The 57,671-nt window shown below is 51.1% G+C and carries 47 protein-coding genes and 1 tRNA gene (1 of these 48 running past the window's edge); 9 read left to right on the top strand and 39 right to left on the bottom strand.

Annotated elements, in window-relative coordinates:
* The 5 genes from H5P27_RS19545 to H5P27_RS19525 all read right to left on the bottom strand — a co-directional run.
* On the bottom strand, window positions 1-861 hold the 5' portion of the coding sequence (locus H5P27_RS19545) for an NAD-dependent epimerase/dehydratase family protein (protein WP_185662108.1). It extends 126 nt beyond the left edge of the window; the window shows 861 of its 987 coding nt (coding positions 1-861); it begins with the start codon at window positions 859-861; its stop codon lies off the left edge, out of view.
* Between the two features lie 24 nt (window positions 862-885).
* Window positions 886-1,254 (bottom strand): DMT family transporter, encoded by a 369-nt coding sequence (locus H5P27_RS19540; protein WP_185662107.1) that lies wholly within the window; start codon window positions 1,252-1,254, stop codon window positions 886-888.
* 20 nt (window positions 1,255-1,274) lie between these two features.
* The gene (locus H5P27_RS19535) at window positions 1,275-2,015 is read right to left on the bottom strand and encodes an SDR family oxidoreductase (protein ID WP_185662106.1); all 741 of its coding nucleotides are present in this window, start codon (window positions 2,013-2,015) and stop codon (window positions 1,275-1,277) included.
* Window positions 2,016-2,171: 156 nt separating this feature from the next.
* The gene (locus H5P27_RS19530; protein WP_185662105.1) at window positions 2,172-3,632 is read right to left on the bottom strand and encodes a UbiA family prenyltransferase; all 1,461 of its coding nucleotides are present in this window, start codon (window positions 3,630-3,632) and stop codon (window positions 2,172-2,174) included.
* Entirely contained in the window at window positions 3,632-3,808 is a 177-nt protein-coding gene (locus tag H5P27_RS19525; RefSeq protein WP_185662104.1) for a hypothetical protein, read from the bottom strand. The genes H5P27_RS19530 and H5P27_RS19525 overlap by 1 nt, the downstream gene beginning before the upstream one ends.
* A gap of 520 nt (window positions 3,809-4,328) precedes the next feature.
* Here H5P27_RS19525 and H5P27_RS19520 point away from each other — a divergent pair.
* On the top strand, window positions 4,329-5,852 hold the full coding sequence (locus H5P27_RS19520) for a lipopolysaccharide biosynthesis protein (RefSeq protein ID WP_185662103.1): 1,524 nt from the start codon (window positions 4,329-4,331) through the stop codon (window positions 5,850-5,852).
* 421 nt (window positions 5,853-6,273) lie between these two features.
* The gene (locus tag H5P27_RS19515; RefSeq protein ID WP_185662102.1) at window positions 6,274-7,803 is read left to right on the top strand and encodes a lipopolysaccharide biosynthesis protein; all 1,530 of its coding nucleotides are present in this window, start codon (window positions 6,274-6,276) and stop codon (window positions 7,801-7,803) included.
* A 119-nt stretch (window positions 7,804-7,922) separates the two neighbouring features.
* Here the strand turns inward: H5P27_RS19515 and H5P27_RS19510 are convergent, their stop codons facing one another.
* From H5P27_RS19510 to H5P27_RS19415, 20 genes are all read right to left on the bottom strand, one after another.
* Window positions 7,923-9,128 (bottom strand): glycosyltransferase, encoded by a 1,206-nt coding sequence (locus H5P27_RS19510; RefSeq protein ID WP_185662101.1) that lies wholly within the window; start codon window positions 9,126-9,128, stop codon window positions 7,923-7,925.
* 93 nt (window positions 9,129-9,221) lie between these two features.
* Window positions 9,222-10,259 (bottom strand): glycosyltransferase family 2 protein, encoded by a 1,038-nt coding sequence (locus H5P27_RS19505; RefSeq protein WP_185662100.1) that lies wholly within the window; start codon window positions 10,257-10,259, stop codon window positions 9,222-9,224.
* Between the two features lie 73 nt (window positions 10,260-10,332).
* The gene (locus H5P27_RS19500) at window positions 10,333-11,340 is read right to left on the bottom strand and encodes a glycosyltransferase family 2 protein (protein WP_185662099.1); all 1,008 of its coding nucleotides are present in this window, start codon (window positions 11,338-11,340) and stop codon (window positions 10,333-10,335) included.
* 2 nt (window positions 11,341-11,342) lie between these two features.
* A complete protein-coding gene (locus H5P27_RS19495; protein WP_185662098.1) occupies window positions 11,343-12,626 on the bottom strand; it encodes a glycosyltransferase in 1,284 nt (427 codons plus the stop codon).
* Between the two features lie 28 nt (window positions 12,627-12,654).
* Window positions 12,655-13,536 (bottom strand): acyltransferase family protein, encoded by an 882-nt coding sequence (locus tag H5P27_RS19490; protein WP_185662097.1) that lies wholly within the window; start codon window positions 13,534-13,536, stop codon window positions 12,655-12,657.
* A 58-nt stretch (window positions 13,537-13,594) separates the two neighbouring features.
* Window positions 13,595-14,647 carry an acyltransferase family protein gene (locus tag H5P27_RS19485; RefSeq protein ID WP_185662096.1) on the bottom strand — a complete coding sequence of 351 codons (1,053 nt, stop codon included), beginning with the start codon at window positions 14,645-14,647 and terminating at the stop codon, window positions 13,595-13,597.
* Window positions 14,648-14,683: 36 nt separating this feature from the next.
* Complete coding sequence (locus tag H5P27_RS19480) at window positions 14,684-15,289, bottom strand: acyltransferase (protein WP_185662095.1); 606 nt, start codon at window positions 15,287-15,289, stop codon at window positions 14,684-14,686.
* A gap of 6 nt (window positions 15,290-15,295) precedes the next feature.
* A complete protein-coding gene (locus H5P27_RS19475; RefSeq protein ID WP_185662094.1) occupies window positions 15,296-16,573 on the bottom strand; it encodes a hypothetical protein in 1,278 nt (425 codons plus the stop codon).
* Window positions 16,574-16,751: 178 nt separating this feature from the next.
* On the bottom strand, window positions 16,752-19,163 hold the full coding sequence (locus tag H5P27_RS20170) for a chitobiase/beta-hexosaminidase C-terminal domain-containing protein (RefSeq protein WP_185662093.1): 2,412 nt from the start codon (window positions 19,161-19,163) through the stop codon (window positions 16,752-16,754).
* Between the two features lie 166 nt (window positions 19,164-19,329).
* Window positions 19,330-20,304: a glycosyltransferase family 2 protein gene (locus tag H5P27_RS19465; RefSeq protein ID WP_185662092.1), complete on the bottom strand. Its 975-nt coding sequence runs from the start codon at window positions 20,302-20,304 to the stop codon at window positions 19,330-19,332.
* Window positions 20,305-20,316: 12 nt separating this feature from the next.
* On the bottom strand, window positions 20,317-20,769 hold the full coding sequence (locus H5P27_RS19460; protein WP_246462774.1) for an acyltransferase: 453 nt from the start codon (window positions 20,767-20,769) through the stop codon (window positions 20,317-20,319).
* A 104-nt stretch (window positions 20,770-20,873) separates the two neighbouring features.
* Entirely contained in the window at window positions 20,874-21,773 is a 900-nt protein-coding gene (locus H5P27_RS19455) for a glycosyltransferase family 2 protein (RefSeq protein WP_185662091.1), read from the bottom strand.
* 24 nt (window positions 21,774-21,797) lie between these two features.
* Window positions 21,798-23,009, bottom strand: a complete 1,212-nt coding sequence (locus H5P27_RS19450) for a glycosyltransferase family 4 protein (protein WP_185662090.1) — start codon at window positions 23,007-23,009, stop codon at window positions 21,798-21,800.
* Complete coding sequence (locus tag H5P27_RS19445; protein WP_185662089.1) at window positions 22,993-24,306, bottom strand: nucleotide sugar dehydrogenase; 1,314 nt, start codon at window positions 24,304-24,306, stop codon at window positions 22,993-22,995. Before H5P27_RS19445 ends, H5P27_RS19450 begins: the two co-directional genes overlap by 17 nt.
* A 56-nt stretch (window positions 24,307-24,362) precedes the next feature.
* Window positions 24,363-24,851, bottom strand: a complete 489-nt coding sequence (locus H5P27_RS19440) for a glycosyltransferase (protein ID WP_185662088.1) — start codon at window positions 24,849-24,851, stop codon at window positions 24,363-24,365.
* Complete coding sequence (locus H5P27_RS20260; protein ID WP_185662087.1) at window positions 24,842-25,303, bottom strand: UDP-N-acetylglucosamine--LPS N-acetylglucosamine transferase; 462 nt, start codon at window positions 25,301-25,303, stop codon at window positions 24,842-24,844. Before H5P27_RS20260 ends, H5P27_RS19440 begins: the two co-directional genes overlap by 10 nt.
* A 50-nt stretch (window positions 25,304-25,353) precedes the next feature.
* Window positions 25,354-27,699, bottom strand: a complete 2,346-nt coding sequence (locus tag H5P27_RS19430) for an exopolysaccharide transport family protein (protein ID WP_185662086.1) — start codon at window positions 27,697-27,699, stop codon at window positions 25,354-25,356.
* A gap of 62 nt (window positions 27,700-27,761) precedes the next feature.
* Complete coding sequence (locus H5P27_RS19425) at window positions 27,762-28,838, bottom strand: GNAT family N-acetyltransferase (RefSeq protein ID WP_185662085.1); 1,077 nt, start codon at window positions 28,836-28,838, stop codon at window positions 27,762-27,764.
* Between the two features lie 274 nt (window positions 28,839-29,112).
* Complete coding sequence (locus H5P27_RS19420) at window positions 29,113-32,433, bottom strand: UTP--glucose-1-phosphate uridylyltransferase (RefSeq protein ID WP_185662084.1); 3,321 nt, start codon at window positions 32,431-32,433, stop codon at window positions 29,113-29,115.
* Between the two features lie 12 nt (window positions 32,434-32,445).
* Window positions 32,446-33,291: a sugar phosphate nucleotidyltransferase gene (locus H5P27_RS19415; protein ID WP_185662083.1), complete on the bottom strand. Its 846-nt coding sequence runs from the start codon at window positions 33,289-33,291 to the stop codon at window positions 32,446-32,448.
* A gap of 253 nt (window positions 33,292-33,544) precedes the next feature.
* Here H5P27_RS19415 and H5P27_RS19410 point away from each other — a divergent pair.
* Window positions 33,545-33,632 (top strand) — tRNA-Ser (locus H5P27_RS19410).
* Window positions 33,633-33,939: 307 nt separating this feature from the next.
* Here H5P27_RS19410 and H5P27_RS19405 read toward each other — a convergent pair.
* The 7 genes from H5P27_RS19405 to H5P27_RS19375 all read right to left on the bottom strand — a co-directional run bounded on the left by H5P27_RS19405 (window position 33,940) and on the right by H5P27_RS19375 (window position 40,736).
* The gene (locus H5P27_RS19405) at window positions 33,940-36,144 is read right to left on the bottom strand and encodes a xanthine dehydrogenase family protein molybdopterin-binding subunit (RefSeq protein ID WP_185662082.1); all 2,205 of its coding nucleotides are present in this window, start codon (window positions 36,142-36,144) and stop codon (window positions 33,940-33,942) included.
* Between the two features lies 1 nt (window position 36,145).
* Window positions 36,146-36,616: a (2Fe-2S)-binding protein gene (locus H5P27_RS19400; RefSeq protein WP_185662081.1), complete on the bottom strand. Its 471-nt coding sequence runs from the start codon at window positions 36,614-36,616 to the stop codon at window positions 36,146-36,148.
* Window positions 36,617-36,740: 124 nt separating this feature from the next.
* A complete protein-coding gene (locus H5P27_RS19395; protein WP_185662080.1) occupies window positions 36,741-37,394 on the bottom strand; it encodes an energy transducer TonB in 654 nt (217 codons plus the stop codon).
* A gap of 161 nt (window positions 37,395-37,555) precedes the next feature.
* A complete protein-coding gene (locus tag H5P27_RS19390) occupies window positions 37,556-38,209 on the bottom strand; it encodes an energy transducer TonB (protein ID WP_185662079.1) in 654 nt (217 codons plus the stop codon).
* Window positions 38,210-38,244: 35 nt separating this feature from the next.
* Complete coding sequence (locus H5P27_RS19385) at window positions 38,245-38,856, bottom strand: MotA/TolQ/ExbB proton channel family protein (protein WP_185662078.1); 612 nt, start codon at window positions 38,854-38,856, stop codon at window positions 38,245-38,247.
* Between the two features lie 283 nt (window positions 38,857-39,139).
* A complete protein-coding gene (locus tag H5P27_RS19380) occupies window positions 39,140-39,889 on the bottom strand; it encodes a lipid-binding SYLF domain-containing protein (protein ID WP_185662077.1) in 750 nt (249 codons plus the stop codon).
* A gap of 148 nt (window positions 39,890-40,037) precedes the next feature.
* On the bottom strand, window positions 40,038-40,736 hold the full coding sequence (locus H5P27_RS19375) for a LuxR C-terminal-related transcriptional regulator (protein WP_185662076.1): 699 nt from the start codon (window positions 40,734-40,736) through the stop codon (window positions 40,038-40,040).
* A gap of 296 nt (window positions 40,737-41,032) precedes the next feature.
* On the opposite strand from H5P27_RS19375, the gene H5P27_RS19370 reads away from it, so the two are divergent.
* Together H5P27_RS19370 and H5P27_RS19365 are read left to right on the top strand one after the other, a co-directional pair.
* Window positions 41,033-42,193 carry a response regulator gene (locus H5P27_RS19370; RefSeq protein ID WP_185662075.1) on the top strand — a complete coding sequence of 387 codons (1,161 nt, stop codon included), beginning with the start codon at window positions 41,033-41,035 and terminating at the stop codon, window positions 42,191-42,193.
* 139 nt (window positions 42,194-42,332) lie between these two features.
* A complete protein-coding gene (locus tag H5P27_RS19365; protein ID WP_185662074.1) occupies window positions 42,333-42,566 on the top strand; it encodes an SWIB/MDM2 domain-containing protein in 234 nt (77 codons plus the stop codon).
* Between the two features lie 114 nt (window positions 42,567-42,680).
* On the opposite strand, the gene H5P27_RS19360 is transcribed toward H5P27_RS19365, so the two are convergent.
* A complete protein-coding gene (locus H5P27_RS19360; protein WP_185662073.1) occupies window positions 42,681-43,508 on the bottom strand; it encodes an endonuclease/exonuclease/phosphatase family protein in 828 nt (275 codons plus the stop codon).
* A gap of 113 nt (window positions 43,509-43,621) precedes the next feature.
* Here H5P27_RS19360 and H5P27_RS19355 point away from each other — a divergent pair, with 113 nt between their 5' ends.
* Complete coding sequence (locus H5P27_RS19355; RefSeq protein ID WP_185662072.1) at window positions 43,622-46,069, top strand: DEAD/DEAH box helicase; 2,448 nt, start codon at window positions 43,622-43,624, stop codon at window positions 46,067-46,069.
* 10 nt (window positions 46,070-46,079) lie between these two features.
* Here H5P27_RS19355 and H5P27_RS19350 read toward each other — a convergent pair whose 3' ends face one another.
* From H5P27_RS19350 to argS, 6 genes are all read right to left on the bottom strand, one after another.
* The gene (locus H5P27_RS19350) at window positions 46,080-46,523 is read right to left on the bottom strand and encodes a metallophosphoesterase family protein (RefSeq protein ID WP_185662071.1); all 444 of its coding nucleotides are present in this window, start codon (window positions 46,521-46,523) and stop codon (window positions 46,080-46,082) included.
* The gene (locus H5P27_RS19345; protein WP_185662070.1) at window positions 46,524-47,477 is read right to left on the bottom strand and encodes a CPBP family intramembrane glutamic endopeptidase; all 954 of its coding nucleotides are present in this window, start codon (window positions 47,475-47,477) and stop codon (window positions 46,524-46,526) included. It abuts the gene before it with no gap.
* Between the two features lie 256 nt (window positions 47,478-47,733).
* Complete coding sequence (locus tag H5P27_RS19340; protein WP_185662069.1) at window positions 47,734-49,365, bottom strand: peptidyl-prolyl cis-trans isomerase; 1,632 nt, start codon at window positions 49,363-49,365, stop codon at window positions 47,734-47,736.
* A gap of 103 nt (window positions 49,366-49,468) precedes the next feature.
* Window positions 49,469-50,911: a YihY/virulence factor BrkB family protein gene (locus tag H5P27_RS19335; protein WP_185662068.1), complete on the bottom strand. Its 1,443-nt coding sequence runs from the start codon at window positions 50,909-50,911 to the stop codon at window positions 49,469-49,471.
* Window positions 50,912-50,954: 43 nt separating this feature from the next.
* Window positions 50,955-51,842, bottom strand: a complete 888-nt coding sequence (locus tag H5P27_RS19330; RefSeq protein WP_185662067.1) for a hypothetical protein — start codon at window positions 51,840-51,842, stop codon at window positions 50,955-50,957.
* 75 nt (window positions 51,843-51,917) lie between these two features.
* Complete coding sequence (gene argS / locus H5P27_RS19325; RefSeq protein WP_185662066.1) at window positions 51,918-53,672, bottom strand: arginine--tRNA ligase; 1,755 nt, start codon at window positions 53,670-53,672, stop codon at window positions 51,918-51,920.
* A gap of 332 nt (window positions 53,673-54,004) precedes the next feature.
* Here argS and H5P27_RS19320 point away from each other — a divergent pair, with 332 nt between their 5' ends.
* The 3 genes from H5P27_RS19320 (at window position 54,005) to lpxA (ending at window position 57,670) form a co-directional block, all read left to right on the top strand.
* Window positions 54,005-55,345, top strand: a complete 1,341-nt coding sequence (locus H5P27_RS19320; RefSeq protein ID WP_185662065.1) for a thymidine phosphorylase — start codon at window positions 54,005-54,007, stop codon at window positions 55,343-55,345.
* A 176-nt stretch (window positions 55,346-55,521) separates the two neighbouring features.
* Complete coding sequence (locus H5P27_RS19315; protein ID WP_185662064.1) at window positions 55,522-56,859, top strand: bifunctional UDP-3-O-[3-hydroxymyristoyl] N-acetylglucosamine deacetylase/3-hydroxyacyl-ACP dehydratase; 1,338 nt, start codon at window positions 55,522-55,524, stop codon at window positions 56,857-56,859.
* Between the two features lie 19 nt (window positions 56,860-56,878).
* On the top strand, window positions 56,879-57,670 hold the full coding sequence (gene lpxA, locus H5P27_RS19310; RefSeq protein ID WP_185662063.1) for an acyl-ACP--UDP-N-acetylglucosamine O-acyltransferase: 792 nt from the start codon (window positions 56,879-56,881) through the stop codon (window positions 57,668-57,670).
* The last annotated feature ends 1 nt before the right edge of the window (window position 57,671 follow it).

Raw genomic sequence — 57,671 nt, 5'->3', positions numbered from 1 at the left:
GGCGATGAGATATTGTTCTGGGTCCATGATCGGTTTGCCGACGCGGTCAAACATATCCAAAGTAAACTTAACGAGTCCAGCTGGGGTGGGGATGAGGAATGATTTGCTGTTCGCGTGCTTGATTAGCTTTTTGAGCAGATCGTTTACGGTTGGAGGATTTAGGGAGCCAAGGTTGAAGGCTTCGTTGGGAATACCCTTTTCCACCGCACAGATAACTGCGTTCGCACAGTCGCTTACGGATATAAACTGGTAGTAGTTTTTTCCGTTTCCGATTGTTGGAACGGGCAGGTTTGCATCGATGAGTTTGAAAAGCTTTTCAAGGATGCCCAGTCGGCCCGGTCCGATGATGAGTCGGGGACGGAAAATTGAGATATTGAATCCTTTCTCACGGAAATTTTCGCAGAGGAATTCGGTCTCGAGCTTGGCATCTCCGTAAGGGCCCAGCGGCGCGCGTGGGTGATCCTCGAATCTCGGATGATGCACGGTATGGCCGTAGACCATGTCGGTCGTGTAGTAGATCATCCGCTTACAATTGTTGCGCTCGAGGAACTCCAATACATTTTTGGTACCGTCGTACAGGGCGGTCCAGAAATATTCTTTTCGCTCACCTCGTGGCATGATGGGAACCAATAGTCTGGCTGCGAAGTGGTAGGGTACGTCTTCGGGCTGGATGTCTACTTTTTCAAAGTCTTCGACTTTAGTGACGTCCATCTGAACGTAGGTCACGAGGTCGCTTTTATAATTTTCGCATTCCTCGGTTTTTTTCAGGTCGTAAACAACAACCCTCTCGCCTTTTGCTATCAGTTTTTTGGTCAACTCTTTACCGAGAAAACCATCTCCGCCAAATATTAGGTGTTTCATTTATTATTTTATAATCCTGAAAAATTAGCTTTTAGCGACGAGGGCAACGCCTGAGGAGATCAATAGAACGCCTGCTGTCCGCCACATGTTTACGTCCTCATTGAGGATGAAGTAACCCCATCCGGCGGTCAGTATGAAAGAGAGCCCTAGAAACGGGTAAGCGTAGCTAATGTCTACTCTCGATAGAACAACCAAATGAGAACCCATGCTGATAACCATAACGGCTAAGCCGGCGATAACATAGGGTGAAAAAATAATGGAGGTAGCGGATTTGGTTAAGCCATTTGCGCTAATCTCAAATTTCTCGATGCTCGTCATGCCCTTCTTGAGCAAGATTTGCGATGCAAAGTTGGTCAGCACTGTGAATAGAATGAGTGGAATATATTTGGACATCTCGTTAGTGATTAAATCTTCTATAGGTTCATTTTCTTGAACTGAAACTCAGGGATTGATCGGATTATCCGCATGATTATCGACCAAAACCACGGTGTATAGAGCGTGTTTTTCTTCTTTGCGGCCGCCTTTACTACGTCTTTTGCTACTTTCTGGGGTGTAGCCCAAAGCGGACCTTTGCCTTCGATGTGTGCAGTCATGGGCGTGTCGATAAATCCGGGTCGGACATCCAACACATGTATCCCGTGCTCGAATAAAGCGTTTCTCAGGCCTTGCAAATAGATGCTCAGCATTCCCTTGGCCGAGCCGTACACGTAGTTGCTTTTGCGACCGCGATCTCCGGCAACGCTGGTTATGACAGCGATCGTCCCGCTTTTCTGCTCTTTGAATTTCTTTGCGAGTTCCGTCAAAAGAGAGATTTGACTCAAGCAATTTGCCTCCAACGCACGTTTGGTTTCCAGGTAATCACTCTCGCAGTCCGATTGGTCAGGGAGTGTTCCGTGCGCGATGTAGACCGTATCAACCCCTCCGATGGCTTCGAAGAGCTCGTTTATAAGCTTGGGGTGTTCGGCGAAATCGACGAGGTCGCAGGTTAAAGCCTTACAGATCCCGGCCCCTCGAATGGATAAATCCGCTGCCGTATCTTCCACCGCTGATTTATTTCGTCCCACAAGAACGAGGGAGTCTCCAGCCTTGGAATGGATGAGTGAGATTTGCTGAGCTACCGAACTGGTTGCTCCGATCACGGCCACCTTTTTCATTTATTGTTTTAGTATAGAAGAGTTTAGGAAGTAATTATGGCAAACGCGTCAACAGCAGATTCCTACGCGCGCCGCTGAGTCCCAGCAAACCTTGTTCCAAAAGAACGCTCCTCAATCGATCGGAGTGATTCTTCTTCTGGGGGACGGTGATCATCTCTATGCCGCTATGCCGACCACGATTACCGCCAAGATTGCTGTGATGTGGCTAATTCGGTCTTTGATCGCGAAGACGATTGGATCTTCGTTCATTTGCCCACGGACCGTTTTCAGCCAAATTCGGCCAATCCAGTACATTAAAAGAGGGCAAATGAGCCAGAGCACTTCGGGTTGGGTGTACATTTTGACCACATCGACGCTATTCACGTAGAGGGCGATAACGAGCACTGAAATGAATCCACTCGATACGCCCATAGAGACGATCAGAGGGTAATCGTCGGTCCGGTATGCTCGGCCGGCAGTGTGTTTCACATCCCGCTGGATTTGCTGATACAATTCAGCTGCCCGTTTTGTAAACGCCAGGCTGACAAATAGAAACATCGAGAAGGCTAGTAGCCAGAAAGACCACTCGTTTGCGATTAAGACGGTCCCCCCAATTACTCTTATGGTGAAAAGTCCGGCCAGAAGGCAGGCGTCGAGAATGACCATGGACTTCACGTGGAATGAGTAGAGCAAGGTAGATACGAGGTATACTCCTGCCACTATCGAAAATTCCCAGGGGACGAAAAAGAGAAGGGCTATCGATAGGGCGAAGAGGGCGATGGTGATTTTCACGCCGCTGAAGGCTGAGATGGTACCTGATGCGAAGGGCCGCTTCGATTTTTTCGGGTGAGCCCGATCTGCCTCCAAATCCAGCAGGTCATTGATCAGATAAGTCGCAGAGGCCATGAGGGAAAAGGAAAGGAACCCTAGGACCGCTGCGATCACCATGGAAACGTTGGCGATTTTGTGGTCGATCAATAGGGGTACAAAAAGAAGGGAGTTCTTAACCCATTGGTGAAGTCGAACGGCTTTGATGAGCGAGCGAGGAGACGCCCCGGGAAGCTTGAATGAGGTTACGTTATCGTAACGCTTTTCTACAGCGCTAATGAAGCCCGACGATGAGCTCGTAACAGCGATTTCCCCCGCGTCGTCCCAGACGTTGTAATCGATGCTCGCGTTGCCGATATATGCATAGGCTCCTTTGCCGAACTTCTTGTTCAGCAAATCGCTCTTATTTTTGCCGGTGACGTTAACGTCACCGTTTGAGGCGATAACTCCGTCGAAGCCACCGACGTAATCGGCTATTGGTTTGGCGATGGCCTCGTTCGCTCCCGTGCATAGATAGACCTCCCTGTCGTCTGACTGCTCCTTCATGTAGTCGAGCACCTTTTCGTTGTAGGGGAGCAGGGCGGGCTGCAATTCCACCTCTTTGGTCAGGCGAGCCTTGAAAGCAGCCTTGCCGGAAAGGATCCAGAACGGAACCAGCAAGCTTTTCAGCGGATTGTTTTTTATGAATTTCAGTAGAAGTTCATGCAGGCTGTCTGTCTTGATTAACGTGCCATCGAGATCAACGCACAGGGGCAGCTTCTTCTCCTTGGTCTGTTCGAATGCAGCCGAACTCGTGTTATCGGAATTCATTAGCGTTGATCGTTGGGTTCGTGGATTCTGTAAAGGCCGGTTTCGAGGGATCGTGATACGATTAGAGTTGTAGGAATCGGATCTAAGTCGCCTCGATTGAGGGCTGTCAGAGCCAGCGGCTTAGGACCGCGACGCAAACGAGCAACTGCAATGTAGGCGATGTAGTTGATCGTCAATGTCCGATATGAGTTTAAAAGATTTTCCCTAGTTGATCGGTTGAAATGCTTCGCTCTCTAGGGAATTTACCGACTGAGAGGTACGTGGTTTGAGAAAATCGATATCCTACGAGTTCGTTATCAATGCGTGGGAGTTCCAATGATTCAACTATGCTGGCGCTTATAGCCTTTGTTCTTGGCAAGTTCCCAGGTTGGGGCACGAGGCTGTGATTTTTTCAGGACGATTGCCGTTTCCGCGTGGCCAGCAAGTTAAAGATACCGCTCAGTTTGAAAATCGAATGCTCTAGCTCGTGGCAGGGCTCGAAACCTGCTGATCGAAAACTTGTCATGACCAACTGGATCGAACCGATATAATGCTTGCGAGCGGGAGCCCTTAAAGCGTTTCTGTCGCCTTTCCACTTGTCTGATCTCGCTGACCCATGTCTGAAAGCCCGTATTTTAATCACCAAATCTCTGCTAATGCCGAACAGTGTTCTGAAACTGTTTCATTACTCCTGATTGGAGCGATAGTTGTTCAACCATGAAAGGTAACCGTAAGCTCGGACGGGTCTCAGCGGGAGCTAGGGATATATTTGATACGGAGCACCTTCAGGCCAATCTAGGCAGTCGTTCCGCCAAAAGTGGAGCTTTGACTGTCGCGGTGCAGGGATCGAACTTCGTTCTCACGACCTTAACCACCGTTGTCCTGGCGAGAATACTCGAGCCTGAGGACTTTGGCCTGATCGCGATCGTTAGCTCGGTTTTGGTGTTTGTCGCCATGTTCCAAGATGCTGGTTTATCGATGGCCACCATTCAGAGGAAGGATATCAATCACCGGCAGGTCTCCAATTTGTTCTGGGTCAACACCGCTGCGGGTTCTGCAGTAGCGCTATTCACAGTGTTGATCGCACCGCTCATGGTCTTGTTTTTTGACGATGAACGGCTTGGACCGATAACGGTCGCTCTTGCTCTCCCGTCATTGCTTGCAGGAATGAGTTCGCAACACGGAGCCCTCTTGCAACGTCAAATGAGGTTTGGGGTGGAGCAAGGAATCGTCATCGCGAGCCAAATAGTGGGGGCTGGTGTTGCGATCGTGTCGGCGATCTACGGGGCGAGCTATTGGTCGCTTGTTTTCAAATCTATCTCTGCGGCTCTGGTAGTGGTGGTTTGTCGTTGGTACGCTTCAGGTTGGATGCCAGGTTTGCCATCCAAGGGAACGGGGGTTCGGGAAATGGTACGGTTTGGAGCACACCTGACCATCGGACAGCTGTTCATGACAGTTACTCGTAACGTAGATAATCTGTTACTCGGGTACTTTTTTGGTCCGACGGCTTTAGGGTTGTATTCAAAAGCCTATGGCTTGTTGATGCTTCCCATTCGTCAAATCAACAAGCCTATGGGTACGGTAGCACTGCCAGCATTGAGCAGGCTACAGACTGAGCCCCAGCGTTTTAAGCAGTACTATTTGCGAGGTTTGGTCATCGTTGCGACGGTTGGCATGCCGATAGTTGCCTTTGCGGCTGTAGCAGCCGACGAGATTGTATTGCTAATGCTTGGACCGTCTTGGGTAGACACCATCGATATATTTCGGGCCTTGGCTCCTGCTGCGTTTGTCGGTTCCACGAATGTAGCGACGGGTTGGCTCTTTGTTCCGATGGGTAGAGTTAAGGAGCAACTTAAAATCGTACTAATAAATTCGATCATTACGATTGTAGGTTTTGGCGTTGGCTTAAATTGGGGGGCAATTGGTGTGGCCACGTCGTTCAGTGTAACCTCTGTCCTTTTGAAAGCTCCATCTCTGATGTACGCTTGTAAGGGGAGTCCAGTCAGGCTTTCCGATATAGCAAAAAGCACTTCAAGACCTATGATTGCCTCTTTGGTCGCTTCGGTAGCTTTGTACTTTTTTGAACCCTATCAAAATGTAGGTAACGCTATTTTTGAATGTGCCGTCTTGTTTGGCGTTTTCGCTTCAGCGTACCTTATCTGTATCGTAGCGTTGCCTGGGGGGCTTGGCTTTGTACGAGAATTGATTTCTACGTTTGGCAAGCTGAGGAAACGGAACTGAGCCGTCGTTCGCTGGTCTTGAAATCAGGTTTTTGATGAGCGCTTAGGCTTATCGTGGATCCTCGATATGAATATAGCCTGGCTGAATCGAGCTATCTGAACAGGCGACCTCTCAATTCATTCTCTTTTCATTTTATCAGTGTATAGACTACTTTCTGCTATGTTGAGTTCGATGGAATTACTGTTCAATAGTCAGTACTTGTACTCCCTTTGTGCATTGTATTCAGCGACTAGGTTTTAAGGCTTGCACGAAACTTTGATTAAGGTGTTGGTACGGCGTTTTCTTAAGAAGGGTTCTATTCGTTGTCAGAAGAACCGGCTCTTACGTTATCTTCATTGTCCAGAAATGCCTCGCCGAAAAAACCGTTCAGATTCCAGCCTAGGGCTAATTTCAATAGATCGACGTTTGTGGTCTTTCCGGAATGAGCGATTTGGAAGGTAGAGAGGATCGCTTGAAAGCCTCCAAGCTGGACGTTTTTGACACGAGCCACCTTGAGGGTAACCTCGGCAAGCGCTCGGTGCGCAGTGGCGCTGCGACTATGGTGGCCCAAGCTACCAAGTTTATTGCAACGATGGGCACTACCGCGGTCCTAGCCCGTATCCTCGTGCCGGAGGATTTCGGATTGTTCGCCATTGTTGGGTCAGTGCTGATTTTCGTGACTATGTTCCAAGACGCGGGGCTTTCCATGGCCACGGTACAGCGGGAAAATATCGACCACGATCAAGTTTCGACTCTCTTTTGGATAAACTCGCTTGCCGGTCTGCTCTTGGCTGGACTCGCTGTTGCTATTTCTCCGGTGGTCGGGGAGGTTTTTGGCGATGATCGCTTGGTTGGAATAATGTCTGCAATGGCTATCCCCATATTCCTCAGCGGAATATGTGCTCAGCATGGGGCTCTTTTGCAGCGAAAAATGAGATTCGTTGTTGAGCAGGGCATCGTAATTGGCAGCCAGCTTACAGGAGCGGCTGCGGCGATTATTTCAGCTTATTTGGGTGCCGGTTATTGGGCTCTCGTTATCAAGTCCATCGCGGCGGCTTTGGTGGTTGTCATTGTCCGTTGGACGGCTGTTCGTTGGACTCCTGGCTTACCGAGGCGAAAGTGTGGAGTGCGGCCGATGCTGTCTTTTGGCGCGAGCCTAACAGTAGGGCGGCTTTTTAGCGAACTATCGCAGAATCTTGACAACGTCCTCTTGGGGGCAGTGTGGGGACCATCTGCGTTGGGCTTTTATTCGAAAGCCTACGGTTTACTTACCTTGCCCATCCGTCAGATTAACGCTCCGGTTGGAATGGTCGCATTGCCGGCTTTGAGTCGACTGCAAGGAGACCCGATTAAATTCAGATCTTTCTATCGTCAGGGCTTAGAGCTGGTGGCGATGATCGGCATGCCCATCATTGCTTTTTGTACTGTAGAGGCAGAAGATATCGTTCTGATTATGCTAGGGGAAGGATGGGGCGAGTCCGTAATTATATTCAGGGCATTAGCTCCGGCTGCTTTCGTCGGTACCTTCAACGTTGCCACGGGGTGGCTATTAGTCCCGTTGGGAAGATCTAGAGTCTTGCTTTGGACAAGTGTAGGGGTATCGGTTGTAACTATCTTAGGTTTTGTGGTGGGGCTTCGTTGGGGTGGTTTGGGAGTCGCTATTTCCTACAGTGTTACTTCGATGCTAACCATAGTGCCATCTTTGTTTATCGCGTCGCGGAAGAGCCCTTTGCGTCTCTCTGATATAGGGAAGTCTTTATACAGACCTGCTTTTTCTGCCATAGGATCCGGTGCACTAGCGTTTTATATCGAAATGCACCTGTCTTTAGGTAACGTGATTTTGGACACTGGGGTGTTACTTGCAGTATATCTTCTCCTTTTTGCCCTGAGCTTTATATGCTTACCGGGTGGCTTTGCATTTGCGAAATCAGCTGTTGCCATGGGACAGCGTACCTTCCTCAGGACGACGTGATCTGATGAGGCGTTTTGCCCAGACTACATACACGTCAAACCGGAATCCGTTTCGACGTAAGCACGAAGCTGGCTGTTTATTCTTTTGGAAGACGCCTGTAGAGCTACTCTCAATGCAAACTAAAAAAGACCTAGCAACTTGTTCATGGCGGCTTTGGCGACAGGCCATGAGTGATTCTGTACTATAAAATCCCTAGCTGCTGCTGACTCTCTAGAGATATCTGTCTCGAAGAGCTCCCTCATCGATTTCGCTAAGAATTCGTAGTCAGGTAAATTGACCGGTATAATGTTATTGGCAATGCGAGCGTACCGACTTTGTACGGGAAGCCTACTTATGTTAGGCATTTCGTTCATAGGCGGAGCGTCTGTGGAAATTAACGGCATTCCAGTGCTTAACGTTTCGAGCAGTTGTAACCCGGTGCCTTCGAATAAGGAGGGTTGGATTGCTACATCCCCTATATTGTATATCTTACTATTGTCGGCTTCGTCGGGTAATATCTCTATATTGACAGGAAGGTCGACTGGTAGTTTTTTTAGCTGAGAGCGGATGTATATAGGTATGTCTGGAACAAGCTTCGCTGCTTCTATTATAGTGGCTAGTCCTTTTCTCATGGGGCCTCGCTTATCTCTTAGAAACCCTTTGAAGTAGGGTGTGCATCCCCCGTTTCCGTTAACGAATAGAAAGCTCTCGCATTTAGTTCTCTCTTTGTAGCCAAAGCGGTCTGTGTCTATGGGAGCAGGGACGTAGGCGATATCCCAGATCGCACCACAGTTGGCTTTCCAGTTTTTCAGCAAGTTTAGCGTGTGCTCGTTAGGACAAATGAAAAGGTCTACGTCGTGTAGCCAAGTCACGCTAGGTGAGAGCCACTCCCAATTGGGGATACAAATTACGGCAATCTCTTTCGCAACTGCTCTGCACACCAAGGCGTCTATTTGGGGCTGTTCATAGAAAAGTACACAGTCTAGGCCCTCTAACCAGCTATCCAATTCCTCATCGCTCGCCTCCAGAGTGACGTGCGATGTCTCAATTCCAGGCATGTCCGGAAGATTTGGCAAATAGGCGTGTTTAACGCATAGCCATTTTGAGAAGCCGACATGGGTAACCAGATCTCGATTCTGGTATCCTAGTCCAGTTGGTGAATTGAATCCAGCTATGCCTACTCTAAGAGGTTCTGGGCCTTTATTCTGGAGTTTCTCTGCTAAGGTATTCGATCTTGCGACTGCTGGTTTGCCTGGCATTTTGCCCAGCTGTCGCCAGGCCAGTCTATTTTCTATGACTCGCCGGATCTGGCTGATACCGGATTTTCCAGAGTTGTCGTTGGTCATAAGTTGGAGAGGGGAGAACTCCCTAGGTAGTTAGCCAACTACGTTTGTAAGTCTCAGGCAAGCAGGTTTAGAGCCTACCTTTCTATAGAGAGGCTACTTTTTCCCTCTGAGCTTTTTCTTAAGAGACCTCACTGTCTGTCTAAGGGCCCAGATCCACTTCTTGCAGCTCGACTCGTGGAGAATGTGAGATTTTGGACAGGAAAGACCGAGGTTCGCTATTTCCCACAGGCTAGAGGGACGAACTCGGCTTATTATTTCCACCGCGGTCAGTAGCTGGTCTTCGAACTCTTTTAGCTCTGCGGGATCGGAAACGTGATAGACGGGCATCTCCAATTGCCCGCGGTAAAGTGTGTCGATCAACGCTATTTTCTCCTCAGGCAAATCTTTGTAATGATTGAGAGCAGTGGCGTAGGCATGAAGGTGTCGGGCGTATGCCTTGCCCGGACCCGCGCTTTGGGTGATCATATTTGGATGGATCAAGTAGTTGTATCCCACGTAGGAGGTACAGGCGACTTTCTTTGCATCCGAGAAGCAACCGATATTTACCAAGGTGTCTTCGACACCGCCTGCTCTCCATCCCCAGTCTGACATGGAGTGTGGCTCGATTATTTCCCTTTTGAAGAGTTTATTCCATAGCGTCCCACTGCCGAGTTGGAGTTTACAGAAGGCCTCGAAAGCGTCCGGACCATCTAGGACCTGATCTTTCATTTTCATCTTAATCCCGAGGAAAGCTCCCTTGGGATCGACCATTCGAGCCCCGCAAATACTTATATCAGCATCGTTGGAGACCAGGGTGTCTCTGAGTTTTTCCAGTAGGTCTGGGTCGAATCCATCGTCCGAGTCTGCGAAAGCTATGAGCGATCCTCTCGCTACCTTAAAGCCGTCTGCTCTCGCAGCGTGAATTCCGCCGTTTTCCTTTTTGTCGACGATCACTATGCGGCTATCCTTTTCCGCCATGTCCTTCAGAATAGAGAGGGAGTCGTCCGGCGATGCGTCATTCACTACGACAACCTCCAGAGAGGAATAGGTTTGAGCTAGGATAGATTCGATACATCCACGAAGGAACGCTCCTGTGTTGAAGACTGGAACGATAACGGAAATCTCTGGGTCGGTGGATTTGGACTGGCTCATGGCAGGTTGTTTTTAGGCTAGATTAAATGGATCGTCGAGTTGGGAAGCTTTTTTATCGGGGGCTACTTCGGTACTAAGAAATCTCGGTCGAGCTATTCTGCTTCTCGTATCTTTCAGCATATATCGATTCCGCGTTTTGCAGCAGTTCTTTGTGATAGGCGATCCATCGAATGTTGAAAACTTGGGTCTGAATTTTTTTCTCCATCGATGGCTGTAGATTCGATATGTAATAGACGGCGTAGAGGCTTAATACTGAAGCTTTCTCGGCTATCCACCAGAAGAGCTTGTTTTGCCGATACAACTCGACCTTGCTGAAGGGATGGCCGATCCGGGCCAGGAAGCGCCCGTGCGTTCTCGCTCTGTTAAGGACGTAAGTTCGCGTTATTTGGTCCGGAGTCACATAGTGACCGACGCTGTCTCCGGGGATATATTGAATATGGAATCCGGCTTTTTTGAGCATCAGAAGAAATGATGTCTCACTTCCCATGATACGTTTCTTTATCTTCGGAGTTGGCCCGATCTTACCATCGTAGCGAAAGCCATGCTCGGTGAAAATCTCCTTTCTTACCCAAAAATTGACTCCTATGGGAGTCGTCTTTTCAGGGTAGAGGTGAGGTTGATCTCCTCGGTCGTGCTGCGGGTAAACATTGTCTTCGACCGATTTGATCCATTCGGGTGTGCTTTGGGGCCAGATCATTTGAACAGGCCCTCCAAATACGCTGGTCTTGGGGTAGTCGCGTATCGATTTCGCGACTGTTTTCAGCCAATTTGTATTTGGGCTAATATCATCGTCGGTGAAAAGAACGACATCGTTCAACTCGCACTCGTTGAGCGCTTTGTTTATGGCGTTGTTTTTGCCCGGATTTGCCTCGTGGAGATGTACCAGTGGCAGCTTATCCAAGTGGGAAGCGATAACCTCGCTCGTCGAATCGGAGCTGTTGTTGTCAACCACTACGATAGATAGGTCTATTCCGTCAGTGTCTAGGGTCGCGAGATTCGTAAGAGACTTATCGAGGATAGGAGCTCTATTGTAGCTGGCGATTATGATCGTAATCGCTGTTGTTGTCTCTGAGGAACACATTTTCAGGAGGCTGATACAGTCGCTTCGATTATCTTAGACAGGTTTTCAGTCAACGTCCTACGTTCAAATTGAGTAAGATACTGGGAGTCGGCTACTCTGGTATCTGCTTTCGATAACCATTTCTCATACTCTGCTAGGATACAGTTGTACATCGCCTGCACGTCCTTGGGGTCGCACACAGTTCCTTTACTGTAGTTTGCGACGAACTCGCGAGCATCACCTTGGGGCAGGGCTCCCAGAATTGGTTTGCCGCTGGCCAAGTATTCGTAGGTCTTGCCGGGGACAATGGATGCATTGTTCCCGCTGGGGATATGGTGCAAAGGAAGAAAAAGCAGATCCGCGTAGTGTAGATAACCGACGCTTTGGTCGTGGGAAACGTATCCAATTTGCGTGACTGAATCTTCCAAGCCAAATGCTTGGGTGAGGTCTTTCTCAGCTTGTCCGGATACTCCGGCGAACACAATGTTGAGCTTTTCGTAAACCTCTGGTCGATCGGCTTTGATTTTGCTCAAAGCCTGAAAAAGGTAGAAGGGGGATCTTGGCAGGAATTCAACCCCCTTGGCATGTCGGCTGAGCAAGGTGTTCAGTACCTTTCGCTTTTGCTGTCTCTGTCCTAATTCGGTATGAAATGTACCAGTGTGGACTATATTGAACTTTTTCTTTTCTATTTCGCTCGGAGCATCGGGATCTCGGTTGATATCTTCGGAGTCGAAACCGTTTGTTACGCAATAGATCTTTTTGTCTGAAAAGCTCGGATACGCGTTTTGTAGGGCTTTGGCGGCTACAGGCGTATTCATAATTATTGAGGAAGCTCCCGCCAGGGCGGACTCCATTTTTTTACGCTCTTTGGACCGGTGGAAACCACTTCGGTAACTCTGAAACTCGTCCAGTGCCCAAGGATCCCGCAGGTCGGCGATCCAAGGAATGTTCGTTGCTTTGGAGATAGCTTCGGCTAGGGCAGCGTCCTCGAAAGGGGACATGGTCACGAGAATCGCTGATAGCTCTTGTTCTTGGACCAGTTTTATCGCCTCATCTCGAAGTTTTTTCCATTTTGATGATCCAATTTCGTGAGACCAAGGTGCTCGAGTTACGGCGATGCCTTCCGGGAGCTCTTTCATCATGGAGTCGTCCTTGGGGGTCCATCGACTTTCGACCAATTTGTCAGAGGTGAGGATATAGGGTTGCACGCCGAAACTAGGAAGGTATTTCGCGAATTTAAGTGACCTTTGCACGCCGGCGCCACCTTGCGGCGGAAAGTGATAAGAGATGAAGAGAATCTTTCGCATCGTTTAGTTTTTCTCAGAACCTAGGGCATCATGTGATAGCTTTCGCGATGCTGGGCGCTATTTTTTGCAGGGCGAGTATTGAAATTATGGATAGCAGAAAACTGACAACAGCAATTAGCGCTCTGTTGTCTGGACCGTATCGGAGCAGCGAGGCGGTAAAGAGTATGTGTATCAGGTAGATTCCAAAAGTCGTCGCGGCGAGTTTTGCCGCGTTCCATTTCAGAATGTCCGAAAAATCTTTGTAGGCCACCAAGATCATGGTTCCGAATCCAATCGCATAGGGGAGACCGACTCCTTCCACTCTGAAACTTGCAGCCACGGAAATGCCTAGAATTGATAGGAGAGCGACTTTCACCTTCGGATTGAAGTTTGGGAGCTCGCCAAAGAAACGGCCTGCCAAAACAGCGGAAAGTGCCTGTGTGTATTGAGCTATTGGATAGCCCATTTCGATGGATGGGTCTCTCCAGAGATCGGAAGTTGCCAACATCGCCGATGATATTGCGAAACAAACGAGACCTAGAGTTTTTGGGCTCGCGAAACGGTGTGAAACATCGAATAGCACCATGATTGCGAAGATGAAGGGCAAAAACCACAGGTGTATGCTGGTTCCTGCTAAAACATTTAACGCGATATTCGAGGTATATTCTGGATTAAAGGAATTCCCGACCGCGAGATTGAGAATTCCATAGAAAAGATACCATGCCCCCCAAGGAATAATGAGTCGCTTTGCTCTACTTATCAGAGAATCTCTCAGCTCGAGGTTTGGTTTGTAGCGGTAAAGGTAGCTCGAAAGAGAGAGGAAGATCACCAAGCCGGAATAGCCGATATTGTCGAAAGGAGCTCTCGTGTGGTACCAGACGATTCCAAACGAGGCGAGAATGCGTATGATCTCTATATCATTTCGTTTCATCGGGTATCAGCTAGATGGAAAAGGTGATTTGGGTTTCGAGTCGGCTAGAAAATCAAAATTACCTGAACTTGCCACGAAGTTTTGCCAAGGGCTTCTCGAAGTAGTGGAAACTCGCTGCGGAAAGGGCTGTGGTAAGTACCAGCGCTAGCACTCCATTGGCTATTGGCTGATCGGTTATATTCTTTGCAATTGCGTAGATCAGGACGTAGTGGAGCAGGTAGAAAGTATACGAGAGCTGTCCGAAGTAGTCTACCGGCTTCCAGTTTAGCCACCTAAAGAAAACGGAATCGCTGTAAACAACTGCTGTGTAGAACAGGGGCATCAAAGCGAGCCCTTGAATCGTGTAGCGGTAGGTTTCCCTAAATTCGTTAGTTCGGTACGCGAAGCAAAAGAGTAGGGCTAGTATCGCCAGAATCACTATTGTTCCTCCTAGCCACTTATTGATGATGAGTTTGGGATCGAGTGCAGGGTTCTTAGCGATTGCGAGTATGCTTCCGAACAGTATGGAGTCTACGCGAGTGTCAGTGCCCATATAAGTTCGATTCTCAGGCACTCCTTGGTTAACGAGTATTATCCTCCACGCGAGAACGAGTGCGGAGATTATTAGAAATGTTAGGACTGTTACCCGTTTATCCCCTTTTTTGAAAAGGATCAGTGCAAACAAGGGAAATAGGATGTAGAAGTGCTCCTCCACAGCGAGAGACCAGTAGACCCCTGTTCCTTGAGGTGGCGATAAATGCGACCAGAAGATTTGAGCGTAGTTTCCAATGTGGCCGGCTATCAAGAGGCAGCCGCCCAGCGTCGTTTCACCGGGGAGCAATCCGGTCAGGCTTAAAAGAATGGCAAAAAGGAGCGCTCCGTAGAACGGAGGTAAAATTCGAAAGATTCTTCGAATGAAAAAGTTCCGAATGCTGATTCCGCCTGTTTTATCGAACTCTCTCCTCAAGAGAGTCGTGATCAGGAAACCACTGAGGAAAAAGAAAACCGTCACCCCGAACCCGCCAGGGATTACTCCGGATGCTCCGGCGTGAGCTAGAAATACAATGGAAATGGATATGGCACGTATCCCGTTCAGGGAAGGGATTAGGAAAGGCTTTTTTTTGGTTTCCATCAGGTCAGGTTGGATTCTCGGCAAGTACTAGCTGGGCTATGAGTTGTTGGGCGTATTGCTGACATCTTTACGACTTTTTACAGGAAAGTTTTCCCTAACGATCCGAGCGGGGCTGCCGGCCGCTACCGAAAAGGGAGGCACATCGCACTTTACGACGGAATTTGCGGCTATGATACTGTTTCTTCCGATACGAACACCTGGGCAAATGACTACTCCTTGCCCGAGCCAAGCACCCGATTCAATTACTACTGGCTGAGGCTTAGTGGTACCTTGGTCTTTGATGGGATCGTCGCTTAAATCGTAAGCGTGCGAATGGTCAGAAATGTAGGCGTATCGAGCGATGAGCACGCCTGACTGGATTTCCACCTTCTCGACTGCCGTTATTGTGCAGTGTCCGGAAAGCGAGCAGGAATCACCGATGGTGATGGCGGGTTTGTGAGATCCTTTTTTGGGTATGGCGCTGAACCAGGAGTCGGAGCCCACATAGACGTTTTTTCCGATAGAGATGGCAAATTCGTTTTCCGAGCGAAAGGGCAACTCGATCTTGGAGCGTTTTCCAAAACTGTGGAAGCTAGAGGAACACAGTGCGGTAAACGCAGAATTTCGGATGCGTTTGCAGAGTTTGAGAATTTTGAGCAGCATTCAAGGTCAGGCAGCGACGGCTTGATTTGGTAGTAATTCCTCCTCAGGAGGCACGTCTTTCAGGTTGGCGATAAACGCGATTAGGAAGTAGAAAATAATATACGATTGGTCGAAGTAGGAAATGGTTAGGCAGGTCAAGGTGTGAGTAAAAAGCAAAGAGCCAACGGTCCAGGTCAGAAACTCTTGTCTCGTGTCCACCGGCCTGAATTCTCGGATTTTCATTCGGATAATCTTAAAGGATTTCACGATCACCAGAATCAGCGCCAACATGAGGGGTACACCCCCAAATACTCCTAAATTGATGTAATAGTTGGTCAGATCACAATGCTCGGGAACGCTTGGCAATCCGTATGGCATCCAGTGTCGAGTGTAATCGGAGCCCCAAAGCCACCACTCGTCGAAATAGCGGACAGCCATGTCGATCAGGTATGCTCTATGCCAGCCCGTACTGCCTCCAACGAAGTCGGTTATTGCGATCAGATACCAAACAGGCCGATCCTTAACCAATTGGATGAAAATGAGCATGGAAACGCACAGGGCAGTTATTTTGCCGGTGTACTGTCGCCACCTCCAAAGCATCAAAGCCCAAGAACAAATGATCAGGGCCCCGATCGGGGTGGAAGAGCCTGCGGAGAGGACAATTCCCATACATGAAATGATACCCAATATGGCGGTTTTCTTGTTTTCGTTCCAAATCGTGATGATGGTTGGAATCAATAGGGCGCCGATGGTGCCGGCTAGAATTGGCGTTCCAAAGGGGCCGATCGCTCTCGCTGTGCCATTTCGAACCAACAGGAAGTTTGAGCCACCGAATAGGGAGTATATATTGAACCCACCTGTTAGCTTGGTGTAGGTCATTCCGAGTGCGAGCGGAATCGATGCGAAACAGGCGGCTTTTGCTAGGCGTTTGTAGTCGTCGAAATCCTTCAGATAAGCTTTTGCGTAAAGATAGGTCCCGACTACATCGAATGCCATGCGGGCTCTGATAACCCAAGGGTTTCCACTGGTCGGATCATGCCCAATACTGCTGAGAATGCAGACGAATCCCCAGAAAAACATGATTTTATCGATCGGGTTGCTGCGGGACCAGCTAAGTTGTCCTGTCAGAATGATGCGCGCCATGCCAAAGAAGATGATCAAGCGCGCAGTAGAAAAACTGGGAATAACCTGCAACGACGAGGTGTGGAGGCCGGCGATTAGGAGTGGAAGAAACGCCCATTTCCGAGGTATCACGAACTGCAGTATTATCAGTAATACTGTGAGGAGGATGTGGGTGGATGACATTTGGACTCAGGTAAGGCGGTTTAAACGGTAACAGTTTAGCTCATGTGAAGGTTAGATTATTCATTGGCAATCTTTACTTCGCTTGCGGCATTGATGGCTGTCTTGAATATGCGGAAGCGGTGCGATCGGGATATTCCGATCGCACCGCATCTTGTATCAGTTTGTTTTCTTGAAATCTTTATGGCGTCTCAACATCACGTGCCGCTAGCCCTACTGGCGCTGTGGGTAAAGCCCCCTCGGGCACTGGATATTGGATACTTGAAATGGTATTACCGGAAAGAGTCGAAACTTTCATCGCGATGTTGTTCACCGCGTTGAGACTGGATTGCTCTGTTCTGAAATCGAAATCTTGCGCAACAGTAACCGTTTCGCCGCCGGTGGATTTATCTTTAATAGTTACGGTGTAAGTGAATGCCGTAAGGTCGAGAGTCATTGTGAAATGATAGATGTGGTCTGCCACGTATGGGTACTGTACCACTGAGTCGTATTGGTAATCGTTTCGGGCGTCGATGTATCCATTGCTGTTGAATCGGATAGCTGCGGCGACGTCGGAATAGCTCGAAGCCGATCCGTTAGATAGTCCGATCACTCCATCGATGGGGGAATCAAGGGGTCTGGCGTCGAATTCGATCGTTACCTCTTGGTTTTCGTAAGAGTGTATAGAGATGTTAAGCCAATCGCCAGATGAGGTGGTCTCTCCGATGTAAAAGTAGTCCTCCTTTACCTCGCTGATACGACCGTCCTGAGCGACAACAATGGATTTTACTACGGTCGATTCTGTTATCTGTAAGCTGGTGGAGTAGAGTGCCGAAGCTTCTGTCGGTTCACTACCGTCGAGGGTGTAGTAAATGGAATTCGAAGAATCTGCACTGGATAACTCCACATCCGTGCTTTCCTCGAATATGCCTGCCGAAGGGGAGGTCGACGCCCACTCTAGCGGAGGCTGGAGGGTGGTGAAGCTGCCTTGCCAGGTGCCCGAATTACCGGAGCTGTCAGTTGCTGTCAGGTCGATTTGGTAGGACGATTCCGAATCCAAGTTGGCGATCGAGATTGCATGTGACGTGAGGAAGTCTCCCACCGAGATCGTCTCATAGGTGCCGTCTGAAATCTTGGTGACTGTAAGTTGCACACTGGCGGCTTCATCAACGCTGATGCTCAACGCTGCGGAGTCACTTGCTTCCTCAACCGTTACTGACGAAACAGTTGGAGCTGTGGTATCGGAGGCTTGGCTCAGGGGCTCTGCATTCTCGTAGGCGAAGTAGAATTTCTTCTGAAAGTACAGTGTCTCGTTGCTGGCGAATGGGGCCGATTTTGAAGTGTTTCCTTCTCCATAGGCATCGCCATCGTCATATCCATTATAGTACTGTGATTGAGTGAAAAGACCTTCGCGATAGTAGATATGGCGTTGGGCATATGCGAACATGGCAGGATCGTTGATAGTATCTTCAAGCCCCATCAGCTTTGCGGCCACGGTAATGGCAGGCAGAATACCTCCGCCGATATCTCTGTAGTAGGCGTCCCAGTTATCTCCATCTAGCGAACGGTTTTCAGTATGTCTGATTCCCCATTCTGGTTTGCCTATGTCTTCACTAGAATATGGGGTTCTGGGTCGACCGTCGGAAGTGTAGCGAGATTGGTTGATGTCTGCTTGGGTGACGAAAAAGGTCTGTTGCATCTCCTGGAAGATGAGATTGTCAGCATTTAGTTTTTCGAGCATGCCGGAGTCGTTCAGTGTCGCAGCTGCGACCATGAATGGGGCTAGTCTTCCGCAATTAATGCCTCCATCTGCGTACCAAGTTCCTCCGTTTTCGATGATGCCGTAGATATCGATTCCGTACTGTACCATTCCCACCAGCAGGTCTCTTTTTTCAGAATCGCTGGCGTTCGAGTTCAATAAGAGTAGGGCATTGTTCGTTTTGTTGGCGATATCTCGACCGTAGTTGGGTGAACCGTCGGAGGCCTGTAAGTATCTGAATGTCCAAGATCTAGACTGTTCGTTTGCGATGACCGCGAAAGCGTCGCTCATGCTTGCGATACTGGGCGCGCTCATGCCATCCACACTCACCCGAGCCAATGCGTCGTAGTTGAGGTCGGATTCATTCCAGCGATGACTTTTATCGGTTCCGATGTAGGAGGGTCTAAATGATCCAGTAGGTGGGGCTGAAGACACGACGGTCAAAACCGCGAAGGTCTTAATTTGCGAGCCCTGCACGGAAGCTAAAGCTTCATTGCTTATACTAGAGATGAGTGTCGAATCTGCGCTAACGGTCTTAGGTAGTTGAGTCGCGATATTCCGGGTAGCATCATAGGTGTTGTTCGAGATTCTGCTATCGAAAGCATGGGTACGCCCAGATGCCAAATTTACGATGCTTCCATTCATCACGCCATCTGACCCTGGACTGATATCGGTAATGGTTACAGGTCCTATGACCCAGTAGTCCCCGTTGGCATATTCCCCATAAGTCACCTCCGTAGAGAAGGTCCAGGTGATGCCGTGCTGCGTTAAGCTTTGGGTAGTTGCGGCTGAACTTAGCGTTGCAGTGGTCAATACTAGGGCGGCGAGAAAAATGGTTCTTAGTGGATTGTTCACGTGGTAATGCAATTGGTTGTCTCGGTTGTTAACTGTCCTTCGACATTCACATAGCACGCTGAAACTCAGTCGCATTTCCGCCCTACTTTAGCCTGATTTTTAGCAAGTCGAGGGCTCAATCGGTACTGATTCCTAAGGCTATTGGTACAATTAACAGGAGCCGGCCTCAGTTGGTTCCCTTGGTGTGCCCATTCTTCCATTCGGAACGCCGTTTCCAGCTGGCTACCCACTGGTTCTCTTGGTCGCCTTTCAGACCGTAGGCAAAGGCTCTGACTGCGACTCCAATATTCAGCAAAATGAGGCCCAGGAACGATGCTGGAGCGGACCAATTCCGCTTAAGGTAGCTCACTTTGCCTTGTTGCAGCCAGACCCCTTTCTGGGCGGAGGTAGAGGATTGACCTATCTCATGGATGACTTTCGCCTTTGGGTAGATGACCGGGTGATAGCCTGCCTTTTTCGCTCTTAACGAAAGATCGACGTCCTCTCCGTAGAGCCAGAAATGCTCGTCGAATCCTTCGATCGAGTCCCAAGCCTCGCGTGTTGCTAGAAGAAAACATCCAGTGATGACTCCTACTTCCCGTACCGAATCGCGTTTCCATTTACCTAGTGATTCGGGATCAAAAAAACCGTTGTGCTTGAAGATCGTACTTAGCCCCGTGGCGAAAGTGAACATGCTCCAAAGGGAGGGAAGTCCCCAGCAGGATGAACGTTCTAGAGTGACACCATCTTCCTTAAGCGTTTGTCCTCCGTAGAATCCATAGCTTGGCTCTGCCAAGGCGAATTTGACCACCTTATCTACGGCTCCGTCCAGTGTAACAGTGTCGGGATTCAAAAGCAGGATGAAGTCTCCCGTCGATTTTTGGACCGCAAGGTTACATGCCTTAGCAAACCCGAGGTTTTCCTTTGTGTCTAGCAGTACTACTGATGGGAACTGCGACTTCACGATGGAAACGGTCGAATCTTGCGATCCATTGTCCACGACCACCGTTTCGAGCTGAACCTCACGGACTTCGCTGTGTAGGCTTTTTAGGCAAGGAGCGATTTGTTCCTCTGAATTGTAGGTCACAATGACTACTGAGACTTTTACGTCGGCTAAAGCCTTTTGCCTAGAGTCAGTGTGAGCGGGGGAGTTTGGTTCCATGTTTGATCTCAATTAATCGCGCTCCTTCAAGACACGTGCTGGAATGCCCCCGCAAATGGTGTTGGGAGGGAGGTCTTTGGTCACTATAGCTCCCGCGGCAACGACGCAGCCGTCTCCGATATTTACGCCAGCGGTGATGACTACCTTTGTGCCGAGCCAAACATCGTTTCCTATAGTGACGTCTCGGTCTCGCTTTGGCTGTTGGCGGAAAGGAATTCCTTTTTTGAGTTGGTAATCTGAAGCGGTAATGAACACGTCTGGGGCGATGGAGACGTAATCTCCAAGAGTTAATTTCCCGCCGTCGTCACCGGCCCAGAGGCTGGTGCGATCTCCGATGTGGCAGTCTTTGCCTATCTGGATGAGATCGCCATTCCGGAATGATACATTTGGAGCCATGCGGGTGCCTTCGCCGATCTTTATTAGGCGTCTTGGCTGCAGGTGACTGTAATTGTAATAGTGCAGCATCCGGAAAAGTTGGACGTACGGCCGCGGGTCAAGGACCGACATGAACGCCCTGAATATGCGATTTCCCAGTGTAGGATTCTTTGGTAACTTTCCCATTGAATTGGCTAGGATGATTCCGGAGTTACGACGTTTTTCGAGATGTGGTCGATATAGGCCCAAGTCTCTCGAGTCAGGGGATCTCGAGTTTTGCGTCTTATTTTGGCCAGCGCATATGCTGACTTTAGCGATTTGAAGTAGGACCCGAGCGACTTGTTGCGAAGACCGTCCAAGAACGCGTACACCGTTCTCGGGAGAACGAAGGCTAGGCTTTTGCCTAGCGAGAAGCACTGGACAGACATCAGGATCTGGTTTCTGTGACGGTAGAATTCACGCACTTCACTTCGCCTTGCCACTTGGTTTTCGTGGTGAACGACCCAAGGAATCGGAGTGTAGAGGATTTTTTCGCCCAAGTTGAGGAAGCGGTAAGCCAACTCATTTTCCTCGTACGCCATGTAGAGTATTTCTGGAAAAGCTCCTGCTTTGAGTAGAGGCTCCTTTTTGAAGGCGTATCCGGTTCCGCTGAAGTAAGGAGTTAAAAAGGGCGTTTCGACTGTTTTCTCGATCGGGTGGGGATGCCACCATCTAGCGAAATCCTCGTCCACTTCGTTTGGCTGTTTCAGGCGAATAGCCAAGGCAGCGACATCCGGGTACTTTTCGAACTCCGCTAGAATCTTAGCTAGGCAATCTGGATCAGGAATGGAGACATCACTATCGAAGCCTACGATGATGTCGTATTTCGCTCTTTTGATGCCTGCGTTTCTGGTGACGCACGGGCCGCCATTCTTTTCGTTGATGGTTACGTCCACATCCGGGAATGCCTCTTTGAGTCGAGTGTAAGAATCGTCTGGAGATTTATCGTCGACGACAATGACTTCGAATTCCACGCCACGCTGCTTACGTAAATCATTAAGCAGCGTGATCATGCTTTCGCATCGGTTGTAGGATGGAATTACAACGCTAATCATGGCGAAATACCTTGAGCTTTTCCCTTATTTTTTGCCTGAGAAGAGGGTCTCGTACGCGTTTAGAAGCTTTGGCTCTTCGTACTGCCATTGCAGTTCGTTGAGAACGCGGTTTCTCCCAAACTCTCCCATCTTTTGGCGTCTCTCTGGATCGTCCAAAAGCTCCACTATCTTTTCTGCCAAATCGATTCTATCGTTTGGTTTAGCGTAGAGTGAGGCCTCTTGGGCGGAGAAGCGTCCTTCCTTCAGATCGTACTGGACGATGGGTTTTGCCAAAGCCATGTACTCCATAATTTTGTTCATGGTAGACTTGTCATTCATCTCGTTGGCAACGTCTGGGTTCACGCACACGTCTGCGGTGTTGAGCATATCTAGCATCTCATCGTCTGGCACTCTTCCGGTGAAGGTCACGTGTTCCCCGATTCCCATCTCGATAGCCAGGGCTTTCATTCCTTCGAGAGCGGTGCCTCCGCCGATGATGCCGAAATGGACGTCCTTGCGTCCCATTTCGAAAATCATGTGTTTTGCTGCTTCCAACAGATGGTCGATACCCTCCTGAGCTCCCATGACTCCGATATATCCGATCATGTAGGCTTTGCCTTTTTTTAGCTCAGGTTTGGGAGGGCAGATTTTTAGACGGTCGAGCTTCGGGCCGCTACGAACGACAAACACTTTATCCTCGGGCATCTTGCCGCGTTTGATGGCGATTTCCTTGTAGGATTCGTTGGTCGAAATTGCGATGTCAGCCGTGCCATATGAGAGACGCTCCGACCAAATCATTAGGTCGTAGAAAAAGCCTCGTTTACCAAATTTAGCTTCGTACAGCTCCGGATTAATATCGTGGTGATCGAATAGGTACTTCTTTCCGAAAAGCTTAAAAAAGCCGCCGATCAGGAATATGTTGTCAGGTGGATTGCAGGCATGGATGACGTCAAAGCCGGTGCGGAACAGTACTTTGAGTGAAAGCACGAACTGCCAGAATAGGGCAGTCGAATACTCGATAGCATAGCCCAAGGCTCCGTCGCCCTCGATCGGCAGGTTATGGCGATAGATGTCGATATCGTTGAGGCGCTCGAACTTCTCATTGTGCCCTTTGCCGGTGGGGCAAATAATCGAAACGGTGTAGCCGTTTTCTTTGAGTGTATTCGCCTCTTGCCAGACTCGGCGATCGAAAGGGCAAGGCAGGTTCTCAACTATGATGAGAACCTTTCGCCCGTTTCCTTTACCAGTTGATGCCATCGTAATTTGTGTTGGCCGGGTGCTCGTCGACTATTCTAACAAGGTCTATCATCGTCTGTTCCTTGCTCAGTTTCGGAATGAGCTCTTTGAATTCCGTTGCACCGTTGCCGATAACCACAACCTCGGAGTGCTCGATGATTTCCTCGGGTGTGTTAACCATCAGATTCGAGATGTGAGGAATCGCATTCAGGATGAAGTCTTTGTTGGCTCCAACAATCTTGGCGATGTTGACGTTGTTATCGAAGATCTTGATGTCGTAGCCTTTCCCGAGAAGGCGTTCGATTACTTCCACAATCGGGCTTTCGCGCAAATCGTCGGTGCCGGATTTGAAGCTAAACCCAAGGACGCCGATCTTCTTTTTTCCTTTTGAGGTGATCGCTTGGAAGCCCCGGTCCACCTGGATTTGGTTACTGGGTAGGATCGAGTTCAAAATCGGAACATTTACGTCCATGGACTTCGCCTTGTAGGTGAGGGCACGGAGGTCCTTGGGCAGGCAAGAACCGCCAAATGCGAATCCAGGCTTCATGTAGTAAGGGGAGATGTTGAGCTTCGTATCTTGGAAGAAGATCTTCATCACCTCGTGGCTATCGATGCCTACGGATTTACAAATAGAACCAATTTCGTTGGCGAATCCTACCTTAAGGGCGTGCCACACGTTGTCTGTGTACTTGACCATTTCCGCAGTTTCGATGCTGGTGCGGATCAGTGGGGCGTCTAGGCCGGCGTAGAGTTCGGAGAGGATGTCCCCGCTTTTGGTGTCCGACTCGCCGATAACAGTCTTGGGAGGATTGTAGAAGTCGAAGACGGCGGTGCTTTCACGTAGAAATTCGGGATTTCCGCAAATGCCGAAGCCTTCACCTGCCACCATTCCAGAAGCCTTTTCGATCGTCGGAATGACCACATTGAGCATGGTGCCCGGGAGCATGGTGCTCCGGATCACAACGACATGGAAACTAGCTTTTTCCTTTAGCGCTTCGCCGATCTCCTCGCAGACATTGCGCACGTAGCTCAAATTCAAACTGCCGTTAGGCATACTTGGAGTTCCCACGCAAATAAGAGATATGTCTGTCTTCGCGATCGCTTCCTTAGGATCTTGGGTCGCCGAAAGTTTACCAGCCTCCACCGCATTGCTAATAATGGTGTCGATGTCTTTTTCAATGATCGGAGTACGTCCCTCATTGATCAAATCGACCTTGCTCGAGCTTGGGTCTACACCGATTACAGTGTTGCCGTTTTTAGCAAGGCAGCCGGCGGAAACCGCTCCGACGTAGCCTAGTCCGAAAATACTTATTTTCATTCGAGTTTGGATAATTTTTGTTGGTGTTAGGTGACCTTGTTTGGTGGCAAGGCGATTCAGATCGTTGGTCGCGATTCCGTAAGGATTCCGCGGAGGCTTTTTACAAAGTTTGTATCAACGGTTGCGTTGCTTGGTGGCTTAAGAAAAGAGTCGCGGCAGGATAGTCGACTAAACAATTCGTCTACGTCGAACGCAACGGAGGCGATTCCTAGACTCGCAAGGGCTTGGGCTGTATCTATTTGATGTGAGTTGGAGGCCTCGCCGTACTCCGGAGAGCGTGGGAAAACTATCATAGGCAAAGCCAAGGCTCTGGCTTTCAGAACAGTACCCATCCCGGCGTGAGCGACGACAAGTTTACTTCTTTCGAGCTTACGATCGAAAGCGTCTGAATCCAAAAAGCGACAATAGGGAATATGCTTCGGCTCGTAGTTGGTTCGTCCTATTTGCGCGAAGCACTCGACTTCTTTGTTCTGGGCGGCCCATGTATCCATCGCTTCGATGAAGCGATCAAATGGTCTGTCTGTACCTACCGTTATTAGGAGCATAACACGCTTCCGATGTAGTGAGGCCCCTTCGGTTTGCTCAGTTGCGGCCACTGAGTTAAGCAAACGTCAGCGAACGGTTTTACAAGTAGCCCAGATAGGGAAAGACGTCTTACGTTGGCCACGCTGTCTATCCATACTGTTCGACACCCCAATAACTTAGCTAGAATTACTGCCAAGGCACCGGGGGCCGCTCCCGTCGAAATGACGGTCGATGGTTTTTCCTTTATCAGTAGTTTGATCACGCTCACGGCGCACGCCAGCAAAGTTCGTGCCTCGCTAAGGCTCGAATCCTTTATTAGGTAAAACGGGCGATTTGGCGTGTCGTTTCGATAGTGGTTATCGACGGTAGCGAACAGGACGCTTAAGTCCTCTAAAGCGGGGCTCAAGCGAATCAATTGAACCCAATGGCCGCCGCCTGAAGAAACGGCGACGAGTTTATTTCGCTTTCCCACACAGGTTCGCTTGTCGTTGGTTCGACGGAAAATTCCCTTTTATCGTGTTCCTATTTGAGACCCAAGAAGTCCTGCTCCAGCTGGTTTGGAACATAAGATTTAGTCTTGTTGAGGACCACTCCGAGGTGGGCTTTGGAATCACCGAGGAGCTCAGTGGCTTGTTTTGCGACAGCACTGTCGGTTTGCTCGGACTCTACAACCATCAGAACTACATCCATGAAGGACGCCAATCTTGGGGTTGCGCTGATCGGGCTAACAGCTGGCATATCGAAAATGATGTAGTCGAAGTCGCTCGCCTTGAGTTTCGGTACGATAGAGTTGAAGCGGCTTGGCAGGATGCTAGGCAGTTTGTAGCCGTTAGTACCTTCTGCCACGACGTAAAGGTTCTCGCCTAACTTGGCCTTGTCTTTCGATTCCAAGGCTTCGTCGAGGCTCGATACTTCTTCTCCCTTGTAGAACTGCTTGGCTGACTCTTGGCCGAGGGTCATATCGACGAGGAGTACGTTTCCTCCTTCCGTTTTAGAAAGGCTTCCGGCCAGTCCGGATGCTATGGTCGATACGCCTGGCTGCTCCCCAAGACCTGTTAGTCCGATTAGTTTCGGGTTGTGCTGGAGGTTGCGGCTTTCGAAGTAGCCAATTACGCGGTCTCTCAGAGCTTCGAAATAGTTGTGCAGAACGTGTTGTGGCTCCCAAGGTGAGATTTGGGCATTGCCTTTCGCCACGGCGTATTCGTCTGGCTTGCTCTTGGCGGCAGCCTTGAGAGCTGTCGACTTGGGAGCGTAATCTGCCCCCTTGGTAACTTTGCCGCGTCCGATGAGCTGACGTTGCACAGAATTGGAGCGTTTTGTGAGCTTTCTGAACTCCTTGCCCTTGCTGTCTGGTATGGTGAGGAAGAGCGGCAACCCCGTTGCTTTCTGTACCTCCTGCGGGCGTTTGATAGACTTATCTAGTAGTAACTCTTTCAGAAAGGCCCAAAGGAGGCCCAGTATCGCAATGCCTCCCGCAGTTCCACCGGCTATTTGCATCTTAAGGGTAGAATCTTTGCTTGGAGGTGTTGGTTGCTGAAGGAGCGTGATGTTGTTGACTCGTCCGCTGCTGATTTCTTCATCCAACTGGTTTTGGCGAAGGCTAGCCAAGAAGGTGTTGTACTGATTGGCCTCCATCTCGCGACGACGCTCAAGCTGGTTGAGGGTCAATTCGACTTCGTCGATTCGGGTGGATTCGGTGTATAGGGACTTGAGGTGTGTCTGCAGGATGTTCAAGCGCTCTTGCAAGGCGATCGAGTTCGCTTTGGCAGTACTGATACGAATTTCGTAGGGGAGATCCTCGTCTGTCTCTTTTCCTGCGGTCACAGCTCCTCTCAGAGCGAGGTCAGGGTGGTCTTTGAGTAATTGGGTCAGCTCACCCTCGAGCTCTTCGATCTTCTTTTCGATCGCTTTGATTCGCGTGCTTCCCGGGGCGAATCGGGTAATCAGGTTTCGCTGCTGTTCGCGGAAGATTTCCAGGCGAGTCGAGCGTGCTTCATAGTCGCGAATCGCTTGAGCAAGGGTAGCGTTTTCCTGGACGTCGACTACTTCCTCTTCATCGGCTTGGGGTGCTGCCGGAGCAGTCCCAGCTTCCTTTTGGAGGCGTTCTTGCAAGGCTTGGTTCTCCGCCAGGTTTGTCTGCGTTTCGAAAATGTTGTTTTGGATGCGTGAAATTTCCGAGTTGATGCTATTTCTCGACTGCTCGATCGAGACGATTCCAGCCTTTTGCTTAGTCTTGATGATCAACTCCTCCGTTTGGAGGAGATTCGCGCGCAGTTCATCGGTTTTAACCGTCAGGTACTCGTCAAAGGTACCTTCAGCTCGGTGGATCTCGTAGTGGCGTTTGAGATAGGTATCGATAATTGTCTGCAGGATAGCCTGTACCTGGTCAGGGCTTTCGCTCCCGTAGCTGAGCATGATGATGTTTGACTGGTTCCCAAAGTTCGCCTCCATGCCTTGGGCCACCTGACCGGTCAGCGTTTGCTTGGCTGCCTCAGCGTCCATCTCCGCCAGTTCGGGCTGAGGGGTTGTTTCGTAAAGTGTGTTGGCGACGTCTTTCGCCAGGTCGAGGCTAGTGAGGATCGCTAGCTCTGTCATCTTGATGTGTTCAGAGCCGCGTCCGCCGATCGCTGCTGTCACCGTTGAGCCATTTTCGTCCACGACGTCGCGCTTCTCTGTAACGTAACGAATGAGAAGCTGTGCGCTGGACTTGTATTGATTGGGGATGTACTTGTAGGCAGCAGCCCCGGCAGCAAGGCCCAATATGATAAAGAAAATAATCTTAAACTTGTGTCGAAAGAGGATGAAGTAGATGTCGCTAGGAGAAAGCGATAATCCACTTGGAGCGGCTTGATTTGTCGTGTTGTTCATGATTCGGACTTCCTGTGTAAAAGGGTTTGTGTGTGTTCAGCCACGAGGGCGATGCAAATTGATTAGGCTATATGGCGATACATTAGTTTCCCGAGCGCTCGGTTCAGGGCGATGGGAAGCTTCGAGAAGATGTGATTGTGAAAGCCAAAGGCGTTGTCTGCCATGGAGATGACTGTGTTCTTATCTAGGTCGAATTTTTGGTAGTGCTGCAAGTCTTCGATGGCTCCCCATGATAGCTTGTATTGGCGTAATCCCTCTTGTGTAGAGGTGGAGTTTCGACCTAAGTCAATGCTGGAACGTCCTTCGCGACCGTAGTAGGAAATGGCTTCCCACATTACCAGATTGTTGCCGCGAAATTCCTGATAGCGATAGTCGGATGCTCCGTACTTGTAGTGCACGGTCTCTTCGTCCTGCCTGACGTACACAGAACTGGAGATTGGTCGATCACCTAGGTAGGCAGTGAAGATATCGAGTAGATCGTCTGCCTCCAGAGATTCGCGGAGATTCTTGAAAAAGCTTAGGGGCTGTGGAGGTAGGCCGTGACGCCGCCTAGTCAGACACTGCAGTTTGTAAAATTCTTTCAGGGCCTTCTCAGTATTTGAGCGACGAACGATCACGCCCGATTTAACGGCTTTCCTGATTGCCCTCTGTGGTGCGGACTTCAAATGAGAGAAGGCCTCGTCGGAGTTGAGGGACAGGTTGATTTGATGGCGGTAGAAAGAAATGGATGGTTTAAAACCGTCCAGAGCTTCGAAACCTCCACGAATTTCGAAATATTTCCAATCTCGCCGGTGTCCTACGTCCATTAGTTTGCGGTACAGCAGGAATAGGGCCTCTTTGTCAGAAACCTCTGGCGGACAAAAATCGAAGAACGGAATTGAGACGCCGCGTTTGCCCGATAAGGGACTGTCGACTTCCACTATCGGAAGAGTCGCGACCAGACGCTGGTCCTTGCGTACCGTTATCCAAAGTGGTTGGTAGTCGTAGGATTCTACTAGCGCGGGTATCCATCTTTCCCCCAAGAAGCGTATCCTCGATGCCGACCCGCGATAGTCCGCCTCTGAGAGGCTCTCTCTCAGCTCACAACGAGGTGTGTCCGAGTCTTTCACGATTCGGACTTTCTCGTCTTCTGTTGGCATGCTTTGTATATCCACTTTGAGCACGAGGATGCAACGTGGCCGATTGCGAACCAGCTGCTTATGCGGCGATCTCTTTGAAAAATAGTAGTTTGGAGGCTAGTTTAGGTAAAAATCGCATCTAAATTGAGTCATGGCTTTTAAGTAAGGTAGGGTCTTCCTTCGGCTCTTCCAGTTTGAACTTGAGCCCAGTCAGGACAGATGAGAGCCGAGCTTTGCGTTTTGGGACTTCATTTTGATTTGTTCGGCGGATTGGAAATCATTCGTCCAGTCGTACTTAGCTCCATTTACATAAGTCACCGATGTACTGGGCCGAACCGTCATGGAGCCAAGAGTCCAGCTGAGCTTGATCTTTTAGCTGTTGTCCGCGGGCTCTCGGAACGAAAGCGAATTTAGAGTCGACGTCGGGAAGGTTAGTCATGTCGCCCCACAGTTTTTCGAACTGGCTAACCGGGAATATATCCTCTTGTCCCTCTCCCCAACGTTTTTTCACGTCCTTCAGGGTCAAATAGGTGGGAAGACGTAGAGCGACCTTGCGTATGGCTTCTTCGACTTTCCTTTCATTGAGAATAGACTCTCGGTCGAGCCCAAAGGTTTCCAGAAGCTTGTCCAGATTGATCCAGCTGGTGTTGGTGTTGTAGTAGGTGAGCTTAAACTCGTCGCTTTCATCGGGGAGGGCCAAGCCCTCGATGAGTCGAACCCGTCCATCGATTTTCGCCAAACCTCCTCCGCGGTCCTCTGTTCGTTTTGACATGACTTCGAAGGAGAGCGTAGCTCCGGTCTGGATATGCCAGCCCAAGAGAGCTGCATCAACGGACGCTCCCAAGGTGTCAATGTTGTGGGACAGGAGGTATTTCACCTGCGGCTGCATTTTCAAAATACGAGCGAGCGTACCGTTCTTGATCAAATTGGGAATCTCGTACCAGTGCCCGACCGGATGGAGGCATTGCCCCGGCAAGTTGTCCGTGTAGTCAGCGGCTTCGCCAGTTTGCTTTGCCCAATTGACGAGGGCGGCTCGGACGCTTTGCAGCATCTTCTGCTTTTGTTCGTCGAGTTTTTGTTGGGTGGTTTCCTCCCAAGCAAATCTGAGATCTCTTTCCGTAGGGACGAGGCGCAGGCCGATAGATTTGCCAGATGAAAGAAAAGCAGAACGATCTAGGCGGTCGCTGTGATCCCTTTCCAAATGCTGTTGTATGGGATCGTGCGTCAGGTAGCTGGTTGTGAAAACGTGAGGGATGTTGGTTTTGAATTCATCCTCTGACTTTTTCGTTTTGGCGAGGTGGATGTCTATGAAGTTCCGGTGCTTGCCTGAGTAAGAAAAGAAGGGGTGCAGCGATTTCACGACGCCGGCTCCCTGCGTCCAGCGGCTCCCGACTCCTGCAGCAAGGGTGACTACTGCGAGTTCACCTCGCTCGAGAGCGGCTTTCCCGATCTGTGAGAAGTCCGAATTGGTAGCGTCGTGCAGTTCGGCTCGATCGACATCTTCAACTGTAGCAGTCGAGCTCAAGCGATTCATGGCTAAGCCAATTCGGCCTGCCAGGACATCAGACCGGATTTTTTCGTGCTGCTCTCTGTCAAAACCATTTTCAATTAGTAGTCGATCCAAGCTCTGGTCTTCTTCGCTCTTGTTTTGAACTTCGGGGAGCAGGTGCTCGATGAGGGCAGTCGCCGAGAATTGGCCCGGCGATCCGGGGGTGATCGCTTGAGCGTACTGTTGGAGGTCTGCCCTTTGCGTGTCGCTCATATCGTTCGACCGAGTACGGAGCGCCTCAGGAATCGTCATCTGGTAGAAGGTTTCAGGAAACAGGGCGTTAGCTCCTTCCAAAAGGGTGCCTGTGGATCCGTTTTCGTTTATGCGGAAGTCGTAGACGACTGGATCCATCGCAAAGGGGAGCGCTTTTTCGAACTGAGTTTTGCGTTCCTTCATACGCTTCGAAAGGAACGCTTGCCCCTCGGATTTCTTAGAAGGGTCGAAAATGAACCCCATTCCACCACCGGACATGCCTCCGAGCATCCAGAATCCCCAGAAGTCATCGCCGAAGGCGTCCTTCACATCTTGGATAAGCGTTTCCGTGTAAATGTTGCTGACCCATGGGATGATATCGTGGAGAGGGCCAAAGAAGTTATCGGTAAGCCGCTTGCCGAGTTCCTTGATTTCCCCGTTTTTGAGATTTTCTATGATCGCGTCGATAGTGGCTAGAGCTTGTTGGCGGGCTTTCCATTCCCGACTTCCTCGCACAAGGTACTTTTCAGTCACCATTTCGAGGATCGGTCCGACATTTTGGGCCATTCCGCCGTGTACGAGTACAAGGCTTTCTTGGAGCTTTTCGCGGGCCGATTGATTGACAGTCTTCTCGTCGAGCAAGGTGTGCCTAGGTAGGAGTCGACCTCGGCTTGTCCCGAATTCAGAATCTCCCTCCTTCGCTCGTTCTCCTTCGATAAGCTTGATACCGGGCCAGACCCCACCCGAGTCCTGCCATCCACCTCCTGATCCGCCGATCCATTCGCCTAGAATTGCCCGAGCGGCCACGATGCGACGTTCGGCTTCAAGCAACGGTCCCTGAATGGAGCGAGTTTGACCAGTCGCTCGCATGCAGACTGAGATTAAGGCTCCGAGCAGATTTGTTGAAACGGCGAGACGTGATCCTTTGGGAATGCGATTGACGTTGCTGACTATTTCCAAGCCCTTGCCTTGGCCGATCATGGCTCCGAACAAGCTTGCGATCGATTGTCCAGAACCCTCCAAGCCTGGTGGAACCAGCCCGGATGAGATGACGGCCGCCTTCAAAAGTCCTAGGTAATCCCGGGCGAAATCGAAAACTTCATCCACCATGCTAAGCTCTGTGGTGGCACCGAGGTCCACGCTGCTCAACCTTAGCACTGGCTCTTCGATGACACGTAGATACGCTTCGATGGGAGGGCGGATTTCTTTATCTCTTCCGTGTACGCCGAGATCCACTGACACGTTGATGACTCTTGCCCCGTCGGGATAATCCATGCCGAGGAAGAAAATGTCGCTCCAAGCGCAGTGGGTAAGGTCCATGCGTACCGCGGTCTGCTCCTTCAGGATTGGGTATACTTTGTTGGGTCCCGTTTTCTTTAGGAGTTCCTTTTTGAACCTAAGTGGATGGTCCAAATAGTGGCCCATCCTGAAAATCCAGGTGTTTCCTGCTGTGGATTTGACCGTTTGCCTGACTTGGTCGGCCAAAGTTTGGAAGGCAAGGCTATGGTAGGCGTGGGCCAGAGAGCTGGACAAGGTGTCGTTAGCTCCCTCGTCTTCCATTCTCTGTAGCAGCTCTTGGATGGCTTCCTCGAATCGCCTGTCCAATGCGAGCTCGTGAGCTTCGTTCGAAAGTTTGGCTTGGTCGGGGTAACCCTGTCTGGCGGGAAGCTGAAATCTGTGGATCGCGTGCAGAAAGAAGAGAGCCCTGACCCGCTTGTACAAACTCCGCTCACGGTGGCGGTAGGCCTCCAGGTTTTTAGCCTCACGGAGTAGCTCTTCGATCGAAAGACCCTCGCACAGTTCGGTTAGAGAACGATCTCTGATGGAGGATTCCTCCGCGTTGATCGTTTCGATAAATGGGCTTACTTCACTCATCGATCTAATGCCTTAGGAGCTGGGCCTATTGGCTAGCAATTCGAGGATGCTCGTCACAACCCTATCGCGATCCTTGCCCGAGAAGGAAAGGGCAAGTTGGGCGAAGAGAAGTCCATAGTCTGATCCGATATCGTATCGGCGGCCAGAAACTTCCAGGGCTAGCAGCTTTTCCCGTTTTGCCAGTTCATTCAAGGCGTAGGAAAGACTGCGGCCGTCTGGGCCATCGATTGCGGTCGTTGTATTTAGAATACCAAAGATCGATGGCTTCAAAACATGGATACCGAAAAAGCAAAGGTAGTATCCTGCCCGTAATCCAGGAACCAAGAGCTCCAGTTCCGCTTGGGTTGGTGTTGGCTTTTCCACTACGTTTTGAATTTCGTAGAGCCCTTGTAGCCTATCGACTAATTTTCCACCAACAGCCCCGAAATCGCTTATCTGATTTTCCCGGGTCGCTTGTACTCCGGAGACGGAGGCGTTGTTCTTTTCAGCGATCGCAACGACTTGTTTGGCGCAGCTCATGGATTCGTCTGAAACGCAGAGGTGATCGCCCACGATGTGAAGAAACGGGTGATCTCCGGTGAACTCTTTACCTAGCTGGATCGCTTGAGCGTAGCCTGTCGGCTTTGGCTGTTCAATAAAGTGGATACGATTAGAATACACTCCGGCTGCGTTTTGGTAGCTGGCCTGAGAATCAGGGCAAACGATCAGACATACCTCTTCGATACCGGTTGAAAAAGTCTCCTCTAGTACGATTTCAAGAGCGGATCTCTTGATCCCTTTTTGATCGATCAAGGTTTGAAGCGGAAGACTTCGCTGATTGGGATCGGCTAGCGTGATGAGGGCTTTGGAAATCTTCATAGGGAAGGGCGAAACAGCGGAATGAAGGGAAGCGTTAGAAAGAATGGATCAGGTTATACGGAAATTTGCTACGGCTTTTCAGTAAGGATATGAAGAATATTCTCTAGTTCCGATCGATTAAGAGAAGGATATGGATGCGGGTTTGTTCCAACTGGCTTCAGATTCGGATGAGAAAGTGCTGTATGCGGAATTACTACGCATCTCAGTGTTGACAAGCGCCATACGCGACGTATCGGTAGCTCCTTCGACTATTGGAGAGATGGCAGAGTGGTCGAATGCGGTGGTCTTGAAAACCATTGAGCCGAAAGGTTCCGGGGGTTCGAATCCCTCTCTCTCCGCCACTTTTGAAAAAGCCGTCCCAACTCGGGGCGGCTTTTTTTGTCTTGGGGTTGTGGGATGAGAAGCTCGGGGTTCGACGGAGCGAGCCTGAGCGAGTGGAGATGGGCAACGCGATAGCGTTGGGGCGTTAGCCCTGAGCCCTTGTGGCGAACCAATCCCTCTCTCTCCGCCACTTTTGAAAAAGCCGTCCCAACTCGGGGCGGCTTTTTTGTGTTTTAGGGTTGTGGGGTGAGGACTGGGATCTTGTTCAGAAAATAAAAAAGCTCCCTGCGAGGGAGCTTTTGCGATTCTCAAGATGGAAAGTTGGCCTCAGCTCCAACTCAAATCGTTTTTTCTGAGCGGCAAGGTTCGAACTCTTTTCCCCGTGGCGGCAAAAATCGCGTTGCATATTGCCGGTGCAGTCGGGGGGAAGGCGGGTTCGCCGAGTCCGGTTGGCGGGTTGTCGCTTTGTTCGAATACGACTTCCACCTTCGGTGACTGAGAAATTCGCAGCATAGGCACCTCGTCGAAGTTTCCTTGCCGAATCTGACCGTTTTCCACGGTAAGCTCCTGGTCGAGCGAGGAGGATAAGGCATCGAGCATGGAGCCTTGAACTTGATTTTCCGCTCCCGATAAATTCACGATCGGCCCTACGTCGACTCCGGCGACAAGTTTTTCCACCGTCAAATCCCCTGATTGGCTGACGGAGACTTTAGCTGCCACGGCGACATAGCCGCGGTGGCTGAAGTGAAAAGCCAAACCGAGACCTTCGCCCCTGGGCAAGGTTTGCCCCCATCCCGCTTTCGTTGCAGCCAACCGCAAAACATTCTTCATACGCCCCGCATCGTAATCGGGCCCCCGGCCAGAGCTGGGAACTTTCCGATCCTCGCCCAGCAGATTGAGTTTGAATTCGAGTGGATCGGTATTTGCGAGCTGAGCTAGCTCGTCGATGAAACTCTGGAAAACCCATGCCAGCGAACAGCTTCCCGGAGCCCGCCACCAGCCCATTGGGATACTAGTAGAGAGAATCGTTTGGCTAAGCTTCGCATTTGGTACGAATCGGATCGGGAACTCATCGGAAGAAACGCCAGCACCGCGTCCGGTGTGTTCGTCTGAATTTAAGCCAAAAGTGACAAAATGGTTCGTCCAAGCTGAAATGTTTCCTGATGAATCGACAGCCCCTTTGAGGTGATGCCAGCCTGCGGCCCTGTAATAGTCTTGCCGCATGTCCTGTTCTCGACTCCAGGTCAGTTTAATCTTCTTTCCTGGTAGACGGTGGGCAATCGCTGCTGCCTCGCACATGAAATCCGACATGAGGCGGCGTCCGAATCCTCCACCGATACGTGTAATATGAATTACTACCTGCTCATCGCTTAGTCCAAATAGGTCCTTGATGAGGCCGTGACCATTGCCCGGGTTTTGAGTTGGGCTCCATAGCTCCATGATACCGTCTTTGAACAGAGCGGTGGTGTTTTGCGGCTCGAGATTGGAGTGGGGGATGAATGGGTAATGATAGCTGGCCTCGATCGATTTTTCAGCGGAACTCAACACACTCGCGACGTCGCCGTCTTCTCGCAGAATCTGACCCTCTTTGCTCGATAGTTGCGCTGCTTCTTCGGCGAACAGAAATGAGTTTTGTTCAGAAGCATCAGGTCCGCTCCAGACCGCCTGGAGGCTTTGCTGGGCTCGGAAAGTGGTCCAAGTGTCCTTGGCAATAATGGCAATCCCTGAAACGAGCCCAAAAGGATCGTCTGTTCCATCCACGATAAAGGCATCAACGACTCCGGGAAGTCGCTTGATTTCCTCGATATTTGCGGTACGCGCTTTTTTGCCGAACACCGGATTCCGGACATAGGCGGCGTAGAGCAGGTCTTCGCCTTGCTGGTCGATGCCAAAGAGAGCTTGTCCGGTGACGATGGCTTCGTTGTCCACGCCCGGAATCCTCTTACCCAGCAGGGAGAAGTCCTTCGGGTCCTTCAGCTTAACGGAACTAGTATCTGGAACAGGGAGTTCAGCGGCGATTTCGGCAAGTTCTTGGTAGGCGACCTTCTTATCGGTCTCACTATCATAGACGAACCCTTGGCGTGCTTTGCAGCGCTCTACGTCGATATCCCATTTTTTTGCCGCAGCTTGTTCCAAAAGAGTCCTACCGACTGCTCCGATTTGTCGGAATGCATGGTAATGCCCTGGAGTAGCTCCGCTGCCTCCGGCGCCTTGCCAACCGGGCAGGTCCTTTACAAAGCCTGCCTGCTCGACGGTTACCGATTCCCAAGGCGCTTCGAGCTCCTCTGCGATGATCATCGGCAGCGAGGTTTTGATACCTTGTCCGATCTCAGGATTTTTCGAAATGATGCGAATTAGTCCTTCGCTGGTTATCTTGATATAGAAATTAGGTTCGAAGGCGGATGAACTGGCGGTCGCTGCTCGCAGACCCCGAGTGGGTAGGGCAGCGCTTAGGAGCAAGCTGCCTCCTGCAAGAATACTTGCTTTTACGAAGTCGCGCCGGCGGATTCCTTCTGGCGTGGTATTCTTCATCTTATGCAACTCCTCCTTCCTCGGCCGCGGCGTGAATGGCCTGTCGAATTCGAGTGTAGGTCGCGCAGCGGCAAAGGTTGCCCGACATGACTGAGTCGATTTCTCCGTCGCTGGGTTTCGGCGTTCTGGCGAGGAGGGCGCTTGCTGACATCAATTGTCCGGATTGGCAGTAGCCGCATTGCGGTACATCCAGTTTGATCCACTGCTTTTGCAAGGAGGTCAGTTTCCCGTTTTTTGCGAGCCCTTCGATGGTGGTGATTTCGCCAGAAGTAGCGGCTGACACCGGTAGCTGGCAGGAACGGATCGCAACTCCATTCAAGTGTACGGTGCAGGCTCCGCAGATTCCTTTGCCGCATCCGTATTTGGTTCCGACCATTCCAAGATGGTCCCGCAGAATCCATAGAAGCGGTGTGTCATCGCTGGCAATGACGCTATGCTTCTGGCCGTTGATCAGAAGAGTGTACGATTTCATAGGGAAGGGGGATAGGGTTCGAACTACTCAAGCGAACGCTTGGCGGCTTCATTCGCTTTCACTGAATGCGACAAGGGCTGCCTTTTCAAGGCAGCCCTTTCTGTGCTTATTGCTCTTAGCCTACTCAAGGATTAAAGTGGATCGGTTGGTGAACGAGCGTTCTTACGTTGGCACCGTTCTTTTGGCCAGGTTGCCATTTCGACTTGGTCACCGCTTCGAGGGCTGCTTGTTCGAACTCTCGGTGGGATGACTTTACGATTCGAGGTCGAATGACTCTTCCTGTTTCGTCGATAATGAACTCTACCGTCACTAACCCGACGGTCTTGGATTGTTGCATCGAGTATGGGTAGAGCGGTTTGGTGGCTACGATTACCCGAGGCTGCTTATCTAGCTGGCTCGTGAGGAACACGCCGAATGCTTCCTCGTCGGCTTTGACGAAGGAGTTTCCTGCGTCGACGGCTATTTTGACTCCGTTATCCCTTGGATTCAGAAGGCTCTCCATCATTCCGATCGTTACGTCGGGTAGTTTATCTTCAAATACCGGCTTATCGATCTCGTCTGGTTCGACGATAGGGATTGGCTCTTCATGTTTGATAAACTCAGGCAGCTGCTCGGCCACTGGTTTCACTGGAACGACCGGAGGACCAATGAACGGGTTGGGGATTTCCATCAAAATTGGCAGGAGCGCGAAAGTTGCGACCACGCCAGTGAGCCCTATTCCAAACGCTTTCAAGCGAACGCTGAGCGGAAGAGGGGCAGGGGTATACATTGTTCTCATTTCTCTTTTGGGTGTTGAGGTTACGAACTATGTATTACAAGTGTAGGAGAAAGGTGGTTTTGTCAATCCTACAAATGTAGGATTAACATTCCCGCCCTAAGTCGGGCACAAAAAAAGCGACCATTTGCACGGTCGCTTTTGGAAAATCTCAAGTCCGATCTCTAGGGCGAGAATTGGATAGGGATGCGGATCTTACAGGCCACTGGCTTTCCGTCCTTTGAAGCCGGGTTCCAAGTGGATCGCTGTACACACTGGATTGCAGGTTCTTCGAACTCGCGGTGTGTGGACTTGATGGCGCGGGCTCTGTGGACCTTGCCATCTGGGTCGAGGACGAATTCCACCGTTACGCTACCCCGTGTCTTGGATTGCTGCATGGAGTAAGGGTAGAGTGGGGTCGACATCACGAGAGCGCTCGGCTTCTTGTCAACGTCCGCAAGGGAGAAGATCTGCATACCTTCCAGAGCGTCGATCTTGTCATTGAAATCGCCAAATCCGAAATCGCCAACCGCGTCACCTGAACCTGGGTTGAGTGCCATTTCCAACTGTGCCAGTGTCATAGGTGGAGGTGGCTCCTCGATTTCTGGCTCGTCAAGCTCCTGTTGCTCCTCTGGAGGAGGTGGTTGATCCTCAGGAGGTGGAGGAGGTGGCTGCACAGATGCGTCTTCAGTCGCGACTTGGATGCCTGGGTTGGCGAATTTTCCAAGGTACTGCATGAACGGCAGAATAGCGAAGACTCCTACCGTGAAGAGCACTGCCAGCATACCGTTGGCAAAAAAGTTTCCCTGTTGATTTGATGGGGTGTAGTTAGAGCTCATAGCTTCTTATGTTCTTTTTGGGCTTGGTTGGGCTCTTAACTGGCACGGCCACTGAAGTGTTGGAGCGAAATGCTTTCCAAGCGAACGAGGAAGCTTTCGTAGTCCAGTACTTTCTGTTTCAGGAAATAGACGAAGATGTAGCCAGGAATCGCGAGGCAGAGACCCATTTGGGTGGTGATCAACGCAACCTGGATACCGCCGGCCACGATTGAAGTGGTGCTTTCCGAGCCACCCAGAGCGATCCCGTAGAAGGTAGTCAACATACCAAGAACGGTACCGAGGAGTCCCATGAGCGGGGCCGTGTTGATCATGATCTGCAGGAAGGTGATGTTCTGCTGAAGGCGAGGGATCTCGGCGGTGCGAATCTCCGCGAAACGGCTTTGGATGTCTTCTACGGTTCCTACACCGTCCTGGGAGTAGCGAATGATTTCGCCCACAGTCCCTTTTGCCTTGGAGGAATCGCGAACCCATTCCTCGCAAGTCGAGATAGAGGTCTTTTTGTGGTTCCCGCGGAAGAAGAACAGAAGCAGTCTCGCTCCTACGTAGAAGGCGACGAGGCCTAGCAGGAAGAGCGGGATCATTACCCAGCCGCCAGAGACAATGATGTTCCAAGCGTCGATTATTGTATCAGTGAATGAATTGTCCATCGAGGTACGTACGTGGTTAAATGAAAGAGCTGTCGCTCCGACCATTCTGCGCTTGAAGGGGGCAAGCTTGATTGGGGTGGGAGGGGTTGTGCTGTTTTTTGGGTGTTGGTTGAAATATTGATCTGAAACCGAGTCAAGCGTATCCCTTGTGTCCATGGGGGTCATTGGCCTCATGTTTCATCGGGAATGTCCTGCACGATTTTCGTTGTGACGGTAGGCTATATAAACCCATGTCCTACAATTGTACGTCAAACCAATTCTCCAAATGTTGCTAGATTTGTCGTTAATTTTCCTGCGAGCCGGCGAGCTGCTCCAAACCTTGCCCATTTTCGATGGCTTGGAGGCTTTCGAACACTATATTTAGGGGCTCTGGCCGCTTGAGCTCGTGGCTATTGATGATCTCCAGTACTGCCAGCTGTTGTCCGTAGGAATACTCGTTGAGTTTTTTGTCAGGCAAAAGAAACCCTCCTTCAAAGGTGGCTCCGGCGTAAATACCTTCGTAAACGGTGTAGGCTAGGATATCTGCGTCGGCTTTTGATTCCGGGTTGGATCCAGTCGGCCCGCGGACGACTGAGGCGTCCACTCCAATTTGGAATTTCGCCTTTTTCAGCATTTCTAGGCCTTCCTCTTTCACGATCAGTAGCACCAGGTTCAGCTTCTGAGCTCCCAATTGAAGACCGCCGCTGATTTGGCCGGTTTTTAGCCATGCGGGTGTACTCCAGTTTCCTTCGTCATTTCGGACAGCGACGATGCCAAAACCGCCCATGGCTCCGAAGATTACGCCAGCTTCATATTGCTTCAAGATGATGACCCCTTTGGCCTGCTTTAAAATGTTTGGCGGAATCTGCGATCCTTCCAGGCTTTGGATATCACGGAGGGATGCAGCCAGTTTCTCGGCTCGACGTTCCATGCGGTTGGTTTCGCGGTCCGCGGCATTGGCTATGAACGAGAAGCACAGAGCCAGGAGGAAGAAGAGATACCTCGGTTTCCGATTCGTGGCAGAAGGTTTGTAATTCGAAACCGAGATTGTCATGCGGAGCTTTCTGGAGGTGGGGCGGACTTGGTACCTCCCAGCAAATATTAGAAGCCACTAACTTGCAGAAGCTAAGGCCTAACAAAACAAAAAACCGCCAAAATTGTTAATTTTGACGGCTTGGATAAATCAAAGTGATTTCGAGAGCTTAGTTGGAAACGGTGTAGGCGGCTGGTTTGCTTTGGCTGGGCAATTCGATGATTCCTAGTTCGAAAGCGCAACGCGTTAGCTCGACCGCGCTTCTGGCGTCCAGTTTTTTCATCAGATTGGCCCGGTGCGCTTCGATTGTCTTCACGCTAACTTCCAGCATTTCGGCAATCTGCTTGGTGCTAAAGCCCTCTGCTACTGATTGGAGCACTTCTCGCTCCCGGTTGGAGAGGCGGTTTTTCTTTTTGGAAATCGAGCTAGCCACGAGATGCGATTCCCTTAGCAGGCTCGCGCATACCGGGCAGAGGTATCCGCTACCACTTTTAACCTCTCGAAGCCCTTCTTTCAGTTTCGAGGCCGGCGAGTTCTTCGAAACGATGCCATGGCAGCCGAGCTCGAGCAATTCACGGATTGTGTCGGGTGTGAATTGGGAAGATATGGCAATAAATCTGGTCTTGCTGTTTCGCGGCCCGTATTGGCGGAGGATCTCGATGCCGTTTAGTCCGGGAAGAAACAATTCGAACATTACGATATCCGGGCTCTCTTCCTCACAAAGTTTGAGCGCTGTGCGACCATCGGCCGCTTCGCCTACGACCATGATCCCTGGGATCGTAATGGCTAGAGATGAGAGGAGGTCTCTCAGCATCAGCTGATCCTCCAAGACGACCATGCGACTAGTCTGGTTGGTTGGTTGAGTCATGGTTTTGGTTTGGTTGGTTAGGCTGCCGGTGCTTTGCCGCTCTTTCGGCCTATTCCAGGCTTTCAGTGCAGTTAAGCTATCGGCCGACTTGCTTGGTTAGGTCAAGTCGTTAGGGTATTCGCCTCCTGATTAGGAGATGTAACCTTGTGTTAAGTAAAACTGCCTGCATCAATTAGCTTGTCAAAGTACTTTAACAAAATTTTTAAACCAAGTTTTTGTGAGACTTTCACTAAAAAGGCGTCGAAGGTTCGAAGTTCTTGTTATCTCATTTAGTTTCGGTTTTTGAAGCTAAGCCCATGAGTGACCAAGCGCGATACAGTCCAGGGGATTCCTCTTTCGATTTTCCCGAGCAATGGGGCTTGATCCTTGTGGACGCCAAAATGAGGGTTTTGTGCCTTCTTGGCGAGTTGAGAGAATGTCAGGCCCAAGCGGGTAATCGCTTGGATCTTGCAGATGTACTCTGCGAGCAAGGCTTGGAGTTGGCTGAAATAGGCGAATTGCTTGTTTGCTTGGAGGATATACCTCCGGATTGCGAATTGCGACTCCGTTTAGGGCGTCCATCTATCAGCATTGTGGTGAAAGGGTTGGAACTTGGCGATGGGGCAAGTTGCCTAGTGTTGCGGCCAAATTCCGAACCGGAGGCAGAGGAGATGCTCGACAGGGTTTGGGCTTGGGCGAGGACAGTGCTTCAAAAGGCGGAAACTGCTAAAAGACCAGCAGGCCCAGCTCCTGTTTCGCTATTGATCGTAGACGAAAATCTCGAAATCGTGAAGTTTGTACGGACCCTGTCTCGCAAACTAGGTTGCCGTACTCTAGGCGCTTGCAGTGGAGGTGAGGCCTTGGCTCTCTCAAAATCTCGCCCTTTTGATCTCGTCCTCATTGACCATCTTCTACCGGGCTTCGGGGTGAAGATATTGAGCGAACTTCTCAGGGAAAAAAGCCTCCGAGATTGGGGGCATGCTCCGACTGTCGTTTCCATGACCAAAGATGTCCGCTACTTGGACGATTCTGAGAAGATCGCTATCGAAAAGCCGATATCCATGGCTGATTTGAAGGTTGTGGTGGATTTGGCGAGTTCAGACAGGGAGAGCCGTTTTTCGAGCTCGGAAGGTGAATCGGTAGAGGTCCTTCGTATGGAGGCGTGGAAGGATAAGCGAGAGCTGCTAAAGCGTCTTTCGCAAGCTCTGCTAGCCCACGGTATGGAATTGGCCATGAGAATTCGCGAAGATTCCGATTTCGTGCGGAGCTCTGAGTTCGTTTCAGAAATGGAATCTCTACGCAGCGGTTGCGAAATGGTTTACGCCGAGAGGCTTACGGCCGCTTGCGACCAAATTCTGGCGAACGGACTATCTGGCGGGTCAATACCGCGTCTGGAGCACGTTGAAGAGCTTTTGGTGCAGATCGAGGGATTTAGATTGTTCGCCCAAGCTCACGGGCTTCTCCAGACTGGGGAGTAAGGGTTGGGCCTATTATCGATTAATGTCGGTAAAATGGGCCCTCAGGCCGCTAATTTAGGTTGATTCGCAGCGCACCCGTTGTATCCAAGGAACCCTTATGGCAAAAACTTCTTCTTCAAAACCCGCTAATGCGGCTTTCATGAAACCAGTAACACCTGATGCGGCTTTGGCTGCTGTTGTAGGTGCGGAACCACTCCCACGTACTGAGCTTACCAAGAAGCTTTGGGATTACATCAAGTCCAACGACCTCCAAAACCCAGAAAACAAGCGCGAAATCATCGCTGACGATAAGTTGAAGGCTGTTTTCGACGGTAAGGACAAGGTCTCTATGTTCGAGATGACCAAGCTGGTTTCTGGACACGTCGTAAAGTAAGACGAACCAACTTAACCTATTCTTTGGGGCCCGAGGCGTATCGTCTTGGGCCTTTCTGTTTGCTAGACTCGATCAAGGGGCTGGGTGGCAAACCCTAGCTTTGGTCGATGCCTCCTAGCCTCGGGCGAGTGAAGCGGCGGTGAAACTCTGATTCACATCGCTAGGATGCCCGATTGTGCTCATCACGGGCAAGTGATCGGATGCAAAGCTTCGAATCACTTCGGTTTCGACAGCTACGTAAGGCTCGGCCAACAGGACGAAATCCAATCCTCGAGAAGGGAAATGCGCTGGAAAGGTCCTTTTTTGCTTCGGATAAAATTCGTAATGAGAGCTGTGGGCAGTCCGTGCGATTAGCTGGTGAAGAGCGTCTTCGGAGGATCGAGAGCTGGTGTTGAAGTCGCCACAGATGATGGGAGGCAATAGGTATGGGTCTCGTTCGCTCTTGCGGTGAATGGAATCCAGCAGTTTGTCGATCTGGTGCAGTCGCGTCATTCGGGACCGAAAGTCCAAATGCAAATTTATGACGTCGACCTCTGTTCCATCCACTTGGAAGCAGGCCTCTAGGAAGCCTTTTTCACCTAGCTTCTTTTCTCCGAAGGATTCCACTCGCCAGCTTTTGACTGGGTGTTTGGAAAGAAACGCATTTCCGTAGGCGAGAGGTTTTCTGCCAGCCCGGCGATTATGGATGCCGTGCACGGAAAAAGGGTAGTCGGTTGCGGACTGCAAGTAGTCCAGTAGGTTTATGTGGGCGTTCCAGTGAGAAGAAGCATCGATCTCTTGGAAGGCGACGATGTCGGGCTCGTGCTCCCGAATCAGAGTAGCGATGCGATCGAGGTTTTTGAAAATCCCGCGTGGACTGTGGAAGCCTTGATACAGCGATAGACCTCGCCCGTGGGCGATATTGAAGGTCATCAGTTTGATTTCTTGTTTCGAACTCTGCATCGCCTTTAAGTGTCTTACGAATAACTAAGGCTAGTGAATTCCTAGCGAATTGAAAGGCTTGGCTCCGTATTTACGGAATCTTTGCCTCAAGGCCCAATCCAAACTAAGCTGCTGTGCATTCATTCGGAGATCTCGATATACATCTCAAAATACCTGATCTCTGGCAGCAGGAGGCACTGCATTTTGTCAAAGCGGGGCAGGATGTGGTGGTCAATGCTCCTACCGGTGCTGGCAAGACCTACTTGGTTGAGTTGATCGCCGAGTCTTATCGCCACGGACAAATCGTTTTGGCGGTGCCAACGAGGGCTTTGGCTAACGACAAGCTGCGAGAGTTTCGAGCCAAAGGTTGGAAGGTTGGGATCGTTACAGGCGATGTCTCTATCGATCCGGATGCTCCCGTGGTAGTCGCCACTTTGGAAACCCAGAAGCCGAGATTCCTCAACGGATTGGGACCAAAGTTGTTTGTTATCGACGAGTATCAAATGATTGGAGACGAAACGAGAGGGGTCAATTACGAGCTATGTGTCGCTCTAGCCCCGGAGGGGACGCAGTTGATGCTCCTGAGTGGAAGTGTATCCAATCCTGGTGACATCGTGAGCTGGCTTCAGCGCTTGGGAAGGGATGCTCACTTGGTTGAGGTCAAGAAACGTCCCGTCCCCCTGGAGGAAATCCATTTGGATGCTCTCTCGTTTAATCCGCCTCGCAGCGTGACCGGTTTTTGGCCTAGGCTGATCGCCAAAGCCTTGATGGCCGACTTGGGGCCCATTTTGATTTTTGCCCCTCAACGAAAAGGGGCGGAAGCCTTGGCTCGCCAATTGTCCGCTGCTTTGCCTGTGGAAAACCCACTCGCCCTCAGCCCGGAGCAAAAGCGATTAGCGGGAGGTTTGCTGGAAAAGTTGCTGAGCAAACGAATCGCCTTTCACCACAGTGGGTTGAGTTACGAGCAACGGGCAGGCTTAGTGGAGCCACTGGCTAAGGCGGGGCAATTGCGTGTCGTTGTGTCTACCACGGGTTTAGCGGCGGGAGTCAATTTTTCGATGCGTTCGGTTCTGGTGACTGAGTCGCAGTTTACCCTTGGAAACGTGCAGCAGCTCATTCGTCCAGACGAGTTGCTGCAAATGTTTGGAAGAGCGGGACGCCGCGGATTCGATACTATCGGTTACGCATTGGTGGCTCCTGACCGGCCGCGATTACGAGAAGGCAAGCCACGTCCCGTCAGACGCCCCAAGCTGCTGGATTGGCCGAGCTTAATTGGGATTCTTGACGCGGCGGTTCAAAATGGGAGCGAACCCTTTGAAACTGTGGTGGAGGCTTGCGGTCGGCTGTTGGGAGAGACTCCCGCTACAGTAGGCGTTGAGCATTGTATCAATTTCCCGGATATGCCTTGCGGGTTGATGGTCGACGCCGAAAGAGCCCGACACGCGACTGCGAATAGCGAAGAGATCCTAAATTCCAGAGGATCTTGGGAGCTTCGGGCTCCGTTAGTACGTCTTTCTTGGAAGGAGGTACAAATCACGCACGAGGGAAAGTTAAAGAAAGCGTTGGAAGTTCCAGAGGTCGTGCGATCGATTGGTGAGGGGAAGTTGTGTCGGTTGCAGGGAATGTTCGGAAAGAAGCGATTGCTGGGCTTTTTGGATAAAAAGAAGAAGTCGCGGATTCAATTGGCGAAGTGGATACTCGAGGCGTTTTCAGAGGTCGGGGTAAATCTCTCCAAACGACACGAGATCGGTGAATTATCGAATCTACCTTGGATCAAGCTGCCAGAATGTGGAACCCTGGTACGCACTAAGAGGGAAGGCTTTCGACTGATTGGCCTTTTTGATTTGTCCGAGGTCGAGGCGGCGTTTGATCGAGATGTTTTTGGCGTGGCCCTCTATAAGCCGGAGGTCCGGAGAGCTTATCCGCAGGAATGCCAAAATTGCAGCCAGCTTTCTATTTGCGAAAACCAGCTTAGTTCTGCACGGAGCCCCGCTTTATCCTGGAGGCAGCTTAACCTCATCGATAAGCAAGGTCGGCCCACCTTCCGCGGCCAAGTATTCAGTCTGTTTCAAGGAGGCGAGGGGCTGGCGGTGGCGGCTGCTTTGGAAGATGATAGTTACTCTGTCGATGCGATTGCCCGCGACATTGCGAATCTGAGAGCTGGGTATCGGTTTGACGACTACGCCCAGTATAGCCATCGACTGTCGCGAGCTTGTCGAGTTGCGTATCAGGATCGTAGCTACGAGGGCTATCTTAAGCACGGCTTGCCTCCGCATTATGGGGATGGAGCGGCGGAAGTTATTGCTGATTGGGCCGTTTCTGCAGGCCAGGGCAGAAAGCTGCTTACCGATGATTTGAAATTCGGAGATGTGCAAAGAGCGAGACAGGAGTGGCTAAGCTTATTGCGTCACATCGTGAATGCTCCGGCCCTGCCAAATGAGCGTTGGTTGGAGCTGCAGGCATGTTCACGTGAGATACTAGCGGATGACGATCGTCGGCTGCTGGTGGATGATCTTCCTGCGCTGGAGCCCTCCCAGCTCGGCCGTGTAGAGCATCGTTTGAGGTTTCCAAGGAAATGGTAATCCCAAGCGACTAGAACGTTTCGACTTCCCAGGTCCAGCTACCGCTTTCGGGAAAACGAAGCCAGGCAAAGCTCGATTGGGATCCGTTTCTCGGACCGTTAACCGCTCCAGGGTTTAGGATTCTCATACCTCGATCAACTTCATCGATAGGGTAGTGGAGGTGTCCAAAGAGGATAGCGGTGCGATTGGGAAGCGGCACAGCGGGAGGATGGTGTTGTAGGCGGAAGGTAAAGCCTTCTCGCTCTAGGTCGCGTGTCTCGGGCCAGACCCCAAATGGATCGCAATTCCCTTTAACAACGGAAAGTGGCCGTCCCAGATTTTGGATTGGAATGAGGATTTCTGGCCGCGTGACATCGCCGAGGTGCCAAATTTCGTCGGCACGGGCGATGCGTTTAAGCAAGCCCTCGGGAGTCTTTCCGTGGGTATCTGAGATAACTGCGATCGTCCGGCTCATTTAGCTAGCGAGTTTGGCGGGTGTTTGCTTCTCATGCAAAACATAGCCGAACCCAGCTATAAAAACCAAGAGGACAATGCTCACCCAGTATCCGTCCGCCACGTTTGTGGTACCGCTAAAAGCGTCGGCTTTCTCGGTCGTCGCAAAAGCTTTGCCAAACACCTTGATGGTGAAAACCCACCCCGCATGTATCGCTATGCTCGACCAGAGATTGTTGGTGATGAGGAACACTTGGTGCAGCACGACTCCAACCAAGAAAATAGCCATCAGATATTTGAGGTCAAACTGCGTGAATACTGCGACCGCGGTTGTTAGCGCTATCCTTGCTGCTTCCGCGATGCCTACCTCGCTAGGCGTAATGACACCAAGCGTGAAATCTGGAGCTTTGAAATGGAGCACCGCGAAAAAGAATGAAGATAGCAGAACCGCGGTGAGGGGGCGAAGCGCGGTGTAGAACATTCTGAATACAAGTCCGCGAAATACGATTTCCTCCAGAGAGCCGATCAGGAACGAAGCCACTGCTGCGTCGAGTAATCTGGAAAGGATTGATTCTGTGTTCCAGGTAAATTCAAAGGCTCCTGTGAGAGTATTGAACCCGTAGATGATTAGAATCATCGGAATGCCAATCGAAAACCAAGTAAGGAAAGTCTTTAGGGCAGGTCTGGAAAAACCGATAGCCTTCCAGTTCGTTAGCCGACACTGGATGAATAGATAGGGTAGCAAGCAAAGCACACTAAGCCAACGCGCTCTATCCAGGAAATTTGGATACGGCTTTCCGGCTAGGTAGCTGCTTCCATCCGGATCTACCGCATGGGTTATCTTGAAGGCGATCAAACTTAGTATCGCTCCAGAAAGGATTGAGCCGAAGTAGAGGAGGCAGAGAAGCCAGATGCCCTTGAGGGAAGATTGTTCGGGCGTGAGCCCGTAGAGCATGTGCTTAGAGTCGCGTTTCATTGCGTTTCGAATTCACCACCGTCTAAACGTTTCAGGACCTTAAATCCTGCAGCCTTGGCGTTACTTACGCTTGGCTTGACGTTTATTTTTGCCTGGGGAGCAACCAGATTTGGGCAAGACTCTATTGCTTGCCCGCATTTTGGGCACTCCTCAGGGGTGGGTTCGTTCGAGGCGATACTGATCTCGACCTGGCCTTTGCAGAGTTTGCACTTTCCAGATTTAGGCCTGAATCGCCGAAGCGGCATCGTATGAATTGTTAATTGGTCGCTTGGACCAATCCGGCACGAAGTTGCTCTGCCAGCATCAGATCTTGGATGTACTGATTAGCGGAGAATTGGCCGTACAAGTTTTTGAGGGATTGCTCCACCTCTGTATATTGTGGGTCGTCCTTCGATACTTCAGGAACGTCCTTAGACACGACGTAGATGAATGCGCCTTTGTTTTCGCCGTCGAGGCGAACGAAGTCAGAAACGTCGCCCGGTTCCAGATTCAACATAGCAGAGAGAGCTCTGCGGTCCAGACCCTCTGCTGGCTCGGAAAGTGTGAAGTCGTAGTAGGAGCCAACGGTCATGCCTGCTTCTTCAGCAGCGGTTCCGAATGAGTCTTCGCTTTCAGAAGCTTCCTCAAGCTTGCCCTTCAGTTCTGTCGCATAATTCGCTCGGGCTTCGCGGTAAAGTTCTGCTCTGACATCGAGCGCCACGCGGTCCCGGAGGTTTTCGAAGGAAGGAACGACAGGAGGAATAACTTGGTTGTAGAAAAGAACGAGCGTCTTGTTCCCGTGCTGGATCGGCTCGGAGTAGAAGCGACTCTCAGTGAGAGAGAATGCTTCGCCAACTACGTCGCGGCCCCAGGTAGTGCCAATGGGCGTTTCGTTGGCTGCGAAAGAGGAGGCGGTCTTTACTTCAGCGCCGAGCGAAGAGATGGCGTCTTCGAGGGAAGCGGAATCGCGGCTAAGCTCCTTGTCTACGATTTCGACCACGAGGTCATGGGCTTTTTCGGAGGCGATTTCGCGAGCCTGCTCGAGGCGGAGATCCGAACGAACAGCCAGACGAGCTTGTTCGAAAGTGATGGTTGCGGGAGATTCTTCGCCTTCTGGAGCGGTTGGCTGATAACGCTCGATGTTGGCTTCGTAGTAGTTGATTAGCTCGTCTTCGGTCGGCTTGATCTCTTCAACGTAATCGTTGGCGTCTACTTCTATGTAGTCCACGACGCGACGCTCAGGTGTCTGGTAGGTGAAGCTAAAATCTTCGTAGTGCTTGCGGAGCATGTCCTCGGTGATTTCCACTTCAGGCGTGTATGAACTGAGGTCGTACTCGGCGAAAAGGATGGACCAGCTGGCCAAACGCTGGGCGAGGCTGTCGAGGATTTCAGTTTCGTCTACGAAGCCTGCTCCACGCAGTACAGAGTAGACCTTGTTGATCCGGTAGTCGTCCACCAATACGCGACGTAGGTCGTTTTGGCTAAACGCTCCGAAGCTCAAGCTGTCCACGATCATGTTGTAGGCTTGTGGGTCGAATTCGCCGCTAGCGTTTTGGAATGCTGGCAAGGTTTCGATGAAGGCACGGAGTTGCTCGGTCGTAGGTTGGGGGATCGAGTGCTCGTTAGCAATGTGCAGAACGGTGGCCCGCTCGAAAGGAAGTGTTTGGCTGGCGCGAGAGTTTCGGTTCAGAGAAACGCTTAGCTGGGCGTCTTGCTGGAACTGAGTTCTAGCAGCTTCCGTGTTCAGAGGCGTGTCGAAGAAATACAGGTCGGCGGTCTTCTCGTCGCGGCCGCTCATGGGGCCTTGGTTGCCGATCGTGAATACGAAAGCCACCACGAGGACGACGAGCAAGATGATGAATACGACGCGGAAATGCTTCTGCAGATTGATTTGTAGCCAGGAAATCATAGGGTAAGTGATCGAATGAAGGCGGCTAAACTAGGCTTGGCGCCTAAGCTGTCAATGGGCAAAAGACCGCTTTACCGAGAGGAAGGTCCCTCGGAAGCCGCTACTAATTTCCCCGGATTTCCGAATCTCGCTCGATCGCGTCAAACACATCGGCAAGCGAGGTGTTCTGCAGGCTATTCGCGCGAGCCTGGTCGACCATCTTATGGTAGGCTCTGACGACTGGGTCGTTGGCGTCGAAATTGTCTTCGCTCGGGTTCTCCCCGTACGATTCGAAACTCTTTTTGAAGCTGAGCAACTGTATCTTCTCTAGCGGGCGAGCTGGCTGGTAGCGGTAGGCATTGTAGAGATCTTTCTCCTTGGCTGGGAGTACCGAAAGAAATCCAAGTTCGGTCAGGCGATTTAGGGCAGCCCCTGCCAAGGGACGAGGTAGGTTGTTTGTCTGTGCCATTTCGCTGCTCGAAAGCGCTTCTCCGCATTCTTTGAAGCGTCGGCCAACTTGGGCTAGCAGAAGCAAGCAGAGGCTTTCTTGCGAGGATTGGCTCAGTTCATCCCAAGCAACCTGTCCGCTCTTGAAGCGGGCGTTTTGGACGGCGAAAGAAAGTCTGCCGCCCAGAAGCAGGCAAATCCAGAAGGTGAAGAGCCCGATCATTAGGACGGGCAAAAGGGATAGCGAACCGTACAGCGTACGTTGCATGGCCACTCTCTCCACGTAGAGGAAAGCAAACGCGTTGTTGGCTGCGAAACAGCTGACCGCGAAAATGCCGCCTACGAAAGCGGCCCGCCACTCGACTTGGGTGTTGGGGATAAAGCGGTAAAAGAGGGCAAGCAAAGAGGAGAGGGCCAGGAAACTGGCGAGTTTTGCTCCGTAAGTGGCCAGCCAGCCGTTTACGGTTTCGGATCCAGGAATCCCTTCCGTGAGGTGGATGAATTGGGTGTTCAGCTTTATCAGCTCGGAAACCGCAAACGCGATGCCCGCGAAGACCAAGACAGTACCGAGTGTAACCACGGTCCAATACAGTATGATCCGAGTGACCAGCTTACGTCCTTTTGAAACGCCCCAGATGTCGTTGAATGCATCCTCGATGGTGATGAAAAGTTGGATAACGATAACTCCAAGCACCAGCGCTCCTCCCAATCCGACGGCGCCCGATTGGCTCGCGGATATGAAGTCCGCAATCATTTTACTCAGACTGCCATCTTCGGGAGCCGTCTCGTCTTGAGACAAGTTTACCTGAGGTGCGATGTAGGAGACTATCTTCTCGATGGTATCCTGGGCCATGCCCGGTTCTGCTTGATCCAAGACGAATCCGGAGATCAGGACCGTTAAGGCAATCAGTGGACCGAGCCCAAGGAGCGAGCTGAAGCTCAAGGCAGAGGCTCGGGCAAGTATCCGGTTTTCCTTTATTCCGGAAACGGTAATCGAAACTACGCGAGCGATCGCGAAAGCCAAACTACGTCTCCGGGAGAGGGGTTCCCCGTGGTGTCGCCACATCTCTCTTTGGAGGTGACGACCCTGGGCTACGATTGCCTGTAAGCGTGGATTCATGGAGTTTGCGCAACGGGAAGTCGAATCGCCTCCCTGACGAAGCCTACGCTAGGAAAAAGACGTAAACGTATCCAAGGATCCCTCCCAGCCCGAGTATCGTGCAGGCGATCAGGAAGCGAATTTTGATTATGGCACTGCTGAAGTAGATGGCCGTCATAAGCATTAAGTTACTTATGAGCAGTATGGGATCCGAGCTTGCCCAAAAGAGCAACGTAAGGAGTCCGGCACCAATTGCAGCCCTGAATCGCAGGAGAGGGTATATTTCCGTAACCTGCAGAATTAGGACGACCACCATGATCAAGTCGAACGCCCCGAGGATGAGATACGGGCTTTTGACCATCACCAACGCGTCCGCTGTCATGACGAGATCCTTCTCGAGGTATCCCATCGCGAGAGCGGAACACAGGAAAAACAGGGTCAGAAATCTTAACCCGAAAAACGCTACAGCTGCCTGCTTTTCGCGGGGTGACTTTCCGCTGGGATCGGCGGTGCGACCCTCGGCTTGGGCGAGCATCTGAGTTACGTCGAGCTTGCTCGGCTTCTCCTGCTCTTCGTCCTTCTTTAACTTGCGCTTTTCCTTCTTTTCCTCGTCTGCGGATGGATCCTTTTCGACCTTTTCCCCTGAGTCGCCCTCGGTCGTTTCTTCCTCGGCATTGTTCTCGGCGGCTTCCTTAGCAGCAGCCTCCTCTTCCAGACGCCTCTTCTCCTCCTCGGATTCCTTGGTCCGCAAAGTGAGCTTTCGCTTTGGGGGGAACAAGGTCTCCATAAGCTCTTCGTTGGAAGAGATCAGGAGCCAAGACTCGGTCTCGATGTCGTAAAAGTAGGCGTTAGCGTCTAGCTTGTTGGCCTCGATCAAGGATGAAATCTGGTCGATGTCGAACGGGCCGCTCGCATCTTCATCGCCTTCGCGTCGAATGTAGTATTCTCTCATGGGCTAGGGAAGTAGCCCAATGAGACACTTGCTTAAGGCACTTTGTCAAGGCGCGGGAAGGGCTTCGGCCCGCTATTACATGCGGGACAAAGTAGGAATTCCTAAGAGCTTTAGGCCGCTTTGCAGTACGACTAGAGTGCGTTGGCAAAGCAGTAGGCGTCTGGACTGCACGTCTACCTCGGGTACAATCACCTTGTTCGCACTGTAGAAGCTGCTGTATGCGCCAGAGAGCTCGAAGAGGTAAGAGCAGAGCAGGTGCGGACGCAACTGTTCGATCGTGCTCTGCAGCACACCGACAAAACTGATTATCTTGTTTGCGAGAGCTATTTCCTCCGCCGTTTCGAATTCCGAAGCCTTGCTCTCGAGGTCTTGGAGTTGGGAATCGTCGAGTTTGCGGAAAATGCTTTGGATACGGGCGGCCGCGTAGAGGAGGTAAGGAGCGGTATTGCCTTCAAAGGAAAGAAGCTTGTCCCAAGTGAATATGTAGTCGCTGGTCCGGTTGTTTGAGAGGTCGGCGTACTTGATGGCGCTTACTCCGATGACTTGCGAGATGTGGGCTAGCTCCTCCTCGGAGAGGCTGGAGTTCTTTTCGCGCACGATTTTTGCCGCTCTCTCCACGGCCTCATCGATGAGCTGCCTGAGTCGGATGGGGTCGCCAGAGCGAGATTTGATTACCTTACCGTCCTCGCCGTTGATCTTGCCGAACATAACGTGGCTAAATTTCGGCATGGTGCGGCCGGTTTTCTCAAACCATTTCTGGGTAGTCAGGTCGAGTTGCTCGAAGTGGTCCTTTTGACGATCGTCGGTCACGATGACGACGGACGTAGCTTTGAAATGCTCGGTCCGGTAGAGCATGGTAGCCAAGTCGGTAGTCGCGTAGTTGGATGCTCCGTCTGACTTGCGGATAATAAAAGGTTGCTTGGCGAATCGTGAGTGCTCCGGATGGAAAACCACGACAGCTCCCTTGCTTTCTTCGGAAAGGCCGGCGTCATTTAACTCCTGATACACTTGCTCTACCTTGTCGCGGTAAAAGCTTTCGCCGAGGTAGCAGTCGTAATTCACATCCAGCTCTTTATAAATCGTCTCCAGTCCCTGGATACTGAGGGCGTTGACCTTTTCCCAAAGTTCGATGCTTTCCGGTTTGCCAGCCTGGAGATCGACAAGCTCTTGGCGGCATTCTTCTAGGACCTTTTCGTCATCTGCTAGCTTACTTCCTAGCTTATAGAGTCTTTCTAGCTCCTCGAGTGGGTCTTTTTCCAAGGCAGCCTCATCGAGGTGGCGCTTGTAGGCGTAGAAGAGTTTTCCGTAGGGAGTACCCCAGTCGCCGATATGATTGTCACGCACCACTTCCGCTCCGCAGAATTCGAGCAAGCGGCAAATGGCTTCGCCGATCACGATGGATCGGATATGCCCCACGTGCATTTGTTTCGCTGTGTTCGGAGAACCGTAATCGACTACGACCTTTTCGCCGGAGTTGAGGGTTCCCGCCGCAGCTCTAAATGATTCCCCGTCCCGGAAGGTGGATAGCCAGGCAAGTTGGAAGCTGGGCTTGAACTTGAAGTTGATGAAACCGGGACCGGCGATCGAGATATCGGCTTTGTCGGAAAGTTCTTCGTTCTCTTGCAGTTTAGCCACCAAAGCTTGGGCGATCTGGCGGGGATTTGTTTTGGCGCGCTTCGCGTAGGGTAGGGCACCGTTTGCCTGGAGGTCCCCGAAACGAGGGTCGGCTGAGCGTATTTCCGCTGAGAAGGTGTCTTCGAGCCCGGCAGAAGCGGCGGCTTCCTGCACGAGCGAGTCAATTTTTTTGGCGACGTCGAACCAGTCTTGCATAGAGCCGGTTACAAAATCCTGCTCGGGCGGGCGGGCAAGCCTCTAATCGCGCCCGAGCGAATGAAAGGGTGAAATCTGAGCAAGTATTTCCTCTATAAACCCTTCGGCGCATTCCTTTATTTAGGGGTTCCGTTAGGGGCTTGACACGTGTGGCATAATACGCTCTTCAAAATTGCCGCTTGGGCGGGCGCGTGGGCTGAAACTATAGACCATGCTTTCGCGTAAGTCCAAGAGTGTCAATGGTGTAGGTGATTCCTTCTTAGCGGAGATGTCCGCGGGTTTCGTACTGCCGTTGTCGCAAACGGCTTACAATACGTTCCCGTTCAATCCATATGGTTAGAAAAACCTTAAGCAGCCGTCGTTTTATCAAGCCGAGCTACGCGTACCTTATCGAAAAGAAGCGCGAGGGCCAAGAATTCACTAAGGAGGAAATCAGGTATATAATCGATTCTATCTTGGATGGAGAGATGCCGGACTTCCAGATGGCCGCCATGGCCATGGCTATATTCTTCCAAGGCATGTCAGCTCAGGAGACGGCAATACTCACTGAAGAAATGATGCTTTCTGGCGAAGTGATCGACCTCTCGCACATCGCCAAACCGAAGATAGACAAATATTCGACTGGAGGAGTAGGCGACAAGACTTCGCTCGTGCTCGTTCCTCTCGCAGTAGCATCCGGAATCGTAATTCCAATGATGGGAGGAATCGATCAGGACTTCGCAATCAGCTCTCTGGACAAATTGAGCGCAGTTCCTGGTTTCAAGGCAGACATGGATATCGATCCATTCGTCGAGCAACTCGAGCGTATCGGTGGCGCCATGGTTCGCCAGAGTCCCGAGCTCGCTCCGGCGGATGCCAAGTTGTACGACTTACGCAAGAAGACCGCTACTATTCCAAGTTTACCGCTTATCACCGGAAGCGTTCTCTCCAAGAAGTTGGCTGAAGGGGCAGAAGGCCTCGTCATCGACGTCAAGTGGGGGAATGGCTCATTTATTCGCGATTTGGAACAAGCAAAGCAGTTGGCTCGCAGCATGACTCGCGTCGGACGCTCCATGAAGCGTCGTTGCGTTGCTTTGGTAACCGACATGAACCAGCCTCTCGGCGATACGGTTGGCACTTCTCTCGAATTGAAGGAAGCCATCCAGCTCCTCAAGGGGGAAGGGCCAGAAGACTTGCAAGAGCTCGTGCTCAAGCTCGGGATGGAAATCGTGCGTCTCGCTGGTGTTGCTGGATCGACACTTTCGGCCAAGCAGACTGTCCAGCGTCACATCGAGGACGGCACTGCTCTCGAGAAATTGAAGGAGATAGTGGCTGCTCAAGGTGGCGACACTTCCTACATCGATGATCCCGATAAGTTCCCGAAGGCTCAGCACATTCGCAAGTTGCCCGCTCCTAAGCGTGGCTACGTGCACACCATCAACGCGGCTCAGATTGCGAAGGGTGTTCATCTCCTAGGCGCTGGCGCAGGCGAAGATGGAAACATCGACTACGCAGTGGGCGTGTCCGAGATCAAGAAGGTCGGAACCCAGGTCAAGCAAGGCGAACCGTTGATGATGATTCATTACAACGACGAAGCTAAGCTCGAGCAGGCGCTTGAGTACTTCAAGGCTGCCTACCGCCTCGCTCCGAAGCGTCCGACTCCGCCACCGCTCATCGTCGAGCGAGTTGCGTAGCCTGCCACTTCCAAACTTTTCCAAAGCCAGTCGCTTCCGCGGCTGGCTTTTTTCGTTTTTTAATGAGTATCCTGTTTCTTCCCTTGATCTGGTTGGACGGGGCGGGTTTTTCACATCTCCCTCGACCGGTCTAAATCCTTGAATTATTCGAAGTTAGCTGACACTAAGCGAACCCCATGAAGCAACGCACGATCCTGCGCGAGGTCTCCATCAAAGGTGCATCCCTCCATACTGGCGATAAAACACAGCTTACCCTTAAGCCTGCCCCAGCGAATTCCGGCATCATCATACGCCGTGTCGATTTGCACGATAAGCCTATTATCAAGCCGCATGTTTCCCAAGTTACCGATTTGGTAAGAGCTACTACCTTGTCGTCTGGTCATGCCAAGGTCCACACCGTCGAACATATCTTGGCCGCTTTGCACGGGATGGGTATCGACAACGTGGAAATCGAAATGGACGCTTCCGAGCCTCCGATCCTCGATGGATCTTCGAAGGGCTTCGTTAATCTTATCCTCGAGGGGGAACCGGTAGAGCAGGACGCGGAGCGAGAGTGTTTTGTCCTCGATCAGCCCATTTCGGTTAGCAAAGGAAATTCTTCGCTCATCGCTTTGCCCTACGACGGTTTCAAGATCTCTTGCACCTCCGCTGACGACCGTGGCATCCACACTCAGCACCTTTCGATCGAGATCGATCCGGATGTGTTTGCTACGCAGATCGCAGCAGCCCGAACCTTCACCGTTTACGAAGACATTGAGGAGCTGCTCAAGCTCGGCAAAATCAAAGGGGGAAGCTTGGAAAACGCGATCGTGCTCAAGGATGACAAGATAATGTCCAAAGAGCCGCTTCGTTTCGACGACGAATTGGTGCGCCACAAGATTCTGGATGTGATTGGAGATGTTCTGCTTCTGGGGAAGCCTCTCAAGGCCCACATCGTAGCGGTTCGCCCTGGGCACGCTGTGAATTCGGAGCTGACGGCAAAGTTGGCGGAGCGAATGGAAGCCCTTGCCAAAGGTGGGGCACAAGTCGCCAAGGCGAAGCCGAAAGAAGTCCGAATCGAAGAGGAAACCGAGCTCGATATCCGCCGCATCATCGAGACCCTCCCGCATCGCTATCCGTTTCTTATGGTAGACAGGGTGGTCGAATTCCGAGGGGAAAACGAACTGACCGCGATCAAGAACGTTTCCATCAACGAGCCCTTTTTTCAAGGACACTACCCGGGACAGCCGATTATGCCGGGCGTTCTGCAGGTCGAAGCGATGGCTCAGGCGGCTGGAATTCTTATGCTTCGCGCCACCAAGCAGGAGGGGAAGACAGCGGTCTTCATGAGTGTCGACAAGGTGAAGTGGCGTCGAAAAGTCATCCCCGGCGATCAGCTCCGCATCGATATCAAGCTACTTAAGATCATGCGCGGAAAGATCGGGACTGCTTCAGCTACCTGTTATGTGGGCGACGAGGTCGCGTCTTCAGGCGAGCTGAAATTCATGATTCTCGACGAAGGCCAGGACTTCTAACCAACAACCTTTTTTATCTATGAGCGGAAATATTCACCCGACAGCGGTCATTGATCCGAAAGCCGAATTGGCTTCTGATGTGGAAGTAGGTGCGTATGCTGTGATCGGACCCCAAGCAAAAATCGGTTCCGGCACTAAGATTTGGCATCATGCTTCGATCTGGGGCAACACATCCATTGGCAAGGATTGCCAGATATTCCCTTTCGCCAGCATCGGCATGCAAACCCAGGATTTGAAGTTCAAGGGCGGAAATCCGGGAGTGAAGATTGGAGACCGTAACGTTTTTCGTGAATACGTATCCATAAATGCCGCTACAAATGATGGCGATTTCACAGAAATCGGTAACGACAATCTTTTGCTAGCGTACGGACATGTCGGTCATTGCTGTAAGTTGGGTAACAATATTATAGCCAGCAATGGGGTGGCCTTTGCCGGACACGTAGTCGTGGAAGATCACGCCGGGATTGGTGGAGGCGGTACGGGTATTCACCAGTTCTGCCACGTCGGGCGGCATTGCTTCATCGGCGGCTGTTCCAAGGTTGAGCAGGATGTTCCGCCTTTCATGCTCGCGGACGGCAATCCAGCGAAGATCCGCATGTTTAACAAGGTTGGCCTAGAGCGGGCCGGTTATACGCCTGAACAAATGTCTGCCATCAAATTCATTTTCCGGACTTTCTATCGTCAGGGACTGAATCGACAACAGGCGATCGAAGCCATCAAAAGTAGCTCTTTTGCGGATACGCAGGAGGCGAAGTCTTACATCGCTTTTGCGGAATCGTCCGAACGTGGTCTCGCGGGCGGCAACAAGTAGA

The sequence above is a fragment of the Pelagicoccus albus genome, from assembly GCF_014230145.1.
GTDB lineage: Bacteria > Verrucomicrobiota > Verrucomicrobiia > Opitutales > Opitutaceae > Pelagicoccus > Pelagicoccus albus.
The sequence above is the reverse complement of the archived record's forward strand: the minus strand, read 5'-3'. Positions and strand labels throughout refer to the sequence as shown.

Coding starts and splice junctions, on each gene's coding strand:
- H5P27_RS19540 (WP_185662107.1), bottom strand. CDS start 1,254: ATGTCCAAATATATTCCACTCATTCTATTCACAGTGCTGACCAACTTT.
- H5P27_RS19535 (WP_185662106.1), bottom strand. CDS start 2,015: ATGAAAAAGGTGGCCGTGATCGGAGCAACCAGTTCGGTAGCTCAGCAA.
- H5P27_RS19530 (WP_185662105.1), bottom strand. CDS start 3,632: ATGAATTCCGATAACACGAGTTCGGCTGCATTCGAACAGACCAAGGAG.
- H5P27_RS19520 (WP_185662103.1), top strand. CDS start 4,329: ATGAAAGGTAACCGTAAGCTCGGACGGGTCTCAGCGGGAGCTAGGGAT.
- H5P27_RS19515 (WP_185662102.1), top strand. CDS start 6,274: ATGAGCGATTTGGAAGGTAGAGAGGATCGCTTGAAAGCCTCCAAGCTG.
- H5P27_RS19510 (WP_185662101.1), bottom strand. CDS start 9,128: ATGACCAACGACAACTCTGGAAAATCCGGTATCAGCCAGATCCGGCGA.
- H5P27_RS19505 (WP_185662100.1), bottom strand. CDS start 10,259: ATGAGCCAGTCCAAATCCACCGACCCAGAGATTTCCGTTATCGTTCCA.
- H5P27_RS19500 (WP_185662099.1), bottom strand. CDS start 11,340: ATGTGTTCCTCAGAGACAACAACAGCGATTACGATCATAATCGCCAGC.
- H5P27_RS19495 (WP_185662098.1), bottom strand. CDS start 12,626: ATGCGAAAGATTCTCTTCATCTCTTATCACTTTCCGCCGCAAGGTGGC.
- H5P27_RS19490 (WP_185662097.1), bottom strand. CDS start 13,536: ATGAAACGAAATGATATAGAGATCATACGCATTCTCGCCTCGTTTGGA.
- H5P27_RS19485 (WP_185662096.1), bottom strand. CDS start 14,647: ATGGAAACCAAAAAAAAGCCTTTCCTAATCCCTTCCCTGAACGGGATA.
- H5P27_RS19480 (WP_185662095.1), bottom strand. CDS start 15,289: ATGCTGCTCAAAATTCTCAAACTCTGCAAACGCATCCGAAATTCTGCG.
- H5P27_RS19475 (WP_185662094.1), bottom strand. CDS start 16,573: ATGTCATCCACCCACATCCTCCTCACAGTATTACTGATAATACTGCAG.
- H5P27_RS19465 (WP_185662092.1), bottom strand. CDS start 20,304: ATGGAACCAAACTCCCCCGCTCACACTGACTCTAGGCAAAAGGCTTTA.
- H5P27_RS19460 (WP_246462774.1), bottom strand. CDS start 20,769: ATGCTGCACTATTACAATTACAGTCACCTGCAGCCAAGACGCCTAATA.
- H5P27_RS19455 (WP_185662091.1), bottom strand. CDS start 21,773: ATGATTAGCGTTGTAATTCCATCCTACAACCGATGCGAAAGCATGATC.
- H5P27_RS19450 (WP_185662090.1), bottom strand. CDS start 23,009: ATGGCATCAACTGGTAAAGGAAACGGGCGAAAGGTTCTCATCATAGTT.
- H5P27_RS19445 (WP_185662089.1), bottom strand. CDS start 24,306: ATGAAAATAAGTATTTTCGGACTAGGCTACGTCGGAGCGGTTTCCGCC.
- H5P27_RS19440 (WP_185662088.1), bottom strand. CDS start 24,851: ATGCTCCTAATAACGGTAGGTACAGACAGACCATTTGATCGCTTCATC.
- H5P27_RS19430 (WP_185662086.1), bottom strand. CDS start 27,699: ATGAACAACACGACAAATCAAGCCGCTCCAAGTGGATTATCGCTTTCT.
- H5P27_RS19425 (WP_185662085.1), bottom strand. CDS start 28,838: ATGCCAACAGAAGACGAGAAAGTCCGAATCGTGAAAGACTCGGACACA.
- H5P27_RS19420 (WP_185662084.1), bottom strand. CDS start 32,433: ATGAGTGAAGTAAGCCCATTTATCGAAACGATCAACGCGGAGGAATCC.
- H5P27_RS19415 (WP_185662083.1), bottom strand. CDS start 33,291: ATGAAGATTTCCAAAGCCCTCATCACGCTAGCCGATCCCAATCAGCGA.
- H5P27_RS19405 (WP_185662082.1), bottom strand. CDS start 36,144: ATGAAGAATACCACGCCAGAAGGAATCCGCCGGCGCGACTTCGTAAAA.
- H5P27_RS19400 (WP_185662081.1), bottom strand. CDS start 36,616: ATGAAATCGTACACTCTTCTGATCAACGGCCAGAAGCATAGCGTCATT.
- H5P27_RS19395 (WP_185662080.1), bottom strand. CDS start 37,394: ATGAGAACAATGTATACCCCTGCCCCTCTTCCGCTCAGCGTTCGCTTG.
- H5P27_RS19390 (WP_185662079.1), bottom strand. CDS start 38,209: ATGAGCTCTAACTACACCCCATCAAATCAACAGGGAAACTTTTTTGCC.
- H5P27_RS19385 (WP_185662078.1), bottom strand. CDS start 38,856: ATGGACAATTCATTCACTGATACAATAATCGACGCTTGGAACATCATT.
- H5P27_RS19380 (WP_185662077.1), bottom strand. CDS start 39,889: ATGACAATCTCGGTTTCGAATTACAAACCTTCTGCCACGAATCGGAAA.
- H5P27_RS19375 (WP_185662076.1), bottom strand. CDS start 40,736: ATGACTCAACCAACCAACCAGACTAGTCGCATGGTCGTCTTGGAGGAT.
- H5P27_RS19370 (WP_185662075.1), top strand. CDS start 41,033: ATGAGTGACCAAGCGCGATACAGTCCAGGGGATTCCTCTTTCGATTTT.
- H5P27_RS19365 (WP_185662074.1), top strand. CDS start 42,333: ATGAAACCAGTAACACCTGATGCGGCTTTGGCTGCTGTTGTAGGTGCG.
- H5P27_RS19360 (WP_185662073.1), bottom strand. CDS start 43,508: ATGCAGAGTTCGAAACAAGAAATCAAACTGATGACCTTCAATATCGCC.
- H5P27_RS19350 (WP_185662071.1), bottom strand. CDS start 46,523: ATGAGCCGGACGATCGCAGTTATCTCAGATACCCACGGAAAGACTCCC.
- H5P27_RS19345 (WP_185662070.1), bottom strand. CDS start 47,477: ATGAAACGCGACTCTAAGCACATGCTCTACGGGCTCACGCCCGAACAA.
- H5P27_RS19340 (WP_185662069.1), bottom strand. CDS start 49,365: ATGATTTCCTGGCTACAAATCAATCTGCAGAAGCATTTCCGCGTCGTA.
- H5P27_RS19335 (WP_185662068.1), bottom strand. CDS start 50,911: ATGAATCCACGCTTACAGGCAATCGTAGCCCAGGGTCGTCACCTCCAA.
- H5P27_RS19330 (WP_185662067.1), bottom strand. CDS start 51,842: ATGAGAGAATACTACATTCGACGCGAAGGCGATGAAGATGCGAGCGGC.
- argS (WP_185662066.1), bottom strand. CDS start 53,672: ATGCAAGACTGGTTCGACGTCGCCAAAAAAATTGACTCGCTCGTGCAG.
- H5P27_RS19320 (WP_185662065.1), top strand. CDS start 54,005: ATGGTTAGAAAAACCTTAAGCAGCCGTCGTTTTATCAAGCCGAGCTAC.
- H5P27_RS19315 (WP_185662064.1), top strand. CDS start 55,522: ATGAAGCAACGCACGATCCTGCGCGAGGTCTCCATCAAAGGTGCATCC.
- lpxA (WP_185662063.1), top strand. CDS start 56,879: ATGAGCGGAAATATTCACCCGACAGCGGTCATTGATCCGAAAGCCGAA.